54 protein-coding genes and 1 pseudogene (2 of these 55 running past the window's edge) are annotated in these 56284 nt (G+C 72.2%); 28 read left to right on the top strand and 27 right to left on the bottom strand.

Features of this window, described 5'->3' with window-relative positions:
* The 5 genes and pseudogenes from JK361_RS42610 to JK361_RS11260 form a co-directional block, all read right to left on the bottom strand.
* Nucleotides 1–86: pseudogene (locus JK361_RS42610) on the bottom strand (RbsD/FucU domain-containing protein); its annotated part reaches 229 nt to the left of the window's first position; the annotation flags it as partial.
* A 30-nt stretch (nt 87–116) separates the two neighbouring features.
* Entirely contained in the window at nt 117–1103 is a 987-nt protein-coding gene (locus JK361_RS11275; protein WP_201815592.1) for a ribokinase, read from the bottom strand.
* Between the two features lie 397 nt (nt 1104–1500).
* Nucleotides 1501–2118, bottom strand: coding sequence for a TOPRIM nucleotidyl transferase/hydrolase domain-containing protein (locus JK361_RS11270; protein ID WP_201815591.1), 618 nt, complete (start codon nt 2116–2118; stop codon nt 1501–1503).
* 147 nt (nt 2119–2265) lie between these two features.
* Complete coding sequence (locus tag JK361_RS11265) at nt 2266–3243, bottom strand: sigma-70 family RNA polymerase sigma factor (protein WP_201815590.1); 978 nt, start codon at nt 3241–3243, stop codon at nt 2266–2268.
* A 242-nt stretch (nt 3244–3485) separates the two neighbouring features.
* Nucleotides 3486–3671, bottom strand: coding sequence for a hypothetical protein (locus JK361_RS11260; RefSeq protein WP_201815589.1), 186 nt, complete (start codon nt 3669–3671; stop codon nt 3486–3488).
* Between the two features lie 82 nt (nt 3672–3753).
* Here JK361_RS11260 and recD2 point away from each other — a divergent pair, with 82 nt between their 5' ends.
* Together recD2 and JK361_RS11250 are read left to right on the top strand one after the other, a co-directional pair.
* Nucleotides 3754–6030, top strand: coding sequence for an SF1B family DNA helicase RecD2 (gene recD2, locus JK361_RS11255; protein ID WP_201815588.1), 2277 nt, complete (start codon nt 3754–3756; stop codon nt 6028–6030).
* A 178-nt stretch (nt 6031–6208) separates the two neighbouring features.
* Nucleotides 6209–7498 carry a citrate synthase gene (locus JK361_RS11250; protein ID WP_201815587.1) on the top strand — a complete coding sequence of 430 codons (1290 nt, stop codon included), beginning with the start codon at nt 6209–6211 and terminating at the stop codon, nt 7496–7498.
* A 588-nt stretch (nt 7499–8086) separates the two neighbouring features.
* On the opposite strand, the gene JK361_RS11245 is transcribed toward JK361_RS11250, so the two are convergent.
* Both JK361_RS11245 and JK361_RS11240 read right to left on the bottom strand, forming a co-directional pair.
* On the bottom strand, nt 8087–10345 hold the full coding sequence (locus JK361_RS11245) for a heavy metal translocating P-type ATPase (protein WP_201815586.1): 2259 nt from the start codon (nt 10343–10345) through the stop codon (nt 8087–8089).
* An 87-nt stretch (nt 10346–10432) separates the two neighbouring features.
* Nucleotides 10433–10672, bottom strand: a complete 240-nt coding sequence (locus JK361_RS11240; protein WP_201815585.1) for a heavy-metal-associated domain-containing protein — start codon at nt 10670–10672, stop codon at nt 10433–10435.
* 397 nt (nt 10673–11069) lie between these two features.
* Here JK361_RS11240 and JK361_RS42380 point away from each other — a divergent pair, with 397 nt between their 5' ends.
* The gene (locus tag JK361_RS42380) at nt 11070–11705 is read left to right on the top strand and encodes a chaplin (RefSeq protein WP_236052732.1); all 636 of its coding nucleotides are present in this window, start codon (nt 11070–11072) and stop codon (nt 11703–11705) included.
* 680 nt (nt 11706–12385) lie between these two features.
* On the opposite strand, the gene JK361_RS11230 is transcribed toward JK361_RS42380, so the two are convergent.
* Together JK361_RS11230 and JK361_RS11225 are read right to left on the bottom strand one after the other, a co-directional pair.
* A complete protein-coding gene (locus JK361_RS11230; protein WP_201815583.1) occupies nt 12386–12661 on the bottom strand; it encodes a hypothetical protein in 276 nt (91 codons plus the stop codon).
* Between the two features lie 101 nt (nt 12662–12762).
* Nucleotides 12763–13428, bottom strand: coding sequence for a hypothetical protein (locus JK361_RS11225; RefSeq protein ID WP_201815582.1), 666 nt, complete (start codon nt 13426–13428; stop codon nt 12763–12765).
* Nucleotides 13429–13879: 451 nt separating this feature from the next.
* Between JK361_RS11225 and JK361_RS11220 the strand changes: the two genes are divergently transcribed.
* From JK361_RS11220 to JK361_RS11210, 3 genes are all read left to right on the top strand, one after another.
* A complete protein-coding gene (locus JK361_RS11220) occupies nt 13880–14368 on the top strand; it encodes a hypothetical protein (RefSeq protein WP_201815581.1) in 489 nt (162 codons plus the stop codon).
* 222 nt (nt 14369–14590) lie between these two features.
* Entirely contained in the window at nt 14591–14875 is a 285-nt protein-coding gene (locus JK361_RS11215) for a hypothetical protein (protein WP_201815580.1), read from the top strand.
* Between the two features lie 225 nt (nt 14876–15100).
* Nucleotides 15101–15391: a hypothetical protein gene (locus JK361_RS11210; RefSeq protein ID WP_201815579.1), complete on the top strand. Its 291-nt coding sequence runs from the start codon at nt 15101–15103 to the stop codon at nt 15389–15391.
* Between the two features lie 148 nt (nt 15392–15539).
* On the opposite strand, the gene JK361_RS11205 is transcribed toward JK361_RS11210, so the two are convergent.
* The 5 genes from JK361_RS11205 to JK361_RS11185 all read right to left on the bottom strand — a co-directional run bounded on the left by JK361_RS11205 (nt 15540) and on the right by JK361_RS11185 (nt 18935).
* Complete coding sequence (locus JK361_RS11205) at nt 15540–15884, bottom strand: hypothetical protein (protein WP_236052731.1); 345 nt, start codon at nt 15882–15884, stop codon at nt 15540–15542.
* 321 nt (nt 15885–16205) lie between these two features.
* Nucleotides 16206–16499 (bottom strand): hypothetical protein, encoded by a 294-nt coding sequence (locus tag JK361_RS11200; RefSeq protein WP_201815578.1) that lies wholly within the window; start codon nt 16497–16499, stop codon nt 16206–16208.
* Between the two features lie 130 nt (nt 16500–16629).
* Nucleotides 16630–16974, bottom strand: coding sequence for a hypothetical protein (locus tag JK361_RS11195; protein WP_201815577.1), 345 nt, complete (start codon nt 16972–16974; stop codon nt 16630–16632).
* A 46-nt stretch (nt 16975–17020) separates the two neighbouring features.
* Entirely contained in the window at nt 17021–17266 is a 246-nt protein-coding gene (locus JK361_RS11190) for a hypothetical protein (RefSeq protein ID WP_184958782.1), read from the bottom strand.
* A gap of 256 nt (nt 17267–17522) precedes the next feature.
* The gene (locus JK361_RS11185) at nt 17523–18935 is read right to left on the bottom strand and encodes a condensation domain-containing protein (RefSeq protein ID WP_201815576.1); all 1413 of its coding nucleotides are present in this window, start codon (nt 18933–18935) and stop codon (nt 17523–17525) included.
* A 258-nt stretch (nt 18936–19193) separates the two neighbouring features.
* On the opposite strand from JK361_RS11185, the gene JK361_RS11180 reads away from it, so the two are divergent.
* Nucleotides 19194–20237, top strand: coding sequence for a zinc-dependent alcohol dehydrogenase family protein (locus JK361_RS11180; RefSeq protein WP_201815575.1), 1044 nt, complete (start codon nt 19194–19196; stop codon nt 20235–20237).
* A 31-nt stretch (nt 20238–20268) separates the two neighbouring features.
* Here the strand turns inward: JK361_RS11180 and JK361_RS11175 are convergent, their stop codons facing one another.
* Entirely contained in the window at nt 20269–20469 is a 201-nt protein-coding gene (locus JK361_RS11175; RefSeq protein WP_201815574.1) for a helix-turn-helix transcriptional regulator, read from the bottom strand.
* A gap of 292 nt (nt 20470–20761) precedes the next feature.
* On the opposite strand from JK361_RS11175, the gene iolC reads away from it, so the two are divergent.
* The 5 genes from iolC (at nt 20762) to mmsA (ending at nt 26903) form a co-directional block, all read left to right on the top strand.
* Complete coding sequence (gene iolC, locus JK361_RS11170; RefSeq protein WP_201815573.1) at nt 20762–21712, top strand: 5-dehydro-2-deoxygluconokinase; 951 nt, start codon at nt 20762–20764, stop codon at nt 21710–21712.
* Between the two features lie 83 nt (nt 21713–21795).
* Complete coding sequence (locus JK361_RS11165) at nt 21796–22656, top strand: Cgl0159 family (beta/alpha)8-fold protein (protein ID WP_443732162.1); 861 nt, start codon at nt 21796–21798, stop codon at nt 22654–22656.
* Between the two features lie 8 nt (nt 22657–22664).
* Nucleotides 22665–23504: a 5-deoxy-glucuronate isomerase gene (gene iolB / locus JK361_RS11160; protein WP_201815571.1), complete on the top strand. Its 840-nt coding sequence runs from the start codon at nt 22665–22667 to the stop codon at nt 23502–23504.
* A complete protein-coding gene (gene iolD / locus JK361_RS11155; RefSeq protein WP_201815570.1) occupies nt 23501–25378 on the top strand; it encodes a 3D-(3,5/4)-trihydroxycyclohexane-1,2-dione acylhydrolase (decyclizing) in 1878 nt (625 codons plus the stop codon). The genes iolB and iolD overlap by 4 nt, the downstream gene beginning before the upstream one ends.
* Nucleotides 25379–25394: 16 nt before the next feature.
* Nucleotides 25395–26903, top strand: a complete 1509-nt coding sequence (gene mmsA / locus JK361_RS11150; protein ID WP_201815569.1) for a CoA-acylating methylmalonate-semialdehyde dehydrogenase — start codon at nt 25395–25397, stop codon at nt 26901–26903.
* Nucleotides 26904–27036: 133 nt separating this feature from the next.
* On the opposite strand, the gene JK361_RS11145 is transcribed toward mmsA, so the two are convergent.
* Nucleotides 27037–27867, bottom strand: coding sequence for an SCO4651 family lipoprotein (locus JK361_RS11145; RefSeq protein ID WP_201815568.1), 831 nt, complete (start codon nt 27865–27867; stop codon nt 27037–27039).
* A 435-nt stretch (nt 27868–28302) separates the two neighbouring features.
* On the opposite strand from JK361_RS11145, the gene JK361_RS11140 reads away from it, so the two are divergent.
* The 4 genes from JK361_RS11140 to JK361_RS11125 all read left to right on the top strand — a co-directional run bounded on the left by JK361_RS11140 (nt 28303) and on the right by JK361_RS11125 (nt 35543).
* Nucleotides 28303–29769: an APC family permease gene (locus JK361_RS11140; RefSeq protein ID WP_236052730.1), complete on the top strand. Its 1467-nt coding sequence runs from the start codon at nt 28303–28305 to the stop codon at nt 29767–29769.
* Nucleotides 29770–29961: 192 nt separating this feature from the next.
* Nucleotides 29962–32613: a CocE/NonD family hydrolase gene (locus JK361_RS11135; protein WP_201815567.1), complete on the top strand. Its 2652-nt coding sequence runs from the start codon at nt 29962–29964 to the stop codon at nt 32611–32613.
* Nucleotides 32610–33464, top strand: a complete 855-nt coding sequence (locus JK361_RS11130) for an ABC transporter permease (protein ID WP_201815566.1) — start codon at nt 32610–32612, stop codon at nt 33462–33464. The genes JK361_RS11135 and JK361_RS11130 overlap by 4 nt, the downstream gene beginning before the upstream one ends.
* A gap of 159 nt (nt 33465–33623) precedes the next feature.
* Nucleotides 33624–35543 (top strand): AMP-dependent synthetase/ligase, encoded by a 1920-nt coding sequence (locus tag JK361_RS11125; protein ID WP_201815565.1) that lies wholly within the window; start codon nt 33624–33626, stop codon nt 35541–35543.
* 51 nt (nt 35544–35594) lie between these two features.
* Here JK361_RS11125 and JK361_RS11120 read toward each other — a convergent pair whose 3' ends face one another.
* The gene (locus tag JK361_RS11120) at nt 35595–35993 is read right to left on the bottom strand and encodes a rodlin (protein ID WP_184958809.1); all 399 of its coding nucleotides are present in this window, start codon (nt 35991–35993) and stop codon (nt 35595–35597) included.
* A 245-nt stretch (nt 35994–36238) separates the two neighbouring features.
* Between JK361_RS11120 and JK361_RS11115 the strand changes: the two genes are divergently transcribed.
* The 4 genes from JK361_RS11115 (at nt 36239) to JK361_RS11100 (ending at nt 40319) form a co-directional block, all read left to right on the top strand.
* Nucleotides 36239–36637 (top strand): rodlin, encoded by a 399-nt coding sequence (locus JK361_RS11115; protein WP_201815564.1) that lies wholly within the window; start codon nt 36239–36241, stop codon nt 36635–36637.
* Nucleotides 36638–36880: 243 nt separating this feature from the next.
* Complete coding sequence (locus tag JK361_RS11110) at nt 36881–37108, top strand: chaplin (RefSeq protein ID WP_201815563.1); 228 nt, start codon at nt 36881–36883, stop codon at nt 37106–37108.
* 121 nt (nt 37109–37229) lie between these two features.
* Nucleotides 37230–38453: a chaplin family protein gene (locus tag JK361_RS42375; RefSeq protein WP_201815562.1), complete on the top strand. Its 1224-nt coding sequence runs from the start codon at nt 37230–37232 to the stop codon at nt 38451–38453.
* A 543-nt stretch (nt 38454–38996) separates the two neighbouring features.
* A complete protein-coding gene (locus tag JK361_RS11100; RefSeq protein WP_201815561.1) occupies nt 38997–40319 on the top strand; it encodes a glycoside hydrolase family 26 protein in 1323 nt (440 codons plus the stop codon).
* A gap of 61 nt (nt 40320–40380) precedes the next feature.
* On the opposite strand, the gene JK361_RS11095 is transcribed toward JK361_RS11100, so the two are convergent.
* The 8 genes from JK361_RS11095 to JK361_RS11060 all read right to left on the bottom strand — a co-directional run bounded on the left by JK361_RS11095 (nt 40381) and on the right by JK361_RS11060 (nt 50101).
* The gene (locus tag JK361_RS11095) at nt 40381–41505 is read right to left on the bottom strand and encodes a GNAT family N-acetyltransferase (protein ID WP_307787240.1); all 1125 of its coding nucleotides are present in this window, start codon (nt 41503–41505) and stop codon (nt 40381–40383) included.
* Nucleotides 41502–42155, bottom strand: coding sequence for a YveK family protein (locus JK361_RS11090; RefSeq protein WP_201815559.1), 654 nt, complete (start codon nt 42153–42155; stop codon nt 41502–41504). The genes JK361_RS11095 and JK361_RS11090 overlap by 4 nt, the downstream gene beginning before the upstream one ends.
* Nucleotides 42152–43309 carry a glycosyltransferase gene (locus tag JK361_RS11085; protein WP_201815558.1) on the bottom strand — a complete coding sequence of 386 codons (1158 nt, stop codon included), beginning with the start codon at nt 43307–43309 and terminating at the stop codon, nt 42152–42154. The genes JK361_RS11090 and JK361_RS11085 overlap by 4 nt, the downstream gene beginning before the upstream one ends.
* Nucleotides 43306–44067 carry a polysaccharide deacetylase family protein gene (locus JK361_RS11080; protein WP_201815557.1) on the bottom strand — a complete coding sequence of 254 codons (762 nt, stop codon included), beginning with the start codon at nt 44065–44067 and terminating at the stop codon, nt 43306–43308. The genes JK361_RS11085 and JK361_RS11080 overlap by 4 nt, the downstream gene beginning before the upstream one ends.
* Nucleotides 44051–45961: a murein biosynthesis integral membrane protein MurJ gene (gene murJ / locus JK361_RS11075; protein WP_201815556.1), complete on the bottom strand. Its 1911-nt coding sequence runs from the start codon at nt 45959–45961 to the stop codon at nt 44051–44053. The genes JK361_RS11080 and murJ overlap by 17 nt, the downstream gene beginning before the upstream one ends.
* A 76-nt stretch (nt 45962–46037) precedes the next feature.
* Nucleotides 46038–47393, bottom strand: coding sequence for an O-antigen ligase family protein (locus JK361_RS11070; RefSeq protein ID WP_201815555.1), 1356 nt, complete (start codon nt 47391–47393; stop codon nt 46038–46040).
* A gap of 3 nt (nt 47394–47396) precedes the next feature.
* The gene (locus JK361_RS11065) at nt 47397–48818 is read right to left on the bottom strand and encodes an exopolysaccharide biosynthesis polyprenyl glycosylphosphotransferase (RefSeq protein ID WP_201815554.1); all 1422 of its coding nucleotides are present in this window, start codon (nt 48816–48818) and stop codon (nt 47397–47399) included.
* The gene (locus JK361_RS11060; protein WP_201815553.1) at nt 48815–50101 is read right to left on the bottom strand and encodes a glycosyltransferase; all 1287 of its coding nucleotides are present in this window, start codon (nt 50099–50101) and stop codon (nt 48815–48817) included. Before JK361_RS11060 ends, JK361_RS11065 begins: the two co-directional genes overlap by 4 nt.
* A 594-nt stretch (nt 50102–50695) precedes the next feature.
* Here JK361_RS11060 and JK361_RS11055 point away from each other — a divergent pair.
* The 6 genes from JK361_RS11055 (at nt 50696) to JK361_RS11030 (ending at nt 54460) form a co-directional block, all read left to right on the top strand.
* A complete protein-coding gene (locus JK361_RS11055; RefSeq protein ID WP_201815552.1) occupies nt 50696–50935 on the top strand; it encodes a chaplin in 240 nt (79 codons plus the stop codon).
* A gap of 173 nt (nt 50936–51108) precedes the next feature.
* On the top strand, nt 51109–52035 hold the full coding sequence (locus JK361_RS41195) for a hypothetical protein (RefSeq protein ID WP_236052729.1): 927 nt from the start codon (nt 51109–51111) through the stop codon (nt 52033–52035).
* A gap of 132 nt (nt 52036–52167) precedes the next feature.
* Nucleotides 52168–52500: a hypothetical protein gene (locus tag JK361_RS11045; protein ID WP_201815551.1), complete on the top strand. Its 333-nt coding sequence runs from the start codon at nt 52168–52170 to the stop codon at nt 52498–52500.
* 235 nt (nt 52501–52735) lie between these two features.
* A complete protein-coding gene (locus tag JK361_RS11040) occupies nt 52736–53227 on the top strand; it encodes a DUF5949 family protein (protein WP_201815550.1) in 492 nt (163 codons plus the stop codon).
* Entirely contained in the window at nt 53224–53811 is a 588-nt protein-coding gene (locus JK361_RS11035; RefSeq protein WP_201815549.1) for a vitamin K epoxide reductase family protein, read from the top strand. Before JK361_RS11040 ends, JK361_RS11035 begins: the two co-directional genes overlap by 4 nt.
* Nucleotides 53812–53941: 130 nt before the next feature.
* Nucleotides 53942–54460 carry a hypothetical protein gene (locus JK361_RS11030; RefSeq protein WP_201815548.1) on the top strand — a complete coding sequence of 173 codons (519 nt, stop codon included), beginning with the start codon at nt 53942–53944 and terminating at the stop codon, nt 54458–54460.
* A 129-nt stretch (nt 54461–54589) separates the two neighbouring features.
* On the opposite strand, the gene JK361_RS42605 is transcribed toward JK361_RS11030, so the two are convergent.
* Nucleotides 54590–54679, bottom strand: coding sequence for a hypothetical protein (locus JK361_RS42605; RefSeq protein ID WP_372448703.1), 90 nt, complete (start codon nt 54677–54679; stop codon nt 54590–54592).
* Here JK361_RS42605 and JK361_RS11025 point away from each other — a divergent pair.
* Both JK361_RS11025 and JK361_RS11020 read left to right on the top strand, forming a co-directional pair.
* Nucleotides 54642–55136: a tyrosinase family oxidase copper chaperone gene (locus JK361_RS11025; protein ID WP_372448702.1), complete on the top strand. Its 495-nt coding sequence runs from the start codon at nt 54642–54644 to the stop codon at nt 55134–55136. The genes JK361_RS42605 and JK361_RS11025 overlap by 38 nt on opposite strands.
* The gene (locus tag JK361_RS11020; protein ID WP_201815546.1) at nt 55120–55986 is read left to right on the top strand and encodes a tyrosinase family protein; all 867 of its coding nucleotides are present in this window, start codon (nt 55120–55122) and stop codon (nt 55984–55986) included. The genes JK361_RS11025 and JK361_RS11020 overlap by 17 nt, the downstream gene beginning before the upstream one ends.
* 72 nt (nt 55987–56058) lie before the next feature.
* Here the strand turns inward: JK361_RS11020 and JK361_RS11015 are convergent, their stop codons facing one another.
* Nucleotides 56059–56284 carry the 3' portion of a chaplin gene (locus JK361_RS11015; protein ID WP_201815545.1) on the bottom strand. 62 nt of this gene lie beyond the right edge of the window, so 226 of the gene's 288 nt are visible here — the last part of the coding sequence; the start codon falls outside the window, past its right edge; the stop codon is at nt 56059–56061.

Below are 56284 nucleotides of genomic sequence, written 5' to 3'. Positions count from 1 at the left end.
GCCGGCGCACCGGCCAGCCCGCGGTTCCGGCATGCCCGCGTCGGACACCAGCACCCCGTCGCCGTGCCCCAGCCCGGCCGGCGCACCGGCCGGCCCGCGGTTGAGGATCCCCCTCTTCACCGGGACCCGCCTCGCTCGCCCGCCACGGGCGCGCCGTCCGCCGCACGGCCGGCCGTACGCGCGTCCCCCGGCACGGCGCCGCACAGCGCCTCGACCTCCTCCGCCGTCGGATACGACTCCTGCGCGCCCCGCCTCGTCACGGCCGCCGCCCCCACCCGGGCCGCGTACGCCGCCGCCTCGGCCAGGGCGGCACCCGCACCCAGCCGCCAGGCCAGCGCGGCGGTGAACGCGTCGCCCGCACCGGTCGTGTCCACCGCGTCCACCCGCACCGACGGCACCCGGGTCACGTCCGCACCGGCGCACACGAGCGCCCCCTCGGCGCCCAGCGTCACCACCACCGAGCGCGGCCCCCCGGCCAGCAGCAGCCGCGCCCAGTCCGCGGGTTCCCCGCCCACACAGGCGTCACCGAGGATCACCCGCGCCTCATGCTCGTTCACGATCAGCGGATCGCAGGCCGCCAGCACCTCGGCGGGCAGCTCACGCGGCGGAGACGGATTCAGCACGAAGCGGCCGCCCGGCACCAGGTTCCGTACGACCTCCACGACCGTCTCCAGCGGGATCTCCAGCTGCGCCGACACGACCCGCGTGGCGCGGAAGAGGCCCGCGGCCGCCCGGACGTCCTCCGGCGACAGACGGGAGTTGGCGCCCGGCGACACCACGATGCTGTTGTCGCCCAGAGGGTCGACGGTGATCAGCGCGACGCCCGTCGGCGCCCCGCCCACCAGCACGCCCGCCGTGTCGACCCCGGCCGCGCCCAGCGAGTCGAGCAGCAGCCGGCCGTGGCCGTCGTCGCCCACCCGCGCCAGCAGGGCCGTTCGCGCGTCCAGCCGGGCGGCGGCGACCGCCTGGTTGGCGCCCTTGCCGCCCGGGTGCACGGCCAGGTCGCCGCCGAGCACCGTCTCGCCGGCGGCCGGCCGCCGCTCGACGTCGATCACCAGGTCGGCGTTGGCCGATCCCACGACCAGGAGGTCGTAGTCGTACATCAGTTGACTCCCCTGAGAGATGAGCGGACCGCCCCGGAGATCCCCGGGGCCGCGCCCGCCCGTCCGCCCGTCCGTCCGTGTCAGCCGCTGAAGCCGGCCACGTTGTCCTTCGTGACCACCTTCACCGGCACCTTCACCGTCGGCTCCACCTTCTCGCCCCTGACCGCCTTCAGGGCGTTGTCCACGGCGATCCTGCCGAGCTGGCCGGGCTGCTTGGCGTTGTGAAGCCACCCGCAGACGCACGATGAAGGGCCGGCGGTCGGCGGCGGGTGTCTGGTGGTGGGGCGGGGGCCGGTGAGCGGGAGCCCTGGTGGCTGGTGTTCGCGAGGCGGGATGGTGGCGTCGAAGGCCGGCGAGTGGGGCGGTCTGGTGGCCGGCGTTCGGGTGGTGGGGCGGGTCAGAGGTCGGCGAGTAGGCGGTCGAGCGGAGTGGGTACGCGGTCCTCGTCGAGGGCCTCGACGAGCACGCGGCCGTAGTGGATCTTGCGTCCTTTCTTCGTGCCGAAGAAGCGCCGCAACCGCTGCTGCGAGGTACGCCCCTGCTGCGCGGGCTGGCGCAGGAAGGTCTGGAGGGCGCGCAGATCGCCCTCCGCCCGGACCAGTTCCTCCACCCGCCCCACGCCCAGCGCTCTGATCAGCTCGTCCTCCAGATCCGCCGCGCAGACGAAGAACCCCTGCCGGGCCGCGCCGGCCCGCTCCCAGCCGCGGTCGTAGTAGCGGCGCTCGGCCTCGTCGCACAGCCCCGTGAGACGCAGGCCCAGCCCGAGCGGCCCGAGGAGACCGGCGAACCGCCCGACGCTCATCGCCCCGCCCATCGGCAGGACGCAGATTCCTTCGGCCGCCAGGTCACGGCCGCGGCGCGCGGCCAGCGCGCCCACCGCCGCGGCGTCGCTCGGCCCTTCGAGCAGGACGGCCACCCGGACGGGCAGCCGCGCGGCCAGTTCGCGAGCCGGCCCGCCTGGCCCACCGGCCGCCCACGCGTCGACCGCCTCCCGGAACGCCCCCATGTCATCCATGAGTCGAGTCTCCGCCGCCCCGGCCCACGGCGGTAGGCATTTTCCCCCGGCGGCCCCCCCGCACGACACCGCACCGGGCCCCGCCGGAGCCCCCACGCCTCCCGGCCTCCCGCTTTTCGGCCCTCTTGCACGGCGGGGGCGGGAGGGCTAGGCGTCGAGGCGAGGCGGCAGGCCGAAGAGCGGGAACAGGCGCTCGGTGTCGCGGAAGAACCTGATGTCGCCGATGCGGTCCGAGGAGACCTCGATGACCTGGAGCGCCCACGGCTCGAACCCCGTCCCGTCGGCGCGACGCCGGTACTGGCCGAAGGCGGGCGAGCCGTTCGCCGTCGTCGGGACCAGTCTCGACCCCCGGCACCCGACCGCAGGCCCGCTGAACCACGCCTGGATGTCGGCACATCCCCGCATCCAGAGGGTGTGCGGAGCCAGGGACAGGGTGGCGTCCACGTGCAGGAGCATGCCGAGCCCCTCCATGTCGAAGTCGGCGAAAGCCGCGGCATAGCGCGCGGCCAGCGCCTGCCGTACGACATCGGACGTCGGCGGTGCCGCGGCCTCCCGGCGGTCCGCCAACGCCGCCCGTGCACGTTGCAGCGCGCTGTTCGCCGAGGCGACGGTGCAGCCCTGTATCTCCGCCACCTCGCGTGCCGAGAAGCCCAGGACCTCCCGGAGCAGGAGAACGGCCCGCTGTCTGGGGGCCAAGTACTGCAAGGCGGCCACGAACGCCAGGCGTACCGACTCCCGCAGGACCGCCGCATCGGCCGGATCACCGGCGGCGACCAGTGTGCGGTCGTCCGGGCAGGGCTCGATCCAGGCCGAGGCGTCCAGCGCCTTGCCCGGTGAGGCGGCACCACCGGCCGGAGCCGACAGATCCATGGGCAGGGCCCGGCGCTTGCTGCCGGCCAGCGCATCCAGACAGACGTTGGTGGCGATGCGGTAGAGCCACGATCGCAGCGACGAACGCCCCTCGAACCGGTCGACGCCGCGCCACGCCCTGACCATGGTCTCCTGCACCGCGTCCTCCGCCTCGAACACGGAGCCCAGCATGCGATAGCAGTAGCCGGTCAGTTCCGTCCGGTGCTCTTCGAACCCACCCACCACACCGTCGCGTCCGACACCGACGACACCCATCCCCACTCTCCCCACCACACTCTCGCTCGCCCCCCGATCCTAGGGCGCGGCCCCCGGACGGATCCCTCCGCGGCGATTGGCATACCCGTTCCACACGACGAAGCGCCCCACCGCTCCCATCTGCGGCTTCCCCGCCGCCCTCTGGCACACATCCGCCAATCACCGCTGGGACGCGGGGGGAGGGGGAGAGGGGGCAAGGGTTGGGAGGCCGGATGGCGCTACGCGGGCCAGTTCCTCTTCGGTCAGCCCTTGAGGTTGGAGCCGCGGAAGACCATCTCGACGGTGTCGTGCCACAGGGCCTCCAGGCCGCGGCGCGTGTCGGCGTCGGGAAGCATCCCGGACAGCACGGCCACGGCGCGGTCGGCGGCCTCCCGAGCGGGCTGCCAGTACGGATCGGGCGGGATCACCGTCAGACAGTTGTCACTCATCCACCCCATGCCTCCCGCCTGCCATTCCTATCCGGTCGGTACGCGCGTATTCGGTGTCACACCCCACCGGTACCGTCGGATCATGGATCGACAGGCGGGGAACTCCGCGGGTGAACGGCGGCTCGCCGTACTCGAAGGCGTACTGGAGCGGATCACGTACGCCAATGAGGAGAACGGCTACACGGTCGCCCGGGTCGACACCGGCCGAGGCGCCGCGGACCTCCTCACGGTCGTCGGTGCGCTGCTCGGTGCCCAGGTGGGGGAGTCCCTGCGGATGGAGGGACGCTGGGGGTCGCACCCGCAGTACGGCAAACAGTTCCACGTCGAGAACTACACGACCGTGCTGCCGGCCACCGTCCAGGGCATCCGCCGCTATCTGGGATCCGGGCTGGTCAAGGGCATCGGGCCGGTCTTCGCCGACCGCATCACCCAGCACTTCGGGACGGACACCCTCCGGATCATCGAGGAGGAGCCGAAGCGGCTGGTCGAGGTGCCGGGACTCGGGCCGAAGCGGACCCGGAAGATCGCCGATGCCTGGGAGGAGCAGAAGGCGATCAAGGAGGTCATGCTCTTCCTGCAGACCGTCGAGGTGTCTACGTCGATCGCCGTGCGGATCTACAAGAAGTACGGCGACGCGTCGATCTCCGTCGTGAAGGAGCAGCCCTACCGGCTCGCCGCCGACGTCTGGGGCATCGGCTTCCTCACCGCCGACAAGATCGCCCAGTCCGTCGGCATCCCGCACGACAGTCCCGCGCGCGTGAAGGCCGGCCTCCAGTACGCGCTGTCGCAGTCCGCCGACCAGGGGCACTGCTTCCTGCCGGAGGAGCGGCTGATCGCCGATGCCGTCAAGCTCCTCCAGGTCGACACCGGGCTGGTCATCGAGTGTCTCGCCGAGCTGTCCGAGGTGCCGGAGGAGGGGGCCGATCCAGGGGTCGTACGGGAGAAGGTGCCCGGACCCGAGGGCGACGCGGAGCCGGTCAGCGCCGTCTATCTCGTGCCCTTCCACCGCGCCGAGCTGTCCCTGTCCGGCCAGTTGCTGCGACTGCTGCGAACCGACCAGGACCGGATGCCCGGCTTCCGGGACGTGGACTGGGGCAAGGCCCTCGGCTGGCTGGGGTCGCGCACCGGTGCCGACCTCGCGCCCGAGCAGGTGGCGGCCGTCAAACTGGCGCTGACCGAGAAGGTGGCCGTGCTGACCGGCGGGCCGGGATGCGGCAAGTCGTTCACCGTGCGCTCGATCGTGGAGCTGGCCCGGGCCAGGCGGGCCAAGGTGCTGCTGGCGGCCCCGACCGGCCGTGCGGCCAAGCGGCTGTCCGAGCTGACCGGAGCCGAGGCCTCCACCGTGCACCGGCTGCTGGAGCTGAAGCCCGGCGGGGACGCCGCCTACGACCGGGACCGGCCGCTCGACGCGGACCTCGTGGTCGTGGACGAGGCGTCGATGCTGGACCTGCTGCTCGCCAACAAGCTGGTGAAGGCCGTCCCCCCGGGGGCCCACCTGCTGTTCGTGGGGGATGTCGACCAGCTGCCCAGCGTGGGCGCCGGGGAGGTGCTGCGGGACCTGCTCGCCGACGGGAGCCCCATCCCGGCCGTCCGCCTGACCCGGGTCTTCCGGCAGGCCCAGCAGTCGGGCGTCGTCACCAACGCGCACCGGATCAACGCGGGGCAGCATCCGCTCACCGACGGGCTGAAGGACTTCTTCCTCTTCGTCGAGGACGACACCGAGGCCGCCGGCCGGCTCACCGTCGACGTGGCCGCGCGGCGCATCCCGGCCAAGTTCGGGCTGGACCCGCGCCGGGACGTCCAGGTGCTCGCGCCGATGCACCGGGGGCCGGCCGGCGCGGGCGTGCTCAACGGCCTGCTCCAGCAGGCCGTCACGCCCGGGCGGCCCGATCTGCCGGAGAAGCGGTTCGGCGGCCGGGTCTTCCGCGTCGGCGACAAGGTCACCCAGATTCGCAACAATTACGAGAAAGGGAAGAACGGTGTCTTCAACGGCACGGTGGGCGTCGTCACCTCGCTCGATCCGGTCGACCAGCGCCTGACCGTGCTGACGGACGAAGATGAGGAGGTCCCGTACGAGTTCGACGAACTGGACGAACTGGCCCATGCGTACGCGGTGACCATCCACCGCTCGCAGGGGAGCGAGTATCCCGCCGTGGTGATTCCGGTCACCACCGGAGCGTGGATGATGCTTCAGCGGAACCTGCTCTACACGGCGGTCACCCGGGCCCGACGGCTGGTCGTCCTGGTCGGTTCACGCAAGGCGATCGGGCAGGCGGTGCGCACGGTGTCGGCCGGACGGCGCTGCACGGCCCTCGACTTCAGGCTGGGGCCGAAAAATGATCGATCAAACGAGTCGTAAAGGTCACAGAGCACTTCCGGATGCCCCTCCGAGGGGGCAGGATGAGCAGGTTGACGGCACTGAGTGCCGCCAATAGGCCCAATGGTCGACCCCGAGTGCACTCTCCTGAGCCAAATGGGGGATGGTAGAGACAGTCAGGGCACCTCGAAGATGAGGCACTACGTCGGTGAGGGAAGACGTGAGCGACAACTCTGTAGTACTGCGGTACGGCGACGGCGAGTACACCTACCCGGTGGTCGACAGCACCGTCGGCGACAAGGGCTTCGACATCGGGAAGCTCCGCGCCCAGACCGGTCTGGTGACCCTGGACAGCGGGTACGGCAACACGGCCGCCTATAAATCCGCGATCACCTACCTCGACGGCGAGGCGGGCATCCTCCGCTACCGCGGCTACCCCATCGAGCAGCTGGCCGAGCGCTCCACCTTCCTTGAGGTGGCGTACCTGCTGATCAACGGCGAGCTGCCCACCGTCGACGAGCTCTCGACGTTCAAGAACGACATCACGCGGCACACGCTGCTGCACGAGGACGTCAAGAACTTCTACAAGGGCTTCCCACGCGACGCCCACCCGATGGCCATGCTGTCCTCGGTCGTCTCGGCGCTGTCCACGTTCTACCAGGACAGCCACAACCCGTTCGACGAGAAGCAGCGCAGCCTCTCCACCATCCGGCTGCTCGCCAAGCTCCCGACGATCGCGGCCTACGCCTACAAGAAGTCGATCGGCCACCCGTTCGTCTACCCGCGCAACGACCTCGGCTACGTCGAGAACTTCCTGCGCATGACCTTCTCGGTCCCCGCCGACGAGTACGAGCTGGACCCGGTCGTCGTCTCCGCGCTCGACAAGCTGCTCATCCTGCACGCCGACCACGAGCAGAACTGTTCGACCTCCACGGTCCGCCTGGTCGGCTCCTCGCAGGCGAACATGTTCGCCTCGATCTCGGCCGGCATCAGCGCCCTGTGGGGCCCGCTGCACGGCGGTGCCAACCAGTCGGTGCTGGAGATGCTGGAGGGCATCCAGGAGTCCGGTGGCGACGTCGACTCCTTCATCCGCAAGGTGAAGAACAAGGAGGACGGCGTCCGCCTGATGGGCTTCGGCCACCGGGTCTACAAGAACTTCGACCCGCGTGCCAAGATCATCAAGGCTGCCGCGCACGATGTGCTGTCCGCCCTCGGCAAGTCCGACGAGCTGCTGGACATCGCGCTGAAGCTGGAGGAGCACGCGCTCTCCGACGACTACTTCGTCTCGCGCAGCCTCTACCCGAACGTCGACTTCTACACCGGTCTGATCTACCGGGCCATGGGCTTCCCGACCGAGATGTTCACGGTCCTGTTCGCCCTCGGCCGGCTGCCGGGCTGGATCGCCCAGTGGACCGAGATGATCAAGGAGCCGGGTTCCCGCATCGGCCGCCCGCGCCAGATCTACACGGGCGTCGTCGAGCGCGACTTCGTTCCGGTCGAGGAGCGCTGAGCACACCGAGTACCAGGGTCTGTCCGCCGGGGCGGGCCCTGAGCCGGTGCTGAAGAGGCAGGAAAAGCGGAAGGCGCCCTGAGACGCCGGTCCCCCCACGGGCCGACGACCAGGGCGCCTTCCCATGTCCCGGTGCGGATTCCCCCCACGGGATCCGGCCGGGCGCTTGGAGAGGACAGCGCCTGAATCGCTGTCTGAGCACAGCGGGCGGAACCCGCCGTGCTCCAGTGATGCGGTGCGATCTGCCGGGACAACGCACGTAGGGAGGGCCGCTCAAAGCTTCCCGGTGTACGTGCCCCGGCAACGCATCTCTGAGGAAGTCCCCCAAGACATCCTCAGATGCCAGTCAGCGCCCCCCAAGACGCTGGTCTGACATCGCCAACTTAGACCTTCGAACCCCTTCGATGGTTACGTTCGCATCACTGTGATCTGCGTCTCTTGCATATGTCCCTTAGGTGCGCAAGAGCCCCGATATGGCAATCGGGACCCAAGCGTAAGGATGATGCGCGAGCCTTGTGAAGAGCTTATGTGAGGCTCGCGTCGGACTCCAGGGGGGCCGGGACATCGATCCGGGCAATTGGCGCCGGTTCAGCGGAAGGCGCGCAGCCGCAGACTGTTGGTCACCACGAACACCGAGGAGAAGGCCATCGCCGCTCCGGCGATCATCGGGTTGAGCAGTCCGGCGGCGGCCAGCGGCAGCGCGGCGATGTTGTAGCCGAAGGCCCACACCAGATTGCCCTTGATGGTGGCCAGCGTCCGGCGGGACAGCCGGATCGCGTCCGCGGCCACCCGCAGGTCCCCGCGCACCAGCGTCAGATCGCCGGCCTCGATCGCCGCGTCCGTGCCCGTGCCCATGGCCAGGCCCAGGTCGGCGGCGGCGAGCGCGGCGGCGTCGTTCACACCGTCGCCGACCATGGCCACGGACCGTCCCTCGCGCTGGAGCCGTCGTACGACGTCCACCTTGTCCTCGGGCAGCACCTCGGCGTACACGTCCTCGGAGCCGATGCCGACGGTCCGCGCGACCGCCTCGGCGACCGTGCGGTTGTCCCCGGTGAGCAGGACGGGTGTGAGCCCCAGCCCGCGCAGTTCGCGGACCGCCTCCGCGCTGGTCTCCTTGACCGCGTCGGCGACGGCGAGCACTCCGCGGGCCCGCCCGTCCCAGCCCGCCACGACAGCCGTACGGCCCTGCCGCTCGGCCTCCCGGGCGGCGTCGGCCAGCTCCCGCGGCAGCTCGTCGTACAGGCGCCCCACGGCCACCTCGCGGCCGTCCACGCGCCCCCGTACGCCCCGGCCGGGCACGTTCTCGAAGTGCTCCACGGCGGGCAGCGCCCCGGCGTGCTCCTCCGCGCCGGCGGCGATCGCGCGGGCCACGGGGTGCTCGGAGGCGTGCTCCAGGGCGCCCGCGAGCCGCAGCAGCTCCTTCTCGTCCTCGCCGTCGGCGGCGTACACCTCCTGGAGGGTCATCCGGCCGGTGGTGACCGTGCCGGTCTTGTCCAGGACCACCGTGTCGACGCGGCGCGTGGACTCCAGGACCTCGGGGCCCTTGATCAGGATGCCGAGCTGGGCGCCCCGTCCGGTGCCGACCATCAGCGCGGTCGGCGTGGCGAGGCCCAGCGCGCAGGGGCAGGCGATGATCAGGACGGCGACGGCGGCCGTGAACGCGGCGACCGTGTCGCCGGTGACGCCCAGCCAGGCACCGAAGGTGCCGAGCGCGAGGAGGATGACCACGGGGACGAAGACGGCGGAGACCCGGTCGGCGAGCCGCTGCACCTCGGCCTTGCCGTTCTGCGCGTCCTCCACCAGCTTCGCCATCCGGGCGAGCTGGGTGTCCGCGCCGACCCGGCCGGCCTCCACGAGCAGCCGCCCGCCCGCGTTGACCGTGGCGCCGGTGACCCGGTCGCCGGGGCCGACGTCGACCGGCACGGATTCACCGGTCAGCATGGACGCGTCCACCGCGGAGACGCCCTCCACCACCGTGCCGTCGGTGGCGATCTTCTCGCCGGGCCGTACGACGAACCGGTCGCCGACGGCCAGGGACGACACCGGCACGCGCACCTCGCGGCCGTCCCGCAGCACCGCCACGTCCTTCGCGCCCAGCTCCATCAGGGCCTTCAGGGCGGCCCCGGCGCGCCGCTTGGAGCGGGCCTCCAGGTAGCGGCCGAGCAGGATCAGCGCGACGACCCCGGCGGCGACCTCCAGGTAGATGGTGGACGCGCCGTCCATCCGCGAGACGGTGAGGCGGAACTCGTCGTGCATGCCGGGCATGCCCGCGTCGCCGAAGAACAGCGCCCACAGCGACCAGCCGAACGCGGCCAGCGTGCCGACCGACACCAGGGTGTCCATGGTGGCGGCGCCGTGCCGGAGGTTGGTCCAGGCGGCCCGGTGGAAGGGGGCGCCGCCCCAGACGACGACCGGTGCGGCGAGGGTGAGCGAGAGCCACTGCCAGTTGTCGAACTGGAGCGCGGGGATCATCGCGAGCAGGACCACGGGGGCGGCGAGCAGCGCGGAGACGAGCAGGCGGTGCCGGAGCGCGCCGAGTTCGGGGTCCCGTTCCGGGGCACCGGTCTCGGGCGCGGGCTTGGGCGGCGCGGGTTCCTCGGCGGTGTAACCCGTCTTCTCCACGGTGGCGATCAGGTCGGCGACCCGGACGCCGTCGGCGAAGACGACCTCCGCCTTCTCGGTGGCGAAGTTGACGGTGGCGCTCACCCCCTCCATCCGGTTGAGCTTCTTCTCCACCCGGGCCGCGCAGGAGGCGCAGGTCATCCCGCCGATGAGCAGTTCGACCCGGTCGGTGCCGGCTGCCTCGGCCGGTGTCCCGGCTGCTGTCTTGGCGGTGGTGCTGGTCATGTCCGGACTCCAGACATCGGACCGGACCGTACGGATCCAGTATCAGCTGGTCGGCACGGCCCGGTCGGGAAAAGGGGAGGGTCTTTCTCAGGCCTTGCCGGCCAGCTCGAAGCCGGCCTCGTCTACGGCGGCGCGCACGGCCTCGTCGTCCAGCGGGGCCTCGGAGACGACGGTCACCTCGCCGGTCGACGCCACCGCCTTCACCGAGCCGACGCCCGGGATCTGGGAGATCTCACCGGAGACGGAGCCCTCGCAGTGGCCGCAGCTCATGCCGGTGACCTTGTAGACGGTGGTGACGGAGCCCGGGGTGTCGGTCTGGGCGCTCATGTCGTTACTCCTCGTCGTGGCGTGTGGGGCCGATGGGGTCCGCGATGGGAACCCACACTGCTCACACTATACCCCTAGGGGGTATTTTCCCAAGGACCGCAACATCATCCGGGGCGCCGCGGTGCGGCGAGTGCCGCGCGGCCGGACCGGTCTCCCGCGGGCGGCACCGGGCGGCGGAGCGGACCCGGCCGCTCCAGCTCGGGCGACCCCCGCCAGGGCTCCCGGGACCCTGCCCGTCGATCACACAGAGTGAGTAAACCCCGACATCCCATAACCCTGATGGGTCCGCTGCGTTCTATGGGGTGCGGGTGAGTGCCCGCGACGATGTCAGGAAGGCAGGAAACCCATGAGACGGACTACCCGAACCGGTGTGATCGCGGTCGCCGTGACTGGCGCGATGGCCGTGACGCTCCCGGTGTCCGCCGCCTTCGCGGCCGACGGGGCCGAGGCCGATGGTACGGCGGCCGGCTCGCCCGGGGTGCTCTCCGGCAACACCATTCAGGTACCGGTGCACGTGCCGCTGAACGTCTGTGGCAACACGGTGGACGTCGTGGGGCTGCTCAACCCGGCCGTAGGCAACAGCTGCGAGAACAAGGGCGCCGGGAAGGACGACGGCGCCGGCAAGAGCGATGGCTCGATCACGTCCGGTGGGTCGTCGGCGCACGGTAGCGCCAAGGACTCGCCCGGGGTGCTTTCGGGCAACCTCATCCAGCTCCCGATCCACGCGCCGGCGAACGTCACCGGGAACAGCGTCAACGTGGTCGGGGTGGGCAACCCCGTCCTCGGCAACCACTCGGTCAACGGTCCCGGCGAGCACCCCGACTCCCCGGTCCCGAAGCCTCGGTCCCCGAAGCCCGTGGCCCACGTCCGGGCCCAGCCGGCCCCGCGCGTCACGCACGCCCCGCGCCCGGTCGCGTCCTCACTGGCCCGCACCGGAGCGGACCTCACGGTGCCCGCAGCCGCAGGCAGTGTCGCGCTGCTCGTCGCGGGTGGGGTCCTGTACCGCCGCTCCCGCCCGGCCCGCACGCGCTGACCGGCACCCCACGGCCCCGCCCGGTGTGCCCCGGACGCACGGGCGGGCGGCCGCGCCCCGCATCCTCGGTGCGGGGCGCTGATATCCGTACGCGGCCGGATCACTCCTTCGGGGGCCGTGGGCGGTGCTGCCGTGTCGAACCCTGCTTCGTCCCGTGCAGGGTTCTCCGATTCCCCGCGGGCGGCCCCGGTCTAGTGAACCCGGGGGCGCGCGCGTCCGCGGGTCTGCTCCCCGGAGCACCCCGTCCACCGGCCGGACGGCGACCGGCCGAAACCATTCCGAGTGGTTACAGGACTGAGGGAAAGGGCCCGCGGGCACATAGAGGGACGGGACGGCTGTGGCAGTGGTTCGTTCCCCCACGGCACTGCCGCAGCCCCACCCCGCCTACGCCTGGGGAGCCGTGGCCACGGCCTGGCCGTCGTAAGCGCCATGACCGGCCCTCGGGCCGTTTCCGGCTGTTCGCGGGCGCGTCGACTCGAAGCCCCCGCCGTCACCGATGAGTACGGTGACGGCGGGGGCTTCGTCCGTGTGATCCGGTGAAGGGCCGCGACGACGCCGGCTCGTACCGGCACAAGAGAGAAGGACCCGCACAGGCGCCGAAGCCGCCCACCCCATGTGCATGCGGTGGGGGGGCCTGGCGAGATGATCTGAGCGGGTCCGGAGGGCGGAGCGGCAAACGGTCAGAGCGCCTGGTTGTTGCATCCCATGTCGGAACCGAGGTGGCTCTGCTGCGCACCCGGGTTGCCCTCGCCGTTCAGCAGGTTGCCTGCCAGACCGGTGAGCGCGCCGACGCTGCCGATCACCTCGATGTTCATGTCGTGCGAGCGGCACTCGATGCCCTGCGTGATGTCGAGGTCGTGGCCCGGCTCACCGTGGGCGAAGGCGGTGGTGCTGCCGAGGGAGCCGACACTGCCGAGGAGGGCGCCCACGAGGACGGCCTTGTGAAACTTGCGCATGGGTACTCCATAAGGTGTTGAGCGGCCCGGGAGGGCGTTGGTCGAGCGGATGAGATGTGCGACGGCTCGGGTCGGAGTGGTGGACGCCGACGGGGAGGCCGTCAGCCGAGCCGGGGAAGTCCCAGCTGGCCGAGGGGAGGTGCCGCGACCTGGCCGAGTCCGACCGGAGACAGCTGCGGTACGCCCGGCGACCCGAGCGCCGGGTTGACGAGCGGGTTCACCTGCGGGTTGATCTGCGGGTTCACCTGCGGTGTGACATGCATCGGGGGCTCCGGGGCGAACGCCTGGGGCATGCCTACCTGCGGCGCGACCTGGGGCATGACCTGGGGCATGACCTGCGGCACGACCTGCGCCGGCTGAGCCGGGGCGGCCTGCATCGGCTGCGGCGGGGCGGCCTGCGCCGGCTGCTGGGGGTACGGCGTGGCGGTGGCCTGCGCCGTACCTTGCGACGAGGCCGCGGCGGAGGCGTAACCGGACTGCTGCGGCGCCTGCGGGGTGTACTGCGGGGCGGGCTGCGGCGCCGGCTGGGGAGCGTACTGCGGGGCGGGCTGGGGGGCCGGCTGGGGAGCGTACTGCGGGGCGGGCTGGGGGGCCGGCTGGGGAGCGGGTGCCGGGGCTGCGGTCTGTGGAACTGCTTGATCGGGAGCTGACGCCGGTGTGGCACCACCTGGTGCGACAGGAGTGTCGGCATGGCTGACGCCGGCGGCGATGCCGGACAGACCGCTGGCCGCTGCTACGACGAGCGCGGCCTTGTGGAGCTTGCGCATGAAACCCTCGACCCTTCGATACCTGAAAGCAGATCAGTGCGGTCGCGCGTGCAGTCGGTGCGATATCCGCACCGCGTCGTCGGCAGCAATCACTCGATTGGCACGCGGACTTCACGTCGGAGCCGACAGCGAATTCCCTGGCCCCTCTGCAGGTCTTCGGGCGCTGCCCTCTCTGCAGCGGAACGAGACCCACCTCGCCGTGGTCACGGCGCCTCAGGGCCCGTCACCCATTTGCCGCGCGTCATGGGTCGCCGTGGCCTCACACCCCCTTGCGTCAAATGGGTGACCACGGCCATGCGCCCGTATCCGAGTCCGCGCTCGCTTCGTTCCGCACGGGGCAAGAACGACGGCTCATCGCAGCCGTACCGGCAGCAGGAGCAGCGGCAACTGCGGCGCCTGTTTCAGCATTCACCAGGTTTCGTACACAGGTCTACGAAGGGCCGAGGATTTCATGCGCAAGCTTCACAAGGTCGCGCTCGTCGTCGCAGCGGCCGGCGGTCTGTCCGGCGTCGGTGCCGGCCCAAGCTCCGCCGCCGCCCCCGCCTACACCGGGCCTGCCCCGGCCCCTGTCTCGCAGCCCGACGCCCAGGCCGCGGCCGCCACCAACGCCCAGGCCAGCGCGCAAACCTACGGCTCGCCGGCCCCGCAGCAGGCAGCTCCGCAGCGGGGAACCGAAGTCGCCCCGCAGGTCAATCCGCAGCTGAACCCTCAGATCAGCCCTCAGATCTCTCCGCAGGCCCCCCAGGGCTCGCCGTCCGAGCAGAATGCGCCGAGCCAGACGAACCTGTTCCGCCCGTACCAGGAGTGCAGCCCGCAGAACCTGTTGGCCGCGAACGTACCGGTCGCACTGCTCGCCGCCTCCCAGACCCGGGGCGTCGACTGCACCCAGGCCAACAGCCAGGCGAACTCCCTCGCCAGTGCCAGCGCCAACGCGCGGTAACGGCAACGGCGGTCGCGTCTGACGTCCGGCACGGGCCCCTCGGGAATGACACCCGACGGGCCCGTTCGCGTGCGCTACAGCTTTCGGGTGCTCCTGACGAGGCATCAGGAAGACGGCGCGTCGCTGCCAATGTCCGGATATAGCGCTATTAATCTTCCATAACTGTAAAGCCGATCTACCACAACAGATCGCATCCACTCGCACACTCTCATCGGAGAAGACATGCGCAAGCTTCGCAGCGTTGCCGTTCTGGTCACCGCCATCGGCGCCCTCGGGCTCGTCGGCGGCACGGCCCACGCCGACCAGGGCGGCAAGGACGGACACGGCGACAAGTTCAAGATCACGCAGAGCTCCAACTGCAAGTCGCACGACCTGAACCTCGACCTGCTGGGCGAGGTCGGACTGCTCAACGGCGTGCTGGGCAACGCGCTGAACGGCGAGGGCAACCCCGGTGCCCAGGCCACCGACATCGGCTCCACGATGGGCTGCAACAACAGCGCCTTCTAGGGCTTCCGCCGGCGCGTGACGCCGGACGGCACATGGTCCCGGCGCCGGGCTTCACGCCGGGCGCCGGGACCATTCACATGCGCGAGCGGGCTGCCGGAACACGGGCCGTCATGTGAGCCCGACCCACCGCCGGAATTCCTTCGGATGCCCCGCAACAGCGTTTTCGGCACAGACGACATGACGGCCCGTCACGGGCCTCCTCCACCAGACCTAACCGGAGATGACATGCGTAAACTCCACACAGCCGCCGTCCTTATCGCCGCATTCGGCAGCATGGGGCTCCTGGGCGCCGGCACGGCCCACGCCGATCAGGGCTGGGGCAAGCGCGGCGGCGACAGCTTCGACATCACACAGTCAAGCACCTGCAGGTCGCACGACAGCAACCTCGACGTCCTCGGCGAGGTCGGTATCGGCAACGGTCTGGGTGGCAACCTGGCGAACGGCGAGGGCAACGCGGGCGCGCAGCAGTCGTCCCTGGGCTCGACCATGGGCTGTGACAACAGCTTCGGCGGCTAGCGAAACCGCATTCCTGCCCGGTGCCCCGGCCGTCGGCCGGGGCACCGGGCTTTTCCGTCCCGCGGCCGAGCGCATCGGGCGGGGAACGGAAACCGGAAACTGGGGAGCCGGACCAGAAACCGTCCTGGTCCGGCCTGTGCCGGAAAGCTCAGAACTCGAAGTGCGGCTTCTTGAAACCCTTGGGCAGCGTCGCCGTGTTGGAACAGTCCACGACCGGACCGGAACCGGCGGAGCCGCCGTCCACCAGTTCCTCCTCCTGGAACACCACACGCGGCCGGTCGGCCGTCGAGCAGTCCTGGTCCTGACGGACGATGTGGGTGCCGTCTTTGTCGGCATGGATCTCGTTCTTGCGGACGCAGACGGTGTCACCCTGAGCGGTGGTGCTGCAATCGCTGGAGGGCTCGTCCGCGTAGGCGTGTCCGGCGCCGACGCAGACCGCGGCGAGACTTCCGACGAGCACAGAGGCGGTGGCGATCTTCCGGGGACTGAACATGTGCTTCGTTCCTTTGCGACGGAGGCCCGGGCGCGTGTGCCGTTGACCGGTGTGCGCCCGGGCCCGAGAGGTCGGAGTGGGTGATGCCGTGCCGGGGCGAGCCTCAGGTCGCGTCCGGCGGCGGGACGGCCACAGCCCGGACGCGTGACCTGATGGGTCGTCACGCGTCCGGGCTGCCATCGCCGCGGGTGTCATTCAGTGCACCGCCGGGGGACCGGGTCGGTGCGGAGCCGGGCGTCGAGTCCGGGGGATACGCATCAGGCTTCCATGGAAGGCGATACGTCCGAGACGGAGCCGAGAGGATGAGCCCTCGACGCGACCTCAGTCGTCGTCGCCGTGCTGCTCCTGGCCGTAACCCTCCTCGGGCTGGTCGGCCTTCTGCTCCTTGGGCTCGGCGGCCTTCTGCTCCTCCGGCTGCTTCTGCTCCTCCGGCTGGGCCTGCGGCGGGGCGTAGAAACCGTCGCCGATGGCCACGGCGTTGGCCGACGAGGTCGCCACGGCGTTGGCACGCGGAGCGGCCTCGTCCTCACCGCCGGCGAAGCTCACCCCGGCACCGAGAGCGGACAGGCTCGCAACCGCTGCCGCCACGACCGCAACGCGCTGGAACTTACGCATGTCAGATCCTTTCTCACCCGAGCGCCACGCTCGGCTTGACTACTCGATGTGAGCTTATACACACAAATCGTGACATTTAAGGATCTGCGTTCCGGTGTCGCGTCGGACCGCACGGCCCGGCCCCGGCGGCTCAGGTCAGCAGACCGGGTGCTCCCCGCTCGTCATGGGGTTCCGGGGGCACCCCGACTGTCGTGGGGTTGCACGTCACCTCGGGGCCGAGCCGTGTCACGCCGGTGCCGCCCAGGGGCGCCGGAATCGTCACCGGCTGGACCGGCTTGCAGTTCTCCTGGTGGGGGACGAAGCCGTCCTCGGGGACCTCGCCCTCGATCCGCTGGGTACAGCTGAAGCCGCCCAGGAGATCGCTGACGCAGGTTCCCGGCCCTGCTCCGGTGTTCGCGTGGGTGATGCCGGCGCAGGTCATCACGAGGCCACCGACGAGCCCCGAGACGGCTGCGATCTTCTTCCCGCTGATCATGTGATGCGTCTTCCTTTGCAGTGACCCGGCCCCAGCCGCTCCGGGCTCAGCCGGTGAAGGCGTTGTTGTACTGGCCGCAGGTGGTGTCCGCGGTGCCGGCGAGACCGAGTACGCCGATCGGGACGTCGTTCTCGGCGACCGTCTGCGGGCTGCACTCCTGGTAGGGGCGGTAGAGGTCGGAAACCTGGAGTCCGCCGTCCGCGGGGGCGGCGATGGCGGTGCCGGCGCCGACGGCGGACAGGCCGCCCGCCGCCGCCACTGCTGCGATCACGACCTGCTGAAGCTTGCGCATGGAACCCTCGGTTCTTTGCTTGTACATCGAGGCTGATTGCCTACCGTGACGGCTCAGACACTAGCAGTTACGAGAAGGGGCTTTCCACAATGGACATCGGTCCCGAGGGCATTGACGCGCAATGTCCTCGGACGGACGTCAAAGGGCGTACAAATAACCGGGTTCGCCGTCGGGTGTTCGCCCGCGCGGCGCGTGAATCCACATCATGTGCTTTATGGGGCCGGCGTCAATGTGGTTCACGCAGTCGGTGGTTGCGTCAGGAGAATGCCAATTCCGCGACCCGCAGGCGGTCGTCGGCGGGCACGGAGTTGATCAGGTCCCGCAGTCCCTCGACGTACCGTCGCACGTTCTTGTAGGCGACGTCGGTGTCCGGGTAGCGGCAGGCGAACCACAGTCCCTCGTGCAGCCGGTTGACCCAGGCGCACACTTGGTCGCCGTAGGAAACCCGGATGAGTCCGTAGGCCTTCTTCTCGGTCCAGCGGGCCGAGCCGGGAGTGGGGCGAGCGTCAACATACGAGACGATGGAGTACATATCGGGTGATGTTGGGCGGAAGTCCGCGCCGAGCAGCCGCAGTACGCGCGCCAGCGGAATGCGTGCCAACGACCGGTTGGCCCGCAGCTCGGCGCGGACCGTGGCGAGCGCGCCGTCGAAGTCCCGTGCCGCGGGGACCTCGATCGGTGCGCCGCCGACGTACCAGCCCACGGAGTCCGACCACGCGGACTTCACCCGGGTGTGGAAGGGCACGACCGTGCGGTAGACCGGCTGCCCGCCGAGTTCGTGGACGATCAGGCTGGTTGCGGCCAGGATGCCCACCAGGCTGCCCCCGTAAGGGCGGCAGTGCTCCTCGAACGCGGCGGCGGTGTCCGCGTCGACCAGCGGCTCGCACATCAGCTTTTGGGCGGGCAGTTCGCCACCGGGCTGCAGGCCGAGGTCGACCGGGAAGGTCGGCAGCCTCCCGTCGCACCGGCCGATGAACTCCCGCCAGCGCGCCACGATCGTGTGGGTGTCGTCGATCCCGTCCGCGTTGGCCCGCTCCTGCTCGCAGAAGTCGACGTAACTTCCCGCGGGTGTGCCGGTGGCGGGCCGCCCCGTGACGCCCGCGAGGTAGAGTTCGTGGACTTCGTCCGGGATGCGCTGGAGGGAGTAGGCGTCGACGTTGGTGTGGTCGAAGGCCATGTACACGCTGGTGGAGTCGTCGCGTACGACCGCCGCGTAGATGAGGTTCGGCCAGCCCAGTGCGTCCGCCGCGACGTCGAATCGATCCTGCATGTAGCGGACCAGTGCCTCCGGGTCGGCGAAGTCGCCGATCACCTCGCGGTGCAGTGACACGTCGTTGTCGTCGAGAGTGAACCGGTGCATGTCGTCACCGGTCCACCGGAAGCCGCTGCGCAACGTCTCGTGACGCAACGTCCAGTCCCGCAGCGCCCGTTCGAGCGCGTCGAGGTCGGCCCGGCCGGGCAGGTCGAACGCCGTGCCCAGCCAGGTCGGTACGAAAAGCCCGTCCTCGCGCACCGAACGCGCCGTTCTGATGTGCGACTCCTGGATGTACGCCGGCGGCCGCGGATCCGGCGGCAGGGTTGCCGCCGCCGCGACGGTCGCCTTGCTGAACGTCCACTCGACGAGCCGTCCGGGCCGGACCTCGCAGCGCTGAATGTCAGAAATTCGCACGGTGACGTCTCCTTCGCAGAAGACACCAGCTTGTTCGCGGGGGAGCCGAGTGCGCGCGATGGGCGCTGTGTCGCGGGAATTTCAGCGGAACGTGTGATACCTCGAACGGTGAAGCGATTACCTATTCATGTTCGGGTGACACCGAACGGCCTTCGACCACGAGGAGTTGACGAAACCGCCGGGGGAAGGCGGTCGGGGCCCGGCGCAACGCCCCCATGAAATCCAGTCTTCGCGCAGCATACCGAAGGGAGCGCGCACATGCGGGCCGTGGTCTTCGAACGATACGGCGACCCCGCCGAGGTACGTGAGCTGCCCGACCCCTCCCCGGCCCCGCACGGCGTGGTCGTCCGCGTCGAGGCGACCGGCCTGTGCCGGAGCGACTGGCACGGCTGGATGGGGCACGATCCGGACATCACGCTGCCGCACGTGCCGGGCCACGAACTCGCCGGTGTGGTCGAGGCGGTGGGCGACCGGGTGACCCGGTGGCGGCCCGGCGACCGGGTCACCGTGCCGTTCGTGTGCGCCTGCGGCAGCTGCCCCTCCTGCGCGGCGGGCGACCAGCAGGTGTGCGAACGCCAGACCCAGCCCGGCTTCCACCACTGGGGCTCCTTCGCCGAGTACGTCGCGCTCGACCACGCCGACGTCAACCTGGTCGCGCTCCCGGACGACATGGCGTACACCACGGCCGCCGCCCTCGGCTGCCGCTTCGCCACCGCCTTCCGGGCCGTGGTGCGGCAGGGCCGGGTGGCGGCCGGGGAGTGGGTCGTGGTGCACGGCTGCGGTGGGGTCGGTCTGTCCGCGGTGATGATCGCGGCGGCCTCGGGGGCCCGGGTGATCGCGGTCGACGTGTCCTCCGGAGCCCTGGAACTGGCGCGGAAGTTCGGTGCCGCCCAGTGCCTGGACGCGACCGGTGTGTCCGACCCGGCCGCCGCCGTCCGCGAACTCACCGGCGGCGGCGCCCACCTCTCCCTCGACGCGCTCGGCTCGCCCGCCGCCTGCGCGGCCTCCGTGAACGGGCTGCGCCGCCGCGGCCGGCACGTCCAGGTCGGCCTGCTGCCCTCGGCCGACGGCACCACCCCGGTCCCGCTGGCCCGGGCGATCGCCCTGGAACTCGAACTCCTCGGCAGCCACGGCATGGCCGCCCACGCCTACCCCGGCATGCTCCACCTGGTCCGCACCGGCGTCCTGCGCCCCGACCTCCTGGTGACCCGGACGATCACCCTCGGCGCGGCCCCGGCGGCGCTCGCCGCCATGGACACGGCGCCGGGGGCGGGGGTCACGGTCATCGAGCCCTGGAGCTGACGGCCCCGCCGCGCCCCCTCCCCGGCGGCGGTCAGCCGTCTCCGCGGGCCCGGTTGCCGGGGCGGGAGGCGACCCAGGCGCGGACGGTGTCGGCGTACCAGTAGGGCTTGCCGCCCTCGACGTGGTCGGGCGGGGGCAGCAGCCCGTGCTTGCGGTAGGACCGTACGGTGTCCGGCTGCACCCGGATGTGCGCCGCGATCTCCTTGTAGGACCAGAGCCTTCGGTCGGTCATGGGTTGCACCTCCCCGCGCACGCCGCGGCGGCGGCCTGGTACGGCCGCCGGGGGGACCGGGCGCTGCGCTGGCGATCACCAAGCCTGTGCCCGGTGAACGACGCAGAGTGACCGGCGGAGGCTGGCTGTCGACCGGGTGTGACCCAGAGTTCGCGTACCCGTGACATGTGTGACAGGAAGGGGGTGTTTGTGACACTCCGGCCATCGCCTGGTCCGAATGTCTGGACAAAACATTGACAGGCTTCGGTGGACGGACTAGAAAGCCGGGGAGAGCCATGACGAAGGGAAGCCGATGGCCTACGACCTGATCACCATGGGGCGGATCGGAGTGGACCTCTACCCCTTGCAGACCGGTGTCCCGCTCGCCCGGGTGTCGTCCTTCGGCAAGTTCCTCGGCGGGTCGGCGACCAACGTCGCGGTCGCCGCGGCCCGGCTCGGCCGGCACACCGCCGTCATCACCCGCACCGGCGACGACCCGTTCGGCACCTATCTGCACGAGGCGCTGCGCGGATTCGGCGTCGACGACCGCTGGGTCACCCCGGTCCCCGGACTGCCCACCCCCGTCACCTTCTGCGAGGTCTTCCCGCCGGACGACTTCCCGCTCTACTTCTACCGGCAGCCCAAGGCCCCCGACCTGGAGATCGACGCCCACGAGCTGGACCTCGACGCCATCCGCCGGACACGGATCTTCTGGGTCACCGGCACCGGCCTGAGCGAGGAGCCCAGCCGTACGGCGACCCTCGCGGCCCTCGCCCACCGGGCCGGGGCCGGGACCACCGTCTTCGACCTCGACTGGCGCCCCATGTTCTGGAGCCACCCCGACGAGGCCCGCCCCTTCTACGCCGAGGCCCTGCGCCACACCACCGTCGCCGTCGGCAACGTGGACGAGGTGGAGATCGCCACCGGGCTGCGTGAGCCGCATGCCGCCGCCCGCGCGCTGCTGGACGCCGGGGTCGAGCTGGCCGTCGTCAAGCAGGGGCCCAAGGGAGTCCTCGCCGTCCACCGCGACGGCGAGTCGGCCGAGGTCCCGCCGCTGCCCGTCACCGTCCTCAACGGACTCGGTGCCGGCGACGCCTTCGGCGGCGCCCTCTGTCACGGCCTGCTGGCGGGCTGGGACGTGGAGACGGTCATGCGGTACGCCAACGCGGCCGGCGCCATCGTCGCCTCCCGCCTGGAGTGCTCCTCCGCGATGCCGGCCCCGCACGAGGTGGCCGCCGCGCTCGACGCCGGAGCGGTCCTGTGAGGGCCGGCCGGGTCGCGGGCGCGCACGCCGAGGGCGGGGACGCCGGACGGCGCCCCCGGGTCGACGTCGCCGAGCTCGTCCGCATCCGCACCCACCACCCCGAGGCGATCGCCGAGGCCGCCGCCCGCCGGGCCCGCAGACCCCTGCTGACCGGGACCGGCCGGCTGATGATCGTCGCCGCCGACCACCCGGCCCGCGGCGCCCTCGCCGTCGGCGACCGCAGGCTCGCCATGGCCAACCGTGCCGACCTGCTCGAACGCCTCTGCCTGGCACTGTCCCGGCCCGGCGTCGACGGCGTCCTCGCCACCGCCGACATCCTGGACGACCTGCTGCTCCTCGGCGCCCTGGACCACAAGGTCGTCATGGGCTCCATGAACCGCGGCGGCCTTCAGGGCGCGAGCTTCGAACTCGACGACCGCTTCACCGGCCACCGCCCCGAGGACATCGAGCGCCTCGGCTTCGACGCGGGCAAGCTGCTGCTGCGCGTCGACTACGCGGACCCGGGCTCCCTCACCACCCTGGAGTCCACCGCCCGCGCCGTCGACGCCATGGCCGCGCGCCGGCTTCCGGTGTTCGTCGAGCCGTTCATCAGCCGCCGCACCCCCGAGGGGAAGCTGACGAACGACCTGTCCGCCGAGGCCGTCACCAGGTCCATCGCCATCGCCTCCGGCCTCGGCGGCTCCTCGGCCTACACCTGGCTGAAGGTTCCGGTCACCGAGAACCCCGACGACATGGCCTGGGTCATGGAGACCTCCACGCTGCCCGCCGTGCTGCTCGGCGGGGACATCGGCGACTCGCCCGAGGACCAGGACGCCGCCTACGAGAAGTGGCGCGGTGCGCTCCAACTCCCCACCGTGCGCGGCCTGGTGGTCGGCCGCTCGCTGCTGTACCCGGCGGACGGCGACGTGGCCGCCGCCGTGGACACCGCCGTAGGACTGCTGTGAGGGGCCGCATGACCAGCACCGACCTGCACCTGCCCAGGGGCGCCACCGCGAACGCCCAGTACGCCGTCGACATCGACCCCAAGTCGGCCGGCTGGACACACAGCAGCCTGCGTGTCGTCGAGCTGGCGCCCGGCGGCAGCCATACGTTCACCACCGGGGACAGCGAGTGGATCGTGCTTCCGCTGGAAGGCGGATGTACCGTTCGAATCGACACCGCATCGACCGAGAACGGTGAGTTCCAACTCCTGGGCCGGGACAATGTGTTCGCGGACGTCTCCGACTTCGTGTACGCCCCCCGGGACACCCGGGTCCAGATCGCCTCCGGCGCGGGAGGCCGCTTCGCCCTGGCAGGAGCGAAGTGCGAGCGACGACTCCCCGCCCGCTACGGCCCCGCGCCGGAGGTTTCCGTCGAGGACCGAGGCAGCGGCGGCTGCGCCCGCCGGGTGCGCAACTTCGCCTCCGCCGACGCCTTCGACTGCGACAGGCTGATCGCCGTCGAGGTGATCACCCCGGGCGGCAACTGGTCCTCGTACCCGCCGCACAAGCACGACGAGCACCGGCCGGGCGTGGAGTCCGAGCTGGAGGAGATCTACTACTTCGAGATCGACGGCCCGAACGGTTTCGGCTATCAGCGCGTATCCCCCTCACGCCCGGACGGATCCGACGTCCTCGCCGAGGTCCGCTCCGGCGACGCCGTCCTCGTCCCCGACGGCTGGCACGGCCCGTCCATCGCCCAGCCCGGGCACGACATGTACTACCTGAACGTCATGGCGGGCCCGGGCGAGACCCGGGAATGGCGGATCTGCTTCCACCCCGATCACGTAGTAAGCACAGGGGGCTACCGATGACGATCCGGCTGACCGTCGCCCAGGCGCTCGTCCGCTTCCTCGCCGCCCAGTACACCGAGCGGGACGGCGGGCGGCAGCGGCTGATCGGCGCCACCTGGGGCATCTTCGGCCACGGCAACGTCGCGGGACTCGGCCAGGCGCTGATCGAGTACACCGACGTCATGCCGTACCACCAGGGCCGCAACGAACAGTCCATGGTGCACGCGGCGGTCGGCTACGCCCGCCAGTCGAACCGCCTGTCCACGCACGCGGTGACGACCTCGATCGGCCCCGGCGCGACCAACCTCGTCACCGGCGCCGCCCTGGCCACCATCAACCACCTCCCGGTCCTGCTCCTGCCCGGCGACGTCTTCGCCACCCGCCCCGCCGACCCGGTCCTCCAGCAGCTGGAGATGCCCCACGCGGGCGACGTCTCGGTCAACGACACCCTGCGCCCGGTGTCGAAGTACTTCGACCGCGTCACCCGCCCCGAGCAGCTGATCCCGAGCGCGCTCCAGGCCGTGCGGGTCCTCACCGACCCGGTCGAGACCGGCGCCGTGACACTCGCCCTGCCGCAGGACGTCCAGGCGGAGGCGTACGACTGGCCGGAGGAGTTCTTCTCGACGCGCGTGTGGACCGTGCGGCGGCCGGGCGCCGACCCCACCGAGCTGGCCGAGGCGGTCCGGGTCATCCGGCAGGCGCGCAGGCCGCTGGTCATCGCCGGCGGCGGCGTCCACCACAGCCGGGCGGAGGAAGCCCTCGCGGAGTTCGCGTCGGCGACCCGCATCCCGGTCGCCTCCACCCAGGCCGGCAAGGGCTCGCTCCGGTACGACCACCCGCAGGACGTCGGCGGGGTCGGCCACACCGGCACCGCGACCGCCGACGAGCTGGCCCGCACCGCGGACCTGGTGATCGGCGTCGGCACCCGCTACACCGACTTCACCACAGCCTCCGGCACCCTCTTCGAGAACCCGGACGTCCGCTTCCTGAACCTCAACATCGCGCCCTTCGACGGCCACAAGCTGGCCGGGCTGCCCCTGGTCGCGGACGCCCGCAGCGGCCTGGGCGAGCTGACCGAGGCGCTGGTGATGCACGGGCACGAGGTCACCGGCCCGTACGTCACCGAGTACACCGAGGACAAGGAGCGCTGGGAACAGCGAGTCGACGCCTGCTTCGAGGCCGCCGAACCCGACGCACGGCCGTCCCAGCCGCAGGTCGTCGGCGCCCTGGACGCCCTGGTGGACGAGTCGGACATCATCGTCAACGCGGCCGGCTCACTCCCGGGCGACCTGCACAAGCTGTGGCGGGCCCGGTCGCACGACCAGTACCACCTGGAGTACGGCTACTCCTGCATGGGCTACGAGATCCCGGCCGCGCTCGGCGTGAAGCTCGCCGCGCCCGAACGGAACGTGTGGGCGCTGGTCGGCGACGGCACCTACCTGATGATGCCGACGGAGATCGTGACCGCCGTGCAGGAGGGCATCGCGATCAAGGTCCTGCTCGTGCAGAACCACGGGTACGCGTCCATCGGCGGTCTGTCGGAGGCGGTCGGCGCGGAACGGTTCGGCACGGCGTACCGGTTCCCCACGGAGGAGGGGACGTACACGGGCGCCCCGCTCCCCGTCGACCTCGCCGCCAACGCAGCCAGCCTCGGGATGCGGGTGCTGCGCGCGAAGACGGTACGGGACCTGCGCGCGGCACTCGCCGAGGCGCGGGCCGCCGACACTCCCACATGTGTCTACGTGGAGACCGAAACGTCCGACACTGTGTCTGGCGCGCCTCCGGCACAGGCCTGGTGGGATGTTCCTGTGGCCGAGACCGCGACCCGACCGTCGGCGGTCAAGGCACGAGAGCTGTACGAACGGCACGTCTCGACCCGACGCCGCCATCTGTAAGAAGGAGTCTCTGGGCATGACGAAGATCGTCAACCACTGGATCGGCGGCAAGACCGTCGAAGGCGCGTCGGGCACGTACGGGCCGGTCACGGACCCGGCGACCGGCGCGGTGACCACGAAGGTCGCGTTCGCGTCGGTCGAGGAGGTGGACGCGGCCGTCGCGGCGGCCAAGGACGCCTTCGCGACGTGGGGCCAGTCCTCGCTGGCCCAGCGCACCACGATCCTGTTCCGGTTCCGCGCGCTGCTCGACGCGCACCGCGACGAGATCGCCGAGCTGATCACCGCCGAGCACGGCAAGGTGCACTCGGACGCCCTCGGTGAGGTAGCGCGCGGCCTGGAGATCGTCGACCTGGCCTGCGGCATCAACGTGCAGCTGAAGGGCGAGCTGTCCACGCAGGTCGCCAGCCGCGTCGACGTCTCCTCCATCCGCCAGCCGCTCGGTGTCGTCGCCGGCATCACGCCGTTCAACTTCCCGGCGATGGTCCCGATGTGGATGTTCCCGATCGCCATCGCGACCGGCAACACCTTCGTGCTCAAGCCGTCGGAGAAGGACCCGTCGGCCGCGATCAAGATCGCCGAGCTGCTGGCCGAGGCCGGTCTGCCCGACGGCGTCTTCAACGTCGTCCACGGCGACAAGGTGGCCGTGGACCGCCTCCTGGAGCACCCGGACGTCAAGGCCGTCTCCTTCGTCGGTTCGACCCCGATCGCCCGCTACATCCACACCACCGCCTCCGCGGCCGGCAAGCGCGTGCAGGCCCTCGGAGGCGCCAAGAACCACATGCTGGTCCTGCCGGACGCCGACCTGGACGCGGCGGCCGACGCGGCGGTCTCGGCCGCCTACGGCTCCGCGGGCGAGCGCTGCATGGCCATCTCGGCCGTCGTCGCCGTGGGCGCCATCGGCGACACGCTGGTGGAGAAGATCCGCGAGCGCGCCGAGAAGATCAAGATCGGGCCGGGCAACGACCCGGCCTCCGAGATGGGCCCGCTGATCACCAAGGTCCACCGCGACAAGGTGGCCTCGTACGTGTCCGGCGCCGCCGCCGAGGGCGCCGAGGTCGTGCTCGACGGTTCGGCGTACCGCTATGAAGGGGCGGGCTTCGAGGACGGCCACTGGATCGGCATCTCGCTGCTCGACAAGGTGCCGACCAGCGCGAAGGCGTACCAGGACGAGATCTTCGGCCCGGTGCTGTGCGTGCTGCGCGTCGACACCTACGAGGAGGGCGTGGCCCTCATCAACGCCTCGCCGTTCGGCAACGGCACCGCGATCTTCACCCGGGACGGCGGCGCCGCCCGCCGCTTCCAGCTGGAGATCGAGGCCGGCATGGTGGGCGTGAACGTGCCGATCCCGGTGCCGGTGGGCTACCACTCCTTCGGCGGCTGGAAGGACTCGCTCTTCGGCGACCACCACATCTACGGCAACGACGGCACGCACTTCTACACCCGCGGCAAGGTCGTCACCACGCGCTGGCCCGACCCGGCCGACGCTCCGGCGGGCGTGGACCTGGGCTTCCCGCGCAACCACTGAGCCGGAAAGCCCGCCGCGCGCCCGCCGGGCCGGAAGACCCGCCGCGCGCCCGCCGGGCCGGGAGCCCGCCGCGCGGTGTGCCGGACAGTACGGTGCCCCGTCCTCCGCAGGGAGGACGGGGCACCGGCGTGTCTCAGCCCTGCTGCTTCTGCTGCTTCGCGATCACGTCCGTGAGGTCGGCGGTGCGCGCCGCCGGCGGGGTCTTGACGCTGACCGTCTTGCCGAACTTGTCGAAGTCCATGCTGATGGTCATGACGCCGAGCTTCTCCTTCAGCCGCACCGGCAGGTCGTCGGAACCGACCCACACGTCCATGACGATGGACTTCGTGCCGGTGGCCTCGCCCATGGGGCTGCCCTCGCCGTAGACGTCCTTGAACTTGCCCATGTGCGCGCGGTCGATCACGCCGCGGTAGTGCGTGGTGCGCCGTCCGTTCACGGTCTGCGTGCCGAGGTTCTGGACGTCCTTGGCGTACTTCAGGCCCTTCATGGAGGCGGAGGGGCTGCCGTTGTCCCCGCTGAGGGCCTGGGCGCCCTTCTCCCCGAACAGGGCCGAGCCGTCGACCCTGATCCAGTCCTTGCCCTGGTACGGGCCGGAGGGGAAGGCGTCGACGTCGTAGTAGTAGACACCGTGGACGAACAGGACGTGTGTCTTCGGCGAGTGGTTCACCGCCTGCATGTTCGCGGCCTTGGTGTCCATCTGGACGTCGAAGGCGTACCCGTCGCCCCAGGAGTAGGTGCCGTCCATGGCGATCGGGGTGCCGGTGCCGAGGTCGGTCGACATCCGCACCTCGGCCGAGCCCAGCTCCTCCGTCCGGTCCGTGGCCCTGGCCAGCGCGGCCATCGCCTTGTCGGCCTTGTCGACCGTCTTGACGGCCGACTTCACGCTCTCCGAACCGCAACCGGAGGCCGTCACCAGTGCCGCCGTCGCGAACGCCACCCAGGCGGCGGTGTGTCGCATCCTCATGTGTCCCACCCCAAAGTGCTGTGTGCCTGCTGTGCGGGCGCACTCTACCCAGCGCCTATGACATGGACGCGACCGGATTAGACGTCCGGATACCGGACGGGTTGACATTTTTTTGAAACGTCGGCTGCGGTTCCCGTTTGTGCGGGATGAAACGGATGACTAAGGGCTTGGGTCAAAATGACCTTGAAAAGCAAGGTCACAATCGCCTGAAGCTTGATGAAAGCGCCCACAGGGCGTCACGGCCTGGGAAAGTGATGCGACGCAAGGTCATCCACAAGTGCGGATTCCGAAGGTAAACCGCCATTGACGTGGCGGTTTTCGTCGGGGTTCTATGCAGCGCCGGGAGCGGACGAGATGAACGTACGAACGATCCGCCGGAGGCGATAGCGCTCCCGACCCCCACCCTCAGTCGCACGAGTCGATCGGAACCGCCGTATGACCGACACGCTCCAGAAGTCCGTGGCCGACACCCCGACGGCCCCCGCACCAGGGCTGAAGCGGTCCATCGGTGTCATCGGCGGCACGCTGCTGACCCTGTCGTGCGTCACGCCCGCCTCCACGCTCTTCGTCGTCGTCCCGGACCTGTTCGGATCCCTCGGCACCGCCACCGCCCTGACGATCGGCATCGGCTCCCTCCTCTGTATCGCCGTGGCGTTCTGCTACTCGGAGCTGGGCACCCTCATCCCCAGCGCCGGCGGCGAGTACGCCATGGTGTCGACGATGGCCGGACGGCTCGCCGGCTGGCTGGTCTTCGTGCTCTCCCTGCTGGTCGTGATGATCGTGCCGCCGGTGATCGCGATGGGCACGGCGGACTACCTCGCCCCGATCGTCCACCTCGACCCGTCCATGACCGGCGCCGGCGTGATGCTGCTCGCCACCCTCGCCGGCCTGCTGGACCTGCGCGCCAACGCCTGGATCACCGGCATCTTCCTGGTCCTCGAGGTCATCGCCGCCGGAGTCGTCGCCCTGCTGGGCTTCACGCACAGCCACCGCGGGGCCGGCAGCCTCGTCTCCCTCCAGGTGGCGGGCGGCGACGGCCACGCGGACACCGTGACGGCCATGCTGATCGTCTCCGGGCTGGCCATCGCCCTCTTCGTCACCCAGGGCTTCTCGACCGCCGTCTACCTCTCCGAGGAACTCGAGAACCCGCGCCGCAACGTCGCCCGCACGGTCCTCGCCACCCTCGCCATCTCCACCGTGGTCATCCTGGTACCGGTCGCCGCCATCACCATGGGCGCCTCCGACCTGACGGAGCTGACCGGCGGCGACATCAGCGCCATGGTCACCGCCTGGTCCAACTCCGCCGTCGGCACCTTCGTCAGCCTCTGCGTGGCCCTCGCCATCATCAACGCGGGCATCGTCATGGTCATCCAGAACTCCCGCGTCCTGTTCGCCTCGGCCCGCGACAAGGCCTGGCCCGGCCCGGTCAACACGGTGTTCTCCCGGCTCGGCCGGTTCGGCTCCCCCTGGGTGGCCACCCTCGCGGTCGGCGTCCCCGGCGCACTGCTCTGCTTCGTCAACCTGGACACGCTGTACGGCGTCACCGGCGTCTCGGTGACCGGCATGTACCTGCTGGTCGCGGTCGCCGCCCTGCTCGCCCGCCGCGGCTCCCACAAGCACACGCCGGCCTGGCGGATGCCGCTGTGGCCCGCGATGCCGGTCCTGCTCATCGCCGTCCTGGCGTACATCCTGACCCAGCAGGAGACGAGCTACCTGCTGTGGACCGGCGGCATCACCGCCGCCGCCACCCTCTACTGGGCCCTGTACCTGCGCCCGCGCCGCGACACCCACTGGCTGGTGACGATCCCGGAGGACGCGCGGATCCCGGAGACGCCGGTGACCGTCCCGGCCCAGGCCGGCCCGGTCCCCGCCCGGCCGGCCGGCGAGGCCCTGCGCCCCTGATCGCCCCGAAGGCGCGGGGAACCACGCGCTCGAACACCACCGACCCGCAGCCGGCCCGGTCACGGAAGTGACCGGGCCGGCGGCCGTACCACGAGCGCGGTACGACGCGGCAGAACCGTACTCCCGGGGGAGGGGCATCCCCTCCCCCCGAGGTCGGCAGCGGTTGTCGGTGCCGACCCGTACCGTTGACGCATGGATCTTCGACCTCGTGGGCTGCGGAAGCTGCTGCGCGGGCCGCGCCGGCCGGTCGCCGCCGCGGCCGCCGTCGCGGTGCTGGCCGGCGCCGGCACGTGGACGGCGGCCGTCGCCTCCGACGACACGGGTGCCGTGCGCCGCAGCGACCGGGTCATGGCGGTCGACGGGGTGCGCCTGGACACCTCGTACTTCACCCCGGCCGGCGCCGGCCGGCACCCCGCCGTCCTCCTCGCGCACGGCTTCGGCGGCAGCAAGGACGACATGCGGCGGCAGGCCGAGGACCTCGCCCGGGAGGGGTACGCCGTCCTGACCTGGTCGGCGCGCGGCTTCGGCCGGTCCACCGGGAAGATCGGGCTCAACGACCCGAAGGGCGAGGTCGCCGACGTCTCCCGGCTCGTCGACTGGCTGGCGAAGCGGCCCGAGGTGCGACTCGACAAGCCCGGCGACCCCCGCGTGGGCCTGGCCGGCGGGTCCTACGGCGGCGCGGTCTCCCTGCTCGCCGCCGGACAGGACCGCCGGGTCGACGCCATCGCCCCGGCGATCACCTACTGGAACCTCGCGGACGCCCTGTTCCCGAACGGCGTCTTCAAGAAGCTGTGGGCCGGCGTCTTCGTCAACACCGGTGGCGGCTGCGCGAAGCTCCAGCCCGCCCTGTGCCGGATGTACGAGCGGGTCGCCGAGTCCGGCACCCCCGACCCGGCCGCCCGGAAGGTGCTGGAGGAGCGCTCCCCGGCCGCGTTCGGCGACCGCATCCGGGTCCCCACCCTGCTGGTGCAGGGTCAGAAGGACTCCCTGTTCACCCTCGACCAGGCCGACGCCGCCGAGAAGGCGATCAGCGCGAACGGCGCCCCCGTCGCCGTCGACTGGATCGCCGGCGGACACGACGGCGGCGACATGGAGACCGGCCGGGTCGAGGCGCGCGTGCGTGCCTGGTTCGACCGGTACCTGAAGGGCGACAAGAGCGCCGACACGGGACCGGCCTTCCGGATCACCCGCACCGGAGGCGTCGACTCCACCAACGGCACGGCCCAGTTGCGCGGCGCGAGCGCCGACGCCTACCCGGGCCTGCACGACCACCGGCGCGCCATCGCCCTCACCGGAGGCGAACAGCACGTCGCCAACCCGGCCGGCGCCAGCCCGCCAGGCGTCTCCGCGCTGCCCGGCCTCGGCGGCTCCGGCGGCCTCGCCCAGCTGTCCGCGCTCGGCGTCGGCGTCTCCCTGGACTTCCCCGGCCAGTTCGCGCGCTTCGACTCGGCACCGCTCACCCGCGACCTGCGGATCACCGGCGCCCCCACCGCCACCGTGCACATCACCTCCACCCGCGCCGACGCCGTCCTGTTCGGCAAGGTCTACGACGTCGGTCCCGGCGGCACCCGGCAGGTGCTGCCCGCCCAGCTCGTCGCCCCCTTCCGGGTGACCGGAGCCAAGACCGGCAAGGACGTCACCGTCACCCTCCCGGCGATCGACCACGAGGTGCGCAAGGGCCACCGGCTCCGCCTGGTCCTCGCCTCCACCGACCTCGGCTACGCCTCACCGGCCGCCCCGGCCGACTACACCGTCTCCCTGAGGGGAGACCTGAGCGTGCCGACGGCCCCCGCCGTCACCACCGCCGCGGCACCCCTGCCCGCCTGGGTGTGGTGGCTGCCCGCGGCCGGCGCGGCCGCCGCCCTCGCCCTGCTGGTCACCGCCCGCCGCCGCACGGCCGCCCCGGCGCCCGACCCGGAACTGACCGAGGTCCCGCTCGTCATCAAGGACCTGAGCAAGCGGTACGCGAAGTCCACCGACCGGTACGCCGTCCGCGAGGTGTCCTTCCGCGTCGAGAAGGGCCAGGTGCTCGGCCTGCTCGGACCCAACGGCGCGGGCAAGACCACCACCCTGCGCATGCTGATGGGCCTCATCCGGCCGGACCACGGTGAGATCCGCGTCTTCGGCCACGCCGTCCGGCCCGGCGCCCCGGTGCTCTCCCGGGTGGGCGCCTTCGTGGAGGGCGCGGGCTTCCTGCCCCACCTGTCCGGCCGGGAGAACCTGGAGCTGTACTGGCGGGCCACCGGCCGCCCGCCCGAGGACGCCCACCTGGACGAGGCCCTGGAGATCGCCGGGCTCGGCGACGCGCTCGTCCGCGCGGTGCGCACCTACTCGCAGGGCATGCGCCAGCGCCTCGCCATCGCCCAGGCCATGCTCGGCCTGCCCGACCTGCTCATCCTGGACGAGCCCACCAACGGCCTGGACCCGCCCCAGATCCGCGAGATGCGCGAGGTGATGATCCGCTACGCGGCCGCCGGCCGCACGGTGATCGTCTCCAGCCATCTCCTCGCCGAGGTGGAGCAGTCCTGCACCCACCTGGTGGTGATGGACCGCGGCCGGCTCGTGCAGGCCGGTCCGGTCCGGGACATCGTCGGCTCCGGCGACACCCTGCTGGTCGGCACCGCCACACCTGTGGACGAGCCGGTGGTGGAGAAGGTGGCCGCGCTGGACGGCGTCGCCTCCGCCGTGCGCACCGACGACGGGCTGCTGATCCGGCTCGAACCCGGCGGCACGGCCGAGCGGCTGGTCGTGGAGCTGGTCCGGCTGGAGGTGCCGGTCGCCTCGGTCGGCCCCCACCGACGCCTGGAAGACGCCTTCCTCACCCTGATCGGAGGTTCCGCATGAGTACGCTCACCGAGGTCGCCTCCGGCTACCGGGCGGGGCGCACCCTGCCGCTGCGGGTCGAGCTGGTCCGGCAGTTCAAGCGGCGCCGCACGCTGGTCATGGGCGTGGTCCTGGCCCTGCTGCCGTTCGTGCTGCTGATCGCCTTCGCCGTCGGCGGCGAACCGGGCGGCCGGAACAACCAGGTCACGCTGATGGACACGGCCACCGCCTCCGGCGCCAACTTCGCCGCCGTCAACCTCTTCGTGTCGGCGGGCTTCCTGCTGGTGATCCCGGTCGCCCTGTTCTGCGGGGACACGGTCGCCTCGGAGGCGAGCTGGTCCTCGCTGCGCTATCTGCTCGCCGCGCCCGTGCCCCGCGCCCGGCTGCTGTGGTCCAAGCTCGTCGTGGCGCTCGGGCTGAGCCTCGCCGCGATGGTGCTGCTGCCGGTCGTGGCGCTCGCCGTCGGCACGGCCGCGTACGGCTGGGGCCCGCTGGAGATCCCCACCGGCGGTGCGCTGGACACCGGTACGGCGGCACAGCGCCTCCTGGTGGCCGTGGCGTACATCTTCGTGTCCCAACTGGTCACGGCCGGCCTGGCGTTCTGGCTGTCGACCAAGACGGACGCCCCGCTCGGCGCGGTCGGCGGCGCGGTCGGCCTGACCATCGTCGGGAACGTCCTGGACGCCGTCACCGCCCTCGGCCACTGGCGTGACTTCCTGCCCGCGCACTGGCAGTTCGCCTGGGCCGACGCCGTCCAGCCGCGTCCCGAGTGGTCCGGCATGACTCAGGGCGCCGCGATCTCCGTGTCGTACGCCCTGGTGCTCTTCGCCCTGTCCTTTCGGGGCTTCGCCCGCAAGGACGTCGTGTCCTAGTCTAGGGCCTCTCGTTTGGATCATGCCGGGCTCGGCCTGATCCAAACGAAAGACCCTAGCCCGTGATCCCGTCCCGCACGCCCCATTGACCTTTCCTTACTTCCGAGTAAGTTGACGCACCGGTAGGGGCCGTCGGTCGTACCGCCACCGGGAGCCGTCATGGGCGCACGCAGGGATCTGAAACGGGCACGGCAGCACACCGGTCTCGCGGACCGCGCCGCGGTGGAGATCGTCCGGGACGCCGAGGGCACGGTGCGCGAGGTGCGGGCCGCGCCCCTGGCGCCCCCGCTCGCCTCCGGTTCCCTGGCCGACCTGCCGTTCCGGCACGCGGCCGAGACCCCGGACGCGGTGCTGCTGCGCCGCCGCGAACGGGACGCCTGGCGGCCGGTCGGCGCGGCGCTCTTCGCCGCCGAAGTGGCCGCCGTGGCCAAGGGGCTGATCGCCGCCGGACTCGAACCGGGCGGCCGGGTGCTGCTGATGTCCCGCACCCGCTACGAGTGGACGGTCCTGGACTTCGCCGTCTGGGCAGCCGGCGGCCAGTCCGTGCCGGTCTACCCGACCTCCTCCGCCGAACAGGTGGAGTGGATCGTCCGCGACTCCGGCGCCCGGTTCGCCGTCACCGAGACCGCGGCGAACGCGGCCACGGTCACCGCCGGCACCGCCGGCCACGCACATCCGCCGAGGCTCTGGCAGCTGGACGCGGGCGCCCTCGCCGACCTCACCATCCTCGGCCGGGACCTCCCCGACGACGAACTCGCCAAGCGGCGCGCCGCACTGACCCCCGACACCGTCGCCACCATCTGCTACACCTCCGGCACCACCGGCCGGCCCAAGGGCTGCGTCCTCACCCACGCCAACCTGCACGCCGAGGCCGCCAACACCGTCGAGCTGCTCCACCCGGTCCTCCAGGCCGTCACCGGCCGGCCCGCCTCCACGCTGCTCTTCCTTCCGCTCGCCCACATCCTCGGCCGCACCCTGCAACTCGCCTGCCTGCTGGCCCGCATCGAAACCGGCCACTTCCCGAGCGTCAAGCCCGACGAACTCAGGCCCATGCTCAAGGAGTTCCGGCCCACCTTCCTGGTCGGGGTGCCGTACCTCTTCGAGAAGATCCACGACACCGGGCGCGCCACCGCCGAGAAGCTCGGCCGGGCCGCCTCCTTCGACCGCGCCGAGCGGATCGCCGTCCGCTTCGGCGAGGCCCACCTGCGGGGGTTCTCGGGCACCGGCAAGGGCCCGGGCCTCGGCCTGTACGCCGCCTGGGCGCTGTACGACCTGCTGGTCTACCGCCGCATCCGCAGGGAACTGGGCGGCCGGATGCGGTACGCCGTCAGCGGCGGCTCTCCGCTGGACCGCGACCTCAACCTGTTCTTCCACGCGGCCGGCATCGTCGTCTACGAGGGCTACGGCCTGACCGAGACCAGCGCCGCCGCCACCATCGTGCCGCCGCTCGGCCCCCGCCCCGGCACCGTCGGCCTGCCGGTGCCCGGGGTGTCCGTGCGCATCGCCGACGACGGCGAGGTGCTGATCCGGGGCGGAATCGTCTTCGGGGCGTACTGGAACAACCCGGCCGCCACGGACGCCGTGCTGCACGACGGCTGGTTCTCCACCGGCGACCTCGGCGCCCTGGACGACGACGGCTATCTGACCATCACCGGCCGCAAGAAGGACATCCTCGTCACCTCCGGCGGCAAGAACGTCGCGCCCGCAGTCCTGGAGGACCGGCTGCGCAGCCGCTCGCCCGTCGGCCAGTGCGTGGTCGTCGGTGACAACCGGCCCTTCGTCGCCGCCCTGATCACCCTCGACCGGGAGGCGGTCGCCCACTGGCTGTCCGTGCGGAAGCTGCCGCCGGACACCCCGCTGTCCGGGCTGGTCCGCGACGAGCGGCTGCGGGCCGAGGTGCAGAGGGCGGTCGACTACGCCAACCAGGCCGTCTCCCGCGCCGAGTCGATCCGCGCCTTCGTGCTGGTCGAGGGGGAGTTCACCGAGGAGAACGGGCTGCTGACCCCCTCGCTGAAGGTCAAGCGGCACGCGGTGACGGCCGCGTACGCCGAGCAGATAGAGGCGCTGTACCGCCGCTGACACGACGAAGCGGGGCGCCGGACCACTCGGCGCCCCGCTTCGATCACCGGATCACTTGTCGGCGTTCGAGGACAGGACCGACACGTCCTCCAGCAGGTGCGCCAGCGCGCCGTCGCGCTTGACGTTCGAGGAGTTCTCGGTGCACTGCTGCTGCATGTGGTCGGAAAGGATCGGAACGTCCTGGATCGCTCCTCCGATGGCCGCGTCGACCGAGGCCGGAATGTCGTTCACGGCGATGCAAGGCTTGTTGAAGGATCCCTGGATGAGAGCGAGCTGCGGGCTCATCTTCCCGTACGTGGTCGAGTTGCCGAAGGCCTGCCATCCCGCGTTGCCGTTCGCGACGGTCGGGCCCTGGTCGTTCCCGACCGCCAGCGCCTGCGGTGCCGCGGCAGCGGAGGCGCCCAAGGCGGAAGCGGCGACAGCCGCAGTGGCAACAAGCTTCTTGATCACTGGCCAATCCTTTCTGAGGAAACCCCGTACCGGAGCGCCCTGCTCAACTCTGCGGATCCCGCGTGGTTTCTCCCGTTCACCCTGTCGGCCGAAGGGGTGGACCGTGATGTGTTCTTCGGATCGGTGACTTCCTGTCACCTCCCTCGCTGTTTACGCTCCAACAGAGTGAATAAGCGGAACCATTCCCTATGTACCGGGTTGATGAGGCCGTAGGGCATGCGTCGCTACGAGGAAAGGAACGCGAAGTGCTCAAGAAGGCAATGGTCGCCGCTGCGACCGTCGCTTCTGTCGTGGGAATGGCGGTGGCGGCCGCGCCGCAGGCGCTTGCCATCGGCAACGACAACGGACCGACCGTCGTGAACGGCAACGACAACATCTCGTCGTTCGGCAACTCGGCGACGAGCGGCAGCCTGAGTCCGCAGCTCTCGCTGGTGCAGGGCTCGCTCAACAAGCCGTGCTTGGGCGTCCAGGACACCGACGTCGCCGTCGACGCGGCCATCGGCGGCACCATCCAGGACATCCCGGTTCTCTCGGACCACGTCCAGCAGCAGTGCAGCGAGAACTCCACGAACAGCAAGCGGGACGGCGCGCTCTCGCACGTCCTGGAGGACCTTTCGGTTCTCTCGGCGAACACCGAAGGCTGACTCCACGTCGGCTGGCCCGGGCAGTCCGCTGCATCGTCTGCGGATCGCCCGGGTGTCTTTGTTTTCCGTGAAATCCAGGCGAGGGAGTCGCGTGAAAGATCGGTGCGATCGAGTGATTATCGCGCGGTTCGCGTTCCATGCTCTCCCATTGCGTCTAACCCTCGTTCCATACCACGACCGTTCACGTCGTGCGCACACGATTCTGGCCGTCGTCGGGGTATGACTCCAAAGAAGGGAACATTCATGAAGAAGACTGTTGCTGTCGTCGCGGGCGCCCTCATGGCCCTGGGCGGTGCGGCACCCGCCTTCGCCGACACCGGGGCCGAGGCCGCCGCGGTCGGTTCCCCCGGTGCCGCCTCCGGCAACGCCGTCCAGGTCCCGATCCACCTGCCGGTCAACGCCTGCGGCGACACGGTGGACGTCATCGCTCTGCTGAACCCGTCGTTCGGCAACGCCTGCGTCAACGACTGAGCTTCTCGCACACCACGCACAGCCCCACCGGCTGCGTACTGGCCGGCCTCGGACCGTCGATCCGTCGATTCTTCGTTCCGGGGCCGGCTTTCCCATTTCTTCGAGCAGGAAGACCACGAGATTGCGACAGACTCTCAGCAAGGGCATGGCCGTGGCCGCCGTCGCGACCGGCATGCTGTCCTTGTACGGCGGTGCCGCGCTCGCCGACTCCCGCGCGCACGGCGCCACTCAGGATTCCCCCGGGACACTGGCCGGGAATCACGTCCAGGCCCCGGTGAACGCGCCGGCCGACGTCTGCGGCGACTCCGCCGGCGTGGTGGCTGCGCTGAACTCGGCGGCCGGCGACTCCTGTGCTGCCGCCGATCACAGTACGGAGGGGCAGGAGAGCAGCCGGCACGTCGACGAGGCCGTCGGCACCGGTGACTCCGACGACAGCGGTTCCAAGGACGCCGCCGACGAGCCCACTCCCAGCAGCAGCCACTCCTCGCCCTCCTACGGCGATGACGAGGCGACCTCGCCCGCCTACGGCGACAGCGAGACCAAGGCTCCTTCGTACGGGGATGAGGAGAGCGAGGCCCCTGAGACCAAGGCTCCTTCGTACGGGGATGAGGAGAGCGAGGCCCCTGGAACCAAGGCTCCTTCGTATGGGGATGAGGAGAGCGAGGCCCCTGAGACCAAGGCTCCTTCGTATGGGGATGAGGAGAGCGAGGCCCCTGGAACCAAGGCTCCTTCGTACGGGGATGAGGAGAGCGAGGCCCCTGAGACCAAGGCTCCTTCGTACGGGGATGAGGAGAGCGAGGCCCCCGAGACCACGGCGCCTCCCTACGGTGGAGAGCAGACCAAGGCGCCCGAGACCACGGCGCCTCCCTACGGTGGAGAGCAGACCAAGGCGCCCGAGACCACGGCGCCTCCCTACGGTGGAGAGCAGACCAAGGCGCCCGAGACCACGGCGCCTCCGTACGGTGGCGAGAAGACGACTTCGCCTCCGTACGGTGGTGAGGAGACCACCACGCCTCCCTACGGTGGCGAGAAGACCACCGCACCTCCCTACGGTGGTGAGGAGACCACGCCGCCTCCCTACGGTGGTGAGGAGACCACCGCACCTCCCTACGGTGGTGAGGAGACCACGCCGCCTCCCTACGGTGGTGAGGAGACCACCGCACCTCCCTACGGTGGTGAGGAGACCACGCCGCATCATCACGGCTGGCACCACCCCAAGCCGCCGGAGCTCTCGCACACCGGTGGTGAGGCCCGGGCCATGATCGCGGCGTCGGCCGCCAGCGCCGTGCTGATCGCTGCCGGAACGATTCTGTACCGGCGAGGCCGGGCCGCCTCACGTCGGTAGCGCGTCGGGTGCCGGACCGAGCGTCCGGCACCCCGTCGTGCACCCGTGCTCCCGCGTCGTGCAGCATCCTTCAGTGCCGGACCGGCTCAGGCACGGCGCCACGCCGGGCGGCGTGCCGCGCGGCCGCCGTCTCACCCCTCGCACCAGCGCGCCCGCCGTGCCAGGAACAGGCCCGGGTACGACGACTCGGACTCCAGCCCCACTTCCGGTCCCGCCTCCGGGCTCTTGCCGGCATCCGTCGCCGGCGGTACGCGCAGGCCGGGGGAGACCCGCCGCGCCGCATTCTCCGGACGCAGTGGCCCGGCACCTCACGGGCCGTCGCCATCTCCCAGCCCCTGCGCACCCCCCATTGCTCCACCCGCTCGCCACCCACCGGAACCCCGCGGGCTCGTGACCGTCTTCCGCTGGCCCGTACGGGGGGTTCGTGCGCCCCGGAAGAGGCAACCGGGCTGGCGCCGGTCGTACTGATGTGACTGGGTGTCAGTACGGAACGCCCTCCACCGCCCGGCGGGCGGTGGAGGGCGAGTGGAGAGAGGAGTAGGCATGAGCGCACAGCGGCGCGGGGCCCGGCCCGGGCGGCCGGTCGTGCTCGCGGCATCGGTCGTCGGGGCGGTCACCCTGGCGGTCGGCTCCGGGTTCGCCGCGAGCCCGGGTACGGCCCGGGCCGCGAACCCGCCCGCCCCGGCCCCGGCGCCCACGACCGTGCCTACGGGCCCGGCCGCTCCCGTACCCTCGGCCGTCCCCGCGTCCCCGGCCGTTCCGGCACCCACGGCGGCGCCGACACCTCCGGCGGCCAAGGAGACCCCCGTGCCCGGCCGGGCGGTCCGGCCCTTCGGAGCGTTTCTCGACTCCGGTCCCAGCGGGGTCACGCACATGGCCCAGCTGAGTCGTTGGCTCGGCGGGACCGAGCTGAAGGTCGGCCACACCTATCTCCCGGGCGGCAGCTGGCAGGACATCGAGGGGCCGCCCGGCTTCCTGGACGTCTGGGCGCACTGGCGGCGGGGGAAGGCGGACCGGACGCTCGTCCTCAACGTGCCGATGCAGGAGCGCAACGAGGAGGACGTCCCGGACGACCAGGTGCGGCTGCTGCTGCGGCAGGCCGCGGGCGGTGCGTTCGACCAGCACTTCAGGACCCTCGCCGAGCGGCTGGTGGAGCTGGGGGTGCCGGACACGGTGATCGTGCTCGGCTGGGAGATGAACGGCATCACCTACACCCACCGCTGCGGACCGGACCCGGCCGCCTGGAAGGCGTACTGGAACAGGATCGTCGCCACGATGCGGTCGGTGCCGGGACAGAAGTTCCGGTTCGACTTCACGCCGAGCCGCGGCCGGGACGCCGTGCCCTGGACCGAGTGCTACCCCGGGGACGACACGGTCGACATCATCGGCATGGACTCCTACGACCAGCCGAGCGGGCTGTCGTTCGACGAGCAGGTGAAAGAGCCCTACGGGCTCCAGCAGCACGTGGACTTCGCGAAAGCCCACGGCAAGCCCATCTCCTATCCGGAATGGGGACTCTTCCGCAACGGCGACAACGCCGAGTACATGCGGCGCATGCTCGCCTGGATCGACGAGCACCGGCCGCTGTACAACACGCTCACCGACTACTGCCCGCACGGCGTGTGGCAGTGCTCGGCCAACCCCCGTGCGTCGCTGGTCTACCGGACCGCCCTGTACGGCCTCACCCAGCCGCCCGCGCCCACGCCGGCCCCGGCCTCACCCCCGCCCCCGGCAGCCCTGCCCGAGCCGGCGCCCGCCACCGGCCCCCCGGCCGCCTGCTCGCCGCTGAACCTGGGCGACTGGGCCGAGCACTGGCTCGGCAGGCAGCCCTGCGCCGGCTTCGACTGGTGGTCGCGGACACGCTAGGGCCTCTCGTCCGGTTCATGCCGGGCCCGCGGGTGGTCCGGCCTGATCCGGACGCAGGACCCTAGTCCAGGCCGCGTTCCCGCCACCGGTGCCGCACCTCCCTGCCGCACTGCCTGGCGGCCACGCCGCTCAGCGCGGCCGCCAGCAGCGGGGCGGTGCGCCGACGGGCCATGAGAAGCCGCTGGTTGACGACCCGTTCGGGTCGCCAGTGGAGCTTGTACGATTCGTCGCCGCGCAGCAGGCTCAGCGTGCCGCGCCCGCCACCGGTGTGCTCCGTGCAGGCGTCCAGCAGCATCACCGCCACGTCCGCCTTCCGGTCCCTCAGGCCCGGATGGGCACCGTAGAGGTAGCCGCCGGCCAGGCTGTCCGAGAGCAGGGTCAGATCGACCGCCAGTACCTCGTCGCCGATCAGGAACTCGGTGACCACCGCGTTCCCCGAGCGCACCATCGGTGGCACGGCCCGCATCAGGTGCTCCCGGAACCTGCGCCGCAGATGCTCGCTCGTCACCTTCCGTCCCTGCCACTGCAGCCGGTGCAGCTCCAGCAGCCGGCCGAGTGCCGCGGCCGCCTCCTCCGGGCCCACCGTCCGCCGCCTCACACCCAGTGCGGTCAGCCTGCGCAGCTTGGCCCGCGCCCGCTGGCTCGCCTTGCCCGACGGCAGCCGGGCGATCAGCCCGTCCATGGGCACACCGGGCAGCTCCAGGCACAGCGAGTCGCGGACCTTGTGGCGCGGGCCGCACCAGTGGTCGTACACCCGCTCCACCGCGCCGCCCGGACGCACCTCGCGGAAGTCGACCAGTGCCGTGCAGGCGGCGTCCGCGAGCGCATCGGTGAGCGTGCCGGCCGCCCTTCCGTCGTCGGTGTCGTCCAGGAGCACGTCCGTGTAGTCGGAGATCGGGCCGCCGAGCGGCACCAGCGCGGGCAGCGGCCGGCTCACCAGCATCAGCGGCGCGGCGGCGACCAGTTCGCCGCCGGCTCGCACCAGCAGCAGCCTGAGCTGCCCGGGCCGGCCGTACGACAGCCACCACGAGTGCAGCCAGGCATGGCTCTGGAACGGGGTGGCGGCGGAGCACTTCCCGAACAGCCGGCCCCAGGCCGGGGCCAGCGCCGCGAAGGCGGCCTCGTCGGTGACGAACTCGGCGGTGAGGACCGGGCGCGCGGTGCGTGCCGTGAAGGTGGCGGTCACAGCCGGCCGCGCGCGTCGGCGGCGAAGGCCGGGCCGGGCACCGAGGCCCGCACGCACTCGTCCTCGGGCCGGCATCTCGGCCGTACCAGCAGCGCGAGGCCGCCGAGCAGCCCGCCCGCGCTCGCCCCGATCAGACCGGTCACCCCCGCGGAGGGCGAGGCCGGCTCGGCCGGCGGCACCGCGGGGGAGAACTGCATCAGCTCCACGTGGGTGGCGGCCTTGGCGGCGTCGGCGTGCCGGGTCAGCGCGCGGGCGACCGCGTTGGCCATGCGGGCGGCCTGGGCCGGGCGGGGCGAGGTGGCGGAGACGGCGACCATGGGGGCGTCCGGCGAGGTCGCGGTGCGCACACCGTCCCGCAGGGTGGCCATCGGCACCCCGGCCCGCGCCTGGGCGTCGCCGAGCACCGCGACCTGGGTGGCGACCCGGCCGTAGGCCTGTGCGAAGCCGAGCGCGGTGGCGGTGTCGGACCGCTCGCCGGGGACGGCGACGACATAGCTGGTCGCCGTGTACTGCGGGGTCTGCAGCACGCCGTAACCGCCGCCCAGCAGCCCGCCCGCGAGGACGCCGGCCGCCACCAGCGACCAGGGCGGGAGCGCGCGCAGACGGGAGAAGCGGGAGGAGCCGGGGCGCCGGGTGGGGTTCTGGGTCATGAGGGGCCGACTTTCTCGGGGGATCGGGGCTTCGGGACCGGGTGGGCGAGCGCCGCCGCGTAGACGTCCATCAGCCGGGCGGCGCTGCGGGTGATGCAGTAGTGGCGGGCCGCCTCGGGGGTGGTGCGCGGGCCGGGGCCGGCGGCGCGGACCCCGGCGAGCGCGCGGGCGTAGGCGCCGGCGTCGCACGGGATGCGCACCGCGTCCGGGGCGGACCGGGGAGGCAGGTCCTGAAGGGCCGGGCAGGAGGTGTAGCGCACCGGCAGCCCGGCCGCCAGCGCCTCCACGGCCGCGAGCCCGAACGCCTCCTCGGGCGAGGGGGAGGCGAGTACGTCCATCGCCGACGCCAGCGCGGGCAGGTCGGGGCCGGGCGAGCCACCGGGGAGGTACGGCCGCTCCCCGGCGAACAGCACCCGGTCGGCCACCCCCGTTTGCCGCGCGCATCGCCGCAGGGCGGGCTCCTGCGGGCCGCCGCCGACCAGCAGCAGCCGGCAGTCGGCGGGCAGCTCGGCGAAGGCGCGGACCAGGACGTCGAAGCGTTTGCCGGGCGCGAGCCGGCCGATGCCGCCGACCACGAACGCGTCCTCGGGCAGCGCGAGTTCGGACCGGGTGTGGCGGCGGGCCGCCGGGTCGAAGGCGAACCGCGTCAGGTCGATGCCGTTGGGCACGACCGCGATGCGCGGCCCGGGCACCCCCCAGCGGGCGAGCCGGCCGGCGACGGTGGGGGAGACCGCGACGGTGGACCGGCCCAGCCGCTCGCCCAGCAGATACAGCGCCCGGACCCCCGCGGTGAGCGGCCGGCCCTCCAGCTGCGTGTCGCCCAGGGAGTGTTCGGTGGCGACCACCGCGCGGACCCCGGCCAGCCGGGCGGCGATCCGGCCGTACAGGCAGGCCCGGTAGAGGTGGGTGTGCACGAGGTCGTACCGGCCGCGCCGGACGATCCGGGCCAGCCGGGGCAGCGCGGCCAGGTCGCGGTTGCCGGCCATGCCGAGGTGGGTCACCCGCACCCCGTCGGCCGCCAGCCCGTCGGCGACCGGCCCCGGGTTGGTCAGCGTCACCACCTCGCACTCCACGGGCAGGTGCCGCAGCAGCAGCCGCAGTTGCTGTTCGGCGCCGCCCACTCCGAGCCCGGTGATGATGTGCAGGACTTTCACCGCAGCCCCTCCACGGGCCGCCGGCGCAGCCGGTGCAGCCGGCGCTTGAGGAACAGGCGTACGGCGGTGTCGTTCTGGCCGATGTGCACACGGGGCAGGACGTGCGGGCCGTTCAGCTCGCCGGGATCGATGGCGCAGGCATAGCGGTAACCGGCCGCCCGTACGGCCTCCACGGCTCGCCGGTCGACCGTGCCGTACGGGTAGCAGAAGCCGGTGACCGGGGCGCCCGTCAGCTCCTCCAGCACGGCCCGGCTCCCGGCGGTCTCGGCCTCCAGCAGGGCGTCGTCGGCGCGGGTGAGGTCGACGTGGGTGAGGCCGTGCGAGCCGATCTCCACGCCCGCGGCGGCCGCCCGCCGGATGCCGTCGGCGGTCAGCAGCGGCTTGCGGGGGCCCAGCGGGTCCCAGGCGTTGTCGCCGCCGAACCGGCCGGGCAGCACGAACAGGGTGGCCGTGCACTCCCAACGGCGCAGCACCGGCAGGGCGTTGCCGAGGAAGTCGGCGTACCCGTCGTCGAAGGTGAGACCCACCAGGCCCCGCCCCGCGCCGCGCACGCGGGCCGCGAGCAGCTCGGCCACCGACACCCCGCGCAGCCCCCGCCGGCGCAGCCAGCGCAGCTGCGCCTCCAGCCGGTCGGGGGTGACCGTGACGCGGTACGGGTCGTCGGAGCGGTCACCGACCGAGTGGTACATGGCGATCCACGGGACCGGGCCGGGGGCCAGGGGCCGGGCGGGGGCCGGGGAGTCAACGGAGGACGGCATGGGCGAGCCTTCGGGGGAGGGTGCGTACGGAGCGGAGCGCGGGGGCGCAGCCCTGGGCACCCAGGGCCGCGCCGAGCAGGAGGAACACGACGGTCACCGTGGCGCCGCCGGCGGCGAGTCCGGCGAGCGGCGCCGACGGCAGGCCCGCCACCAGCGCGCCGGCGACGGCGGCCACCGCCGCCGCCCGCAACGGCCGGCTCAGCTCGCGCAGCACGGGCCCGGTCCGGATGGGCACACCGCGGCGCCCGGTGCCGGCGAGCAGCAGCACGGCGGTGAGGGTGATGCCGGCGGCGTTGGCGGCGGCGATCCCGTCGACCCCCCAGGGGCCGACCGTCCAGGCGCCGATCCACGAGGTCGCGACGATCCCCGCGGCCATCGCGGCCAGCGGGTACCAGGTGGCGCTTCCCGCCGAGAAGCAGGCGCGGACCAGGACGCCGGTCAGGGTCTGGCCGAGCAGGCCGAGCGCGTACACCCGCATCACGCCGGCGGTCGCCGCGGTGTCCTGGGCCGTGAACGCGCCACGCTGGAACAGCAGTTCGACCAACTGCGGCGCGCAGGCCACGACCGCGGCCGTGCCGAGCAGCACCAGACAGGCGGCCAGCGCCAGATCACGCTCCACCCGGTCCCGGGCCCGCTCGCTGTCGCCGTCGGCCAGCGCCCGCGCCACCACCGGGAAGGTGACCGTGCACAGCATCATCGACATCGTCATCGGGAGCTGGGCGACCTTCTGCGCGTAGTTCAGGTGCGAGATGGCCCCGGCGGGCAGCCCGGAGGCGAGGAACCGCTCGATCAGCACCTGGGACTGCCGGCACAGCGCGAACAGCAGCACGGTGGCCAGCAGCGGCACGTTCAGCGGCTGCGCTGCGGCGGCGGCCTTCGCGTCCGCCCGTCCGCCCGGCCGGCGCAACTCCCGTACCAGTGACGGCAACTGGACCGCCACCATCAGGCAGCCGCCCGCGGCGACCCCGAACGCGGCCGACCGCACGCCCCAGTGGCCGCCGAGCGTGTACATCGCCGTGACGATGCCGATGTTGTGGACGACGTAGATCGCGGCCGGCGCCAGGAAGCGGCGGTGGGCGCGCAGGGCGGCGCTGCAGTACCCGGCGAGGCCGAAGCTCAGCACACAGGTCGCGGTGAGCCGGGTGCAGTCCACGGCGAGGGAGGGGACCGGCAGACCCGGCGCGAGTACGGCGACGAACTGCGGTGCGGCCAGCGCGAGCAGTGCCCCGACCGCCGTGAACGCCAGCACCAGCCGGGGCAGGGTGCCGGCGGCCAGCGACCGTACCGGGTCCCCGGGCGCGCCCTGCGCACGGCGGGCCAGGGCCGTGCTGAACGCCGGGATCAGCGCGAAGGCCAGCCCTTCCTCGATGAGCAGCGTCGCCGCGAACTCCGGCACCGTCCAGGCCACCAGGAAGGCGTCGGTGTCCTGTCCGGCCCCGAACAGCCTGGCCAGCGACTGGTCCCGCACCAGCCCGAGCAGGGCCGCCGCGACCGAGAGGGAGGCGGTGACGAGGGTGGCGCGGGCGAGGAAACGGCCGCTGGGCGGAGCCGGGCCGGGGGGCGCAGGGGCCGGTTCGGGGGACCGGGGGTCCGGGCCGGGGGGTGGAGGGGAGGTCGGTGGCGGAGGGGCCGGGGCGTGGTGTCCGGGTGCCGCGGTCGGGGAGAGGGCGCTCCCGGTGGGGGGAACTCCCGTGCCGGGGGCGGAGGGTACGGCGGAGCGCGCCGACGGGAGGGTGACCCCGCCCGGCCCGGCCGTCCGTTTCGGCCCCGCACCCTCGGCCGTCCGGTTCGGTCCCGTGGTCCCGGCCGTCCCCTCCGGCCCTGTCTCCGCGGTGGGCCGCCCGGCCGCGTCGGCCCCCGGCCCCGGCGCCCCACCGGTCGTACGGCTCGTCATCCCGCCCGCCTCCGCCCCCGTACCGAGAGGGGGACGGCGCGGGACACGGGGGAGGGACAGGGCGCCGTCGTCGTCATCACGGGGCCGCCTCCCCCGCCGCCGGCTGCCGGGGCGGTACGGCGCCCTGCCCGCCGGTACCGAGCCGGTCGCCGCCCACCAGCGCCCACCAGGCGACCAGTCCGAAGCACACCGCCGTCAGCACGGTCGAGGGGCCGCCGATGTCGGCGTACCCGAAGTCCACGAGCTGCCACACCAGCAGCCCGCAGGCGACCAGCGCGCAGTCCAGGCCCCGGCCGCCGGCCGCACGGGTCCGCCACAGGCCGCGCAGGCAGCACACCAGCAGGGCGAGCCAGCAGCCCGCCAGGCAGAGCAGCCCGACCAGCCCCTGTTCGCCGAGGACCAGCAGATACATGTTGTGCGGCGAGAGCAGCGGCTGCCGGCGGAACGCGGCACCCGCGCCCTCGGTGTCGCTGCCCGAGGACAGCGCGAGCGAGGCGTGCCCGTCGCGGTACTCGGGAAAGCCCTTCAGGCCCACGCCGGTCAGCGGCCGCTCCCGCCACATGTCGGTGGCCGCGGCCCACATCGTGTACCGGTCGGTGACCGACTGGTCGGGCGCGTCGGTGACCCGCGTGATGCTGTCGATCCGCTCCTGGAGCATCGCCGTGCCCACGCCCAGCCCGCCCACCAGCACCACGCCCGCGGCCACCACGGCCGCCCCGGTCCGCACCGCCCGGCGCGGCCCGGCCAGCACCAGCTGGACGGTGAGGGTGACCGCGGTGGCGATCCAGGCGCCCCGGCTGAAGGACAGCGCGAGGGGCACCGTCAGGGCGCAGGCGCAGCAGGCGGCGGTCACCCGCTCCCGCACCGCCGGCCGTCCCAGCGCCAGGCCCACCGCGCACACCAGCCCGAACGACACGACCGTCGCCATGCCCATCACGTCCGCCGCCCCGAAGGTGCCTACCGCCCGGATGTCCTCGCCCTGGTAGGAGGCCCCGGTCCCGGTGACGTACTGGTGCACCCCGAGCGCCCCCTGCCAGCCCGCGAGGGCCACGACCGACCAGGCCAGCAGCCGGAAGTCGGTCCGGTCGCGGACGAGGAGCACGACCGCGGCCGGGACCAGCACGAAGACCTGCAGATAGCGGCCGAGGCCGGTGATCCCGGCACCCGGTGACACCGCGTGCAGCGCGGCCAGCGCGAGGCCGGCCACCGGCAGGCCGAGGATCACCGCGGCGGCCGGGGGGAGCGGGCGGCGCCGCGCGCGCAGCAGCCGTACCGCGCAGAAGACGACGACCACCGCGGACAGCACGTCGGCGGGACCGGCGCCGCCGTCACCGCCGGGCGCTACCGGCAGCGCGAGCAGCCCGACCACCGCGAGCACCGGCAGTACCGGGGACAGCCGGGCGGGGCGCCACAGCGGCAGGGTGAGGGCCATCGGTCAGCTCCCCGTGGAACGCACGAGCGCGGCGGCGGTGCGCAGCAGAATGCAGACGTCCTGCCACAGGGACCAGTTGTCGATGTAGGCGTTGTCGAAGCGGGCCCGGTCCTCGATGGAGGTGTCACCGCGCAGCCCGTTGATCTGGGCGAGCCCCGTGATGCCGGTCCGCATGCGGTGGCGGGCCGCGTAGCCCGGGTGGATCCTGCTGAACTGGTTCACGAAATAGGGTCGTTCGGGCCGGGGACCGACCAGGCTCATGTCTCCCCGGAAGACGTTCCACAGCTGGAGCAGTTCGTCCAGCGAGGTCTGCCGCAGGAACCGGCAGAAGGGGCTCATCCGCCGCTCGCCCGCCACGCTCCACCGGGTGGCCGCCTCGTGCTCGTCGACCGGGCGGTGGGTGCGGAACTTCAGCAGGGTGAAGGGCCGGCCGTCCTTGCCGATGCGCTCCTGCCGGAAGACCACCCCGGGCCCCTCGGTCAGCCGCAGCACCGTCGCGCACACCAGCAGCACCGGGCTGACCAGCACCAGCAGCACCCCGGACACCACCACGTCCAGCAGCCGCTTGCCGGCGCTGCCGCGCCGCCGCGTGCGCAGGTCCAGACCGCGCACGGCGAACCCGGCGAGCCGGTCGCGCGACTCGTACGCCGAAGAGTCCGCGTCCACCTCCCACAGCGCACAGCCCGATTCGGCGAGCGCCCGCAGCAGAGGCCGCTTGTCGGCGCGGGCGGCCGGGTGGACGGAGAGGACGATCCGCACCCCGTTCTGGACAAGGGCCCGCTCCACCTCCTCGCCGGTGGTGAGCACCGGCAGCCCGGCGGCGCTCTCCGGGTGCTCCGCGACCACGCCCACGGGCCGCACCCCGCAGCGCGGATGCCGCAGCAGGGCGGCGGCCACCCGCTGTGCGGTGGTGGCGGGCCCGATCACCAGGGCGGTCCGCGGGTGGCGCAGCAGCGCGACCCGGCGCCGCCAGTGCACCAGGCCCCGGCCCGCTCCGGCCGCCGCCGTGTGCAGTGCGCAGCCCAGCAGCAGGGTCCGGGCGTCGAGGGAGAGTCCGGGGTCGTACGCGGCCAGCAGCGCGGCCAGGCCCAGCCAGGCCACCGCGATCCGCCCGCCCACCGCGGGCAGTTCGTCGAGCACACCGGGCACCGGCCGGACGGAGCGCGGACGCAGCAGCAGCGCGCCGCAGACCAGGGCGCCGACCAGCGTCGGCCGGCCGGCGGCCCCGTCCAGCGCGACGGCGCCCACCAGCGCGGCGAACAGGTCGGCGGCGAGCAGCGGCAACCGCGAGCGTGGCCTGGCGGGCCGGCGCCGCAGCGGGAACCGAAAGCCGCCGGCGGGGCGGGGAGGCAGCACGGAGACGGGCCGGAACCCGTAGTCCCGTGGCTGCGTTCCGGGGGAGGGAACAGTGGTTTCCGGGGTCACGAGAGGATCGACTCCCTGCACTCGGAGCGCACGAGCCGGGCTGTCGCGCCGTCGGTCGCCGGGACTTGGACGAAGAGTTCGTGGTAGACGGCCGCGATCCGCTCGGCGGTGTGCCGCACGTCGTGCAGGGCCAGGACGTGCCGGCGTCCCTGACCGCCGAGTGCCGCGCGCAGCGCCGGATCGGACAGCAGCCCGGTGATCGCCCCGGCCAGCGCCACCGGGTCCTCCGGCGGTACCAGACAGTGCGCGGCGAGTGCGGGCGGCAGGCTCTCACGTGCCCCGTCGACGTCGGTGACCACGACGGGCCGTCCGCAGCCCAGCGCCTCCAGCGGGGCGAGCGCCATGCCCTCCCAGCGCGAGGGCAGCACCACCAGGTCGGCGGCCCGGTACCAGGGCACGACGTCGGCGACGGCGCCGGCGAACTCCACCGAGGGATGCGCCTGTCGGCGCAGCTCCTCGTGGTCCGGGCCGTCGCCGACCAGCACGAGCCCGGCTCCCGGCAGCACGCCGAGGACGTCCTGCCAGGCGCGCAGCAGGACGTCCTGGCCCTTCTGCCGGCAGAGCCGGCCCACGCAGACGACGAGGGGCCGGGAAACCGCCTCGGCTTCGCCCTCGGCGGGGTGGCCGTTCGCACCGGCACCACCGGTGCGGCCTGCGTGGTCGGGCGCGGCCCGGCCCGGTGGAGGCTTCTCTACCCCGGCGGCCTGCGGCGCCCGTGGGTGCGGGGCCCGGGGAGCCGGTGAGAAGCGGGTGGTGTCGATGCCGTTCGGGACGACCGTGTACGCGGCGCGCACCCCGGCGCGCAGGCCAGTCGCGCGCTCCGCTTCGCTGACGCACACCACCCGGTCCGCCCAGCGCGCCCCCCACCGCTCCCAGCGCAGCGCGAGTGCCGAGGTGAGCCCGCCGACCGCCTCGAACGACCAGGCGTGCGGCTGGAACACGGTCGGGACCCGCCCGCGGACCGCGAGCCGCGCGGCCAGACCGGCCTTCGCGCTGTGCGCGTGCACCAGATCGGGCCGCACCTCGTCGATCAGCCGTACGAGCCGTCGCACCTCACCCGGCAGGCCGGGCCCCGGGGACCGGCCCGCCCGCCAGTCGCGGACGTCGGCGCCCAGCGCCCGCAGACCCGTGGCGAGTGCACCGTCGGGGCAGGCGACCGTGACCCGCTGGCCCGCCGCGAGCTGAGCCCTCGTCAGGTCGGTCACGACGCGGGCCACACCGCCGTCGACGGGTTGCGCGAGGTGCAGGACCCGGGGCCGCAGGGCGGGTGCTGACTGGTGCATTCGCGGGATACCTCGCTCACGGGACGCTCGGGACTGCGGGCGTGAACGCGTCTTCGGTTCCGGGCGTCCACGCGGCGGAGGGCGCGCCGGCCCACGCCACGTCCGCGTGGGAAACGAGCCGGAAGCCCGGCTGGTCACCACCGTGCCCCAGAGCCGGTCCGAGATCGTGCACGTCGTGGTCGTAGACGACCGTGTCGGCGCAGGCAGGCACCCGCCCGGCCGGTACGGCACCCCGTTCGCCGGTCGTGGATGCCGCTACGTCGTTCGCAGGACCACACAGAGCCGCGCAGTGCGACCGGCGTACGCCGGAGGCCGGTGGCGAGGGTGAGCGGGAGCCCGGTCCCGGCAGCCGCGTACGCCCTGCCGCCGACCCGTCCCGGGTAGGGGCGGACCGCACGACGCGCGGGGGTGCGGCCCTGCGATGCCATCGGCCATTCGCATCAATCGGACTAAATGCGGTCAACTGTTACTGAAGATGTGATGATGCCTCTTCCGTACATCACCCCATTGGCGGCACAACCCGCGCGAGGGCCGCGCGTTGACACAGCGCCGGGTGTCCGCCCGGACTGTGTCGACCCCAAGGAGCACTTCTCCATGTCGCGTATCGCGAAGGGCCTGGTCCTGACTTACGCCGCCGTCGCGGCCGTCGCCGCTGGTGCCGGCGTGGCTGCCGCCGACGCCGGCGCCACCGGTTTCGCCGCCAACTCGCCGGGTGTCCTGTCGGGTAACGCCGTCCACGTCCCGATCCACCTGCCGGTCAACGTCTGCGGCGACACCGTCGATGTCATCGGTGCGCTGAACCCGGCGTTCGGCAACGCCTGCGTCAACGACTGACGTCGGAACGCAAACCTTCCCGGCCGGCCGCCCACCCCGCGCATTCGCTGCGAGGCGGACGGCCGGTTTCGCGCTCCCTCGGACGGATCACAGTGGGTGTGTGAGCGGTTGCGCCGCGCGATGGGCGAACAGACGGTGGGCACAGGTCCCACTGTTCGCCGAAAGGAACACCCATGCGTGATCTGCCCGCCCGGCGTCTCGCGTCCACCGTCCTCTGTGCGGCCGTCCTGGTCGGCATCACCGGCCCGGCCGTCGCCGCCGCCGACACGGCCCGGCATCAGGGGCGTGTCCCCGCGCCTGTCCCGGCCGCGACGAAGGAGAAGCTGCTCGCCCAGGCCAGAGCCCTGGGTGATACGAACCCCGTGCTCGATCCGGTCGTCGAACTGCTCGAACAGTCACTGGAGAAGGGCAAGCTCCCCGCTGACCGGGCCCGACAGTTGGGCGAGGCGGCGAAGGAGGCTGTGGCCAGGGCCGCCGCCGACCCGAAGCCGGCCGCACCCACGGCGACGCCGACGGCGACCGCGAAGCCTGCGGCCGAGGTGTCGCCCACGGCGTCGGCGACCGCGAAGCCCGCGGCTCCGACGGCCACCGCCGCGCCCACGGCGACCGCCAAGCCCGCGACGCCGACGGCGACCGCGAAGCCTGCGGCCGAGGTGTCGCCCACGGCGTCGGCGACCGCGAAGCCCGCGGCTCCGACGGCCACCGCCGCGCCCACGGCGACCGCCAAGCCCGCCACCCCCACCGCGTCCGCGGTGCCGGCCGCGCCCACGGCCTCCAGCGTCCCCGCGCCCCCTGCCGCTCCCGCGACTTCCGCCGCCCCCGCAGCCCTCACCGCCCCTGTGGCCGCACGGCACGCGCACGTCGGTATGCCCTCGTCCCGCGACCTCCTCGGTGACGCGCTCAGTGCAGTGCAGACCGCGATCGACAACCTGGTGAAGGCGGTCACCGACGGCCTCGACCAGCTCCTGTCGTCCGCCGACGACGTGGTGTCCGGCCTGGTCGACCTGCTGACGTCCGTCCTCGGCGGCGACCTGCCCACGAACACTCTGGCCGGACTGCCCTCGCCGGCCGCGCTGCCGAGCCTGCCCACGACCGACTGAGCCGGGGTTCCGCCGGCCCGGTCGGGGATTTCATATGTCTTCTGCGCGTGGGGTTTCCGGCTCGTCCGGAACTCGTTGGGCACGGTGTCAGAATTCCCTGCGGCGACTCGCGTTGCCGATGAAAGGAACACGATGAAGTCCCTGAAGGCTGCCGCCGTCGTTGCCGGAACCGTGGCTCTCGCGGGCATCACCGCGCCCGCGTTCGCCAACGACACCTCCGACTGGACGCCCACCAGCCTCAACGGCGCCGTCAACAAGCTCACCGAGGAGCCCATCACCCTCAAGGACGCGATGCCGATCAGGCACCAGCCGGACGTGGTCGACACCAAGAGCAAGGGCTCGCCGCGCCACGAGGGCAAGGGCAAGAGCAAGGGCAAGGGTAAGGGCAAGAGCACGGGCAAGGCCGTCGGCACCACGTCGAAGCAGCACAAGCCGCTCCTCGGTGGGCTGCCCCTCCACGGCTGACACCTGTCCCCGTTCCGGAACCGGGGAGCCGGACGTCGTACGCGCCCGGGCTTCCGGGAAGCCGGTACGCGCACCCGGAACACCCAGAAGGCGAGGGGCCGGTACCGCACCCGCGGCACCGGCCCCCGGCCTGTTCGAGGCCACTTCCCTCGTTCGTGTGGAGCGCCCCCGGGCGCTGGTCCGGAAGGGTGAGAAGTCGTCCGGCGGCGCAGGGGGGCGCCGGTATGGTCGCGCGGTGACCACAACCCCCCTCGAGAACCGTTCCGCCGGGCTCGGCACGCTCGTCGTCCTGGCCTGGAGCGGTGAGGCCCCCGACGGCTCCGACATGCCTTACCTGCTGGCCTACTCGCTCGGTGACACCGCGGGCGGCCCGGAGGCGACCGCCGCCGCGGTGGAGCGGCTGCTGGTGAGCAACGGGCTGCCGGCCGGCGGCGAGCTGATCGACGGCACCGGCCGGCCCGGCCTCCCGGTCAGCCTGCTGGTGGCGGCCGGCCAGGCCGTCGTCCGAATGCCGCAGATGGTCGCCCAGGCCGACGCGCCGCCGGAGTGGCTCGCCGCGGTCGAGGAACGTGGCTACGCCTACCTCGTCTTCACCACCCGCGCCTGGCCCGAGGGCGCGCCCGGCAAGGTCGTCGAGCCGGCGGCGCTGGCCGCTTTCGCCGGTGCCGATGAGACGCTGAAGGCCGCGGCGCACGTCGTACTGCCGGTCACCAGCCCGCGGGGATGACGTCCAGGGCCCTCGCCGGCGACAGGGGGTTCGGTCTGCTCCTGGTGTTCACCGGCGCGGCCGGGCTGCTCGCCTCATGGGTCATCACCCTGGACGAGTTCAAGCTGCTCGAGAACCCCGCGTTCGTGCCCGGGTGCAGCCTGAACCCGGTGGTGTCCTGCGGGAGTGTGATGAAGAGCGACCAGGCCTCGGTCTTCGGGTTCCCCAATCCCATGCTGGGGCTGGTGGCCTACGCCGTAGTGATCTGCGTCGGCATGAGCCTGCTGGCCGGTGCCCGCTTCCCCGGCTGGTACTGGCTGCTGTTCGAGGCCGGTTGCCTGTTCGGCGTCGGGTTCGTCTCGTGGCTCCAGTTCGAGTCGCTGTACCGGATCGACGCGCTGTGCCTGTGGTGCTGTCTGGCCTGGATCGCCACCATTCTCATGTTCTGGTACGCCACCGCGCTGATCGTTCGAGCCGGGTTCGTGCCCGCGCCCGGCCGGCTGAAGCGCTTCTTCGGCGAACTCGGCTGGGTGCTGCCCCTTCTTCATATCGGAGTGATCGGAATGCTCGTACTCACCCGCTGGTGGGACTTCTGGACGAGCTGACCATCGCCCGGACGGCTCTGACCAGCTGACAAATACGGCAATCGGGCGAAAAGTGAACTGGTGGCGAATTCCGGCTCGTTACCCGGTACGGACGTCGATTCCCCGCATCCTGAAAGGGACCGTACCTGACATGAAGCCGACCACCCGAGCAACGCTTGCCGCCGTCATCACGGGCGTCACGGCCGCCGTGGGGGCCGCGGCCACCCCCGCCGTCGCCGCGACCGGCACGATCCCGGTCCCCGTGCCGCTGGACGGCGTCTCCAAGTCCCTGGGCGTGGAGATGCCCCAGGCCGTCCTGGACGTGCCGTTGCTGACGCCGGGGGTGCCCGAGGGGCCGCGCTTCGTTACCGGGCGGCTGATGCCGGAACGCTCCGTTCCTCAGGTGCCGATCAGGGGCGCCCTGCCCGGCGTGAACCTCCGGACGCCCGTGCCGCACCTCATCGGCGGCGGGTCCGACCACATCGCTGTCGGCACCCCCGCCTCCGCCCTGCGCACCCTCACCCCCGGCCTGGCCCTGGACGCCCCGCTGACCCCGCCGAACCCGGGCCGTGCCGGCCTCCCGGACCTGAAGATGCCGCAGGCCGCCGTCATCGCCCCGGTCCTGCAGACCGTGGCCGGTGCGGACCTCAGCACGGGCCCGGGACGGTAGCCGCGCACGGCCGTACCGCCGTACGGCCGTACCCGCCGTATGGCTCTACGGCCACACGGCCACACGGCCGTACCCCCCCCGTACCCGCCGTATGGCTCTACGGCGGTGACCCCGCGCCCCCTCGGCCGGTTAGCCGGTACGGACACCTGAACCCGGACGAGGAGCGAGCATGGTCGTCGGTGTGGGCGGAGTGGCGGTCGGCGCGGAGCAGCAGACCACAGCGGAACCCGTCAGAAGGTCGCGGCGGGAGGTGACGCGGGGACTGCTGGGCTCCGCCGCCGCGCTGGCGATGGCCCCGGTCGTCGCCGCTTCCCGGCCCCTGCCCACCGCCGGGCCGGGAGACGCCGGCGCCTTCGACGAGACGTACCGGGGCCGCCGTATCCAGGGGGTGCCGGTTTCCGACACGGGCCGCAGGCTGGTGGACGGCGTTTGGCAGATCACCGTCGACGGCCGTCCGCTGCACCTGATGCGCCGGGCCGACGGCACCTGGCTGAGCATCATCGACCACTACACGTCGTATCGGACGCCGCTGGAGGCGACGCGGGCGGCAGTGGACGAGCTGGTCCCCGGCCGGCAGTTGCGCGACCTGGCGCCGGGCCGGTTCGGCGGCGAGCACTCCGGTGTGCACCCGGGCGGCCACACGGGGAAGGGCGGACAGCATGGTGTACGTGCGTAAGGACGTCAGCACGCTCACCGCCGGGGAGCGCAGGCGGTTCGTGAACGCGCTGCTGGAACTCAAACGGCGTGGTGAGTACGACGAGTTCGTCCGCCTGCACATCGACGTCTACACCGCCGACGGCGAGAACGGACTGCGCAGCGCCCACATGGCGCCCTCCTTCCTGCCCTGGCACCGCAGGTTCGTGCTGGAGCTGGAGCGGGCGCTGCGTCGCGTCGACTCCTCGGTGACGGTCCCGTACTGGGACTGGACCCGGGACCGTAAGGCGACGTCCGTGCCATGGACGAAGGATCTGCTCGGCGGGAACGGCAGGCGCTCCGACCGGCAGGTGACGACCGGCCCGTTCGCCTACGCGGCGGGCCACTGGACCATCAAGGAGGGGGTCACCGACGGGAAATTCCTCACCCGGGACCTGGGCCGCGCCGCCGCCCCCATCCAGCTGCCCACGAAGAGCGATCTGCAACGGGCGCTCGCCGATCCCGTCTACGACGTGAGGCCCTGGAACTCCACCGTCCGCAAGGGTTTCCGCAACAGGCTGGAGGGTTGGGGGAGCGGCAGCGGCAGCGCCTCCTGGCTCAACCACAACCGGGTGCACCGGTGGGTCGGCGGCGCGATGCTGGGCGGCGCGTCCGTCAACGACCCCGTGTTCTGGATGCACCACGCCTTCCTCGACCTGCAGTGGACGCGCTGGCAGCGGGCCCACCGCAGCCACCGCTATCTACCGGCCGAGCCGCCCGGGGCCGGCGACGCACAGCACGGGCGGGTCGTCGCCCGGCACGAGAAGCTCCCGCCGTGGGACGAGACGCCGGACCAGTTGGAGGACCTGAGCCGGATCTACCGCTACGGCTGAGCACCTGGTCGTGGACGTGGGGGAGCCCCGGCGCTCGGAGTGCCGGGGCTCCCGTCCGCTGTGCCGGTCCGCTCAGTTGCCGTACCCGTTGTCGCCGGGCGTACCGGGCTTGTGGTGGTCGTCGATGTTGGCGCAGGCGTTGCCGAAGGCCGGGTTCAGCAGGGCGATCACGTCGACGGTGTTCCCGCACACGTTGACCGGGAGGTGGACCGGGACCTGGACCGCGTTGCCGGACACCACGCCGGGCGAGCCGGTGGCCGCGCCGAGGGCGCCCGAGTCGGCGAGGGCCAGCCCGGCC

Source organism: Streptomyces musisoli, assembly GCF_016741855.1.
Taxonomy (GTDB): Bacteria; Actinomycetota; Actinomycetes; order Streptomycetales; family Streptomycetaceae; genus Streptomyces; species Streptomyces musisoli.
Note: the sequence above shows the minus strand (reverse complement) of the source record. Positions and strands in the feature narration are given on the sequence as shown.

Coding starts and splice junctions, on each gene's coding strand:
- JK361_RS11060 (WP_201815553.1), bottom strand. CDS start 50,101: ATGCACCAGTCAGCACCCGCCCTGCGGCCCCGGGTCCTGCACCTCGCG.
- JK361_RS11195 (WP_201815577.1), bottom strand. CDS start 16,974: ATGATCAGCGGGAAGAAGATCGCAGCCGTCTCGGGGCTCGTCGGTGGC.
- JK361_RS11100 (WP_201815561.1), top strand. CDS start 38,997: ATGAGCGCACAGCGGCGCGGGGCCCGGCCCGGGCGGCCGGTCGTGCTC.
- JK361_RS11135 (WP_201815567.1), top strand. CDS start 29,962: ATGGATCTTCGACCTCGTGGGCTGCGGAAGCTGCTGCGCGGGCCGCGC.
- JK361_RS11030 (WP_201815548.1), top strand. CDS start 53,942: ATGAAGCCGACCACCCGAGCAACGCTTGCCGCCGTCATCACGGGCGTC.
- JK361_RS11245 (WP_201815586.1), bottom strand. CDS start 10,345: ATGACCAGCACCACCGCCAAGACAGCAGCCGGGACACCGGCCGAGGCA.
- JK361_RS11180 (WP_201815575.1), top strand. CDS start 19,194: ATGCGGGCCGTGGTCTTCGAACGATACGGCGACCCCGCCGAGGTACGT.
- JK361_RS11225 (WP_201815582.1), bottom strand. CDS start 13,428: ATGCGCAAGCTCCACAAGGCCGCGCTCGTCGTAGCAGCGGCCAGCGGT.
- JK361_RS11175 (WP_201815574.1), bottom strand. CDS start 20,469: ATGACCGACCGAAGGCTCTGGTCCTACAAGGAGATCGCGGCGCACATC.
- JK361_RS11020 (WP_201815546.1), top strand. CDS start 55,120: ATGGTGTACGTGCGTAAGGACGTCAGCACGCTCACCGCCGGGGAGCGC.
- iolB (WP_201815571.1), top strand. CDS start 22,665: ATGACCAGCACCGACCTGCACCTGCCCAGGGGCGCCACCGCGAACGCC.
- JK361_RS11240 (WP_201815585.1), bottom strand. CDS start 10,672: ATGAGCGCCCAGACCGACACCCCGGGCTCCGTCACCACCGTCTACAAG.
- JK361_RS11080 (WP_201815557.1), bottom strand. CDS start 44,067: ATGCCGTCCTCCGTTGACTCCCCGGCCCCCGCCCGGCCCCTGGCCCCC.
- JK361_RS11140 (WP_236052730.1), top strand. CDS start 28,303: ATGACCGACACGCTCCAGAAGTCCGTGGCCGACACCCCGACGGCCCCC.
- JK361_RS11125 (WP_201815565.1), top strand. CDS start 33,624: ATGGGCGCACGCAGGGATCTGAAACGGGCACGGCAGCACACCGGTCTC.
- murJ (WP_201815556.1), bottom strand. CDS start 45,961: ATGACGAGCCGTACGACCGGTGGGGCGCCGGGGCCGGGGGCCGACGCG.
- JK361_RS11110 (WP_201815563.1), top strand. CDS start 36,881: ATGAAGAAGACTGTTGCTGTCGTCGCGGGCGCCCTCATGGCCCTGGGC.
- JK361_RS11200 (WP_201815578.1), bottom strand. CDS start 16,499: ATGCGTAAGTTCCAGCGCGTTGCGGTCGTGGCGGCAGCGGTTGCGAGC.
- JK361_RS11275 (WP_201815592.1), bottom strand. CDS start 1,103: ATGTACGACTACGACCTCCTGGTCGTGGGATCGGCCAACGCCGACCTG.
- JK361_RS11270 (WP_201815591.1), bottom strand. CDS start 2,118: ATGGATGACATGGGGGCGTTCCGGGAGGCGGTCGACGCGTGGGCGGCC.
- JK361_RS11035 (WP_201815549.1), top strand. CDS start 53,224: ATGACGTCCAGGGCCCTCGCCGGCGACAGGGGGTTCGGTCTGCTCCTG.
- JK361_RS11045 (WP_201815551.1), top strand. CDS start 52,168: ATGAAGTCCCTGAAGGCTGCCGCCGTCGTTGCCGGAACCGTGGCTCTC.
- recD2 (WP_201815588.1), top strand. CDS start 3,754: ATGGATCGACAGGCGGGGAACTCCGCGGGTGAACGGCGGCTCGCCGTA.
- JK361_RS11210 (WP_201815579.1), top strand. CDS start 15,101: ATGCGTAAACTCCACACAGCCGCCGTCCTTATCGCCGCATTCGGCAGC.
- JK361_RS11215 (WP_201815580.1), top strand. CDS start 14,591: ATGCGCAAGCTTCGCAGCGTTGCCGTTCTGGTCACCGCCATCGGCGCC.
- JK361_RS42380 (WP_236052732.1), top strand. CDS start 11,070: ATGGCCGTGACGCTCCCGGTGTCCGCCGCCTTCGCGGCCGACGGGGCC.
- JK361_RS11090 (WP_201815559.1), bottom strand. CDS start 42,155: ATGACCCAGAACCCCACCCGGCGCCCCGGCTCCTCCCGCTTCTCCCGT.
- JK361_RS11205 (WP_236052731.1), bottom strand. CDS start 15,884: ATGTTCAGTCCCCGGAAGATCGCCACCGCCTCTGTGCTCGTCGGAAGT.
- iolD (WP_201815570.1), top strand. CDS start 23,501: ATGACGATCCGGCTGACCGTCGCCCAGGCGCTCGTCCGCTTCCTCGCC.
- iolC (WP_201815573.1), top strand. CDS start 20,762: ATGGCCTACGACCTGATCACCATGGGGCGGATCGGAGTGGACCTCTAC.
- JK361_RS11230 (WP_201815583.1), bottom strand. CDS start 12,661: ATGCGCAAGTTTCACAAGGCCGTCCTCGTGGGCGCCCTCCTCGGCAGT.
- JK361_RS11070 (WP_201815555.1), bottom strand. CDS start 47,393: ATGGCCCTCACCCTGCCGCTGTGGCGCCCCGCCCGGCTGTCCCCGGTA.
- JK361_RS11055 (WP_201815552.1), top strand. CDS start 50,696: ATGTCGCGTATCGCGAAGGGCCTGGTCCTGACTTACGCCGCCGTCGCG.
- mmsA (WP_201815569.1), top strand. CDS start 25,395: ATGACGAAGATCGTCAACCACTGGATCGGCGGCAAGACCGTCGAAGGC.
- JK361_RS11145 (WP_201815568.1), bottom strand. CDS start 27,867: ATGAGGATGCGACACACCGCCGCCTGGGTGGCGTTCGCGACGGCGGCA.
- JK361_RS41195 (WP_236052729.1), top strand. CDS start 51,109: ATGCGTGATCTGCCCGCCCGGCGTCTCGCGTCCACCGTCCTCTGTGCG.
- JK361_RS11190 (WP_184958782.1), bottom strand. CDS start 17,266: ATGCGCAAGCTTCAGCAGGTCGTGATCGCAGCAGTGGCGGCGGCGGGC.
- JK361_RS11130 (WP_201815566.1), top strand. CDS start 32,610: ATGAGTACGCTCACCGAGGTCGCCTCCGGCTACCGGGCGGGGCGCACC.
- JK361_RS11220 (WP_201815581.1), top strand. CDS start 13,880: ATGCGCAAGCTTCACAAGGTCGCGCTCGTCGTCGCAGCGGCCGGCGGT.
- JK361_RS11265 (WP_201815590.1), bottom strand. CDS start 3,243: ATGGGTGTCGTCGGTGTCGGACGCGACGGTGTGGTGGGTGGGTTCGAA.
- JK361_RS11260 (WP_201815589.1), bottom strand. CDS start 3,671: ATGAGTGACAACTGTCTGACGGTGATCCCGCCCGATCCGTACTGGCAG.